Origin of the sequence: Nostoc sp. PA-18-2419, assembly GCF_005869855.1 — a bacterium.
Taxonomy (GTDB): domain Bacteria; phylum Cyanobacteriota; class Cyanobacteriia; order Cyanobacteriales; family Nostocaceae; genus Nostoc.
In genome coordinates this window covers 57672-115342 of sequence record NZ_SZNH01000008.1, presented here as the reverse complement: position 1 = coordinate 115342, position 57671 = coordinate 57672, and the positions used below count along the sequence as shown (strand labels likewise).

Below are 57671 nucleotides of genomic sequence, written 5' to 3'. Positions count from 1 at the left end.
CTTCATATTTATCACTGTGAATTTGCATCATTTGGCTACGTGCAGTTTGTTCGTAAGGGTTATTAGCAACTGCGGCCAATTGCTCGTAACCTGGATAGTAACGGCAGAATGTATAAACACCGTTATCATCTAGCAACCATTGGCTATAAATCCCTTCTTTACGTGGGAAAAAACTTTCTGAGGCATTACGAGCAATAACTTTACGCGGATATTTTAAGATATCTGCAAAACTATCCACTGCAACTGGCTGAATGCGGCCAATTAACCGGGTTGTTAAGTTTTGCAGAATTTTTGATGCAGCTTTGGATTTGGCAATAGTATCAGGATCTTGTGCTGATAATATAACTCGGATACCGGCTTTAGCACCGTTAGCACATATTCTACCAACTAAGTCGGAAATTTGTTCAAATTCAAATAAAATTGGGGCTTCGTCAATGAAGAATATGGAAGCTGGACTACTTAATGCGCGTCTCAGTGCGGCTGAATAAGCACTTAAGGATAGTACGGCTGCATCTTCACTATCAGAGAGGTTTCTGAGAGCAAAAACCAAAAGTTGGGCATCAGTGGGAAAGCTGGATGGCGCAGAAATAGCTTGTCCAACGCGACTAGTCAGCCAAAATCGCAAGCGCAGCTGAATTTGACCGAGGGCATCTTCTACTCTGCCACTAATTGAGTTGAGCTGCAAATGTTCTGGAGAACAGAAAAGTAGAAAATCTTTTAAGGTAGGGGTTTTTTGCCAAGCTAGAGAACCGAACCCCCCCGCCATTGCCAGTCGATATCGTTCTTTGATACCTTCATCAGCAAAGAAGACTTCTAAGGCTAAATTAAGAATTGATCGCACTGTTTGCGATAAAATTTGACTTTCGGTAGACGAGCCCAGAACCATTGTCATTAAAGCAGATTCTAGGAAGGCGCTATAATCTATAAAGCGATCGCGTTGCTGTTCTGTGTCTAGCGATCGTAAATCTGGTTGTTCAAATAAGTTATTTGATTGTTTGGAAATATCAAAATAGGCTCCATTTCCCTCCATAAATTCTGTATAGTCAGTGAAAGTCGATGTACCATCAGGTTTGGGGAAATCTAAGGCGATTACTGGAATGCCGTATGCCAAAGCCTGAGTTAAAATCCCCGATACCAATACAGATTTACCAGCACGAGTGGTGGCAAATAAAGCTAAATTTTTGTGCTGGTTAAACAAATCTAAATGTACGGGTGTTCCGCCTTCTTCAGCAATCAATTCAAAGCCTTGTCTATCACCTCTTTTGGTTAAAACTAAAGGCATTAATCCGGGAACTTCACTTGTTAAATATAGTTGACGACGATTGAACGGAGTTGCTAATAAACCTTCCCAAACTATCGGCAAAGTTTGCAGCCAAATTTTCCAGGCGTATTCGGTTTCTCGAATTACCCTTGCTGGACGTTGAAAACAGTTTTCAATATATCTTGTAGCTTCATCTAATTTTTCCACAGTTGGCCGATGTACCAAAATTGCAATACTTGTATAAATCGGGACTGCACCTTCATATAATTGTTCTTGGGCTGCTACGGACTTTCTTAACTTTAATTGAGCATTGACATCAATAGTTTTACTTTTCTCTTGAGCTAAAATTGTCGTCATATTTGACTGCTTTAGCACTCGTTGGAGAGTAGTTTTTACTAGTGCTGGATTTGCCGCAGTCAATTCACAAAAAATTTCTGTATCTACTACTGTTTCTCTGGCTAACAGTTCCCATAAATACCGCAACTGAGCCGATTTATTTGGCCAACCACCAGGTTTTTCCAAAAATGACAGCGTGCCAACATAACGATTTTTCACATTCACCCAACGGCGATCGGCACGAGGTACATTAGACTCCATCAGCAATGTTGTGCCGTGGATATTGTCTATTAATAATTTACTACTAGCTAAGTCGGAATTAACTTGTTCGTGCAGTCCTTGTTCATCTAAAGTGATTAATTGCGGAATATCTATGGGCTGGGTATCATTAAATCTTCTCCAGACATCTTCCCAAAGCTCGTCTGCACTCAAAGCTTTGACATCCAATCCCATTTTGTTAGATAAAATCTGCTCCCAGCGCGAGAAACCTTGTTTATAAGCATTTGTGATTACAGTTTCAATCCGCTGGTTTTCGGTTTCTGAGAGATCCCCTTTAAATTTCAACCACCATAATTCAGCTTTGACTAAAAGTTTCTCTATCCAATCATCTGCATTTTTTGAGCTAGTTTCGACTGTATAGGTGACATAAATCCGCATGAACTTTGGCTTTCGCACGCCAGATTTAGTCAGTTCTTTAATTCTCGCTCTCTCCGCCATCAACAAATATTTAATATCACGGGATGGCGCATTTCTAATCAGCGCTCCTAACTCTTTTTGTCGCTCTACATCTGAGCTAAAAGATCCTAAATGCAGTGTCATTCTTTCACCGCTAGGAATATCTTTTAACCCAGCTTCAATATTATTAAAAATTGTATCAATTTCTTCTGGTCTTAAAGTGGTATGAATTCCTTTACAATCAAAACCAAAAACAAAGCAAAATCGATCCTTTTGAGTACCTTTTGTCAACAGATAAGCGCCGATATCGCGCCCATTCATCGAGACGCGCAGCATTGTCGCCAAATGTAAGGCATCTTCAAATGGTGTTAATCTAGTTTCATTTCCGGTGACGCCGACGCTTTGTTTTCCGATTTTTTGCTTCATGGTTAACTTCTAGTAAGCTTTGATAACGAGCAAAGCCTCTTGTCCAAGCGGGAACACCAATAAATTTACTTAAAAAACTCCAACTTTTCCCACCAGTTAATATCCACCAAGTTCCAATTCCCCAACCAGTCATTAGTAGCGTCCACAGCCATTTTTGAAATTCTTCTTGGAAAAGACCACCAAAAATCCCATTGATTATAAAGTAGGAGGCTAAGGCGATTACTGTCCAGGGAAGAATTTGATCGGCTGGAATTGGCCCTAATGAAGGTTGGCTTCCTAGAACTTGGTTAACTGGACGAAATTCTTGTTCCCGCTCTTGTGACATTTCTATTATCTTAATTATTTACTGTTATCGCCAATTACAAACCGTGTCAATACATCAGCAATGGTAACAGCTACAACGACTAATAGGGGAGTTCTGGCGATGCTTTGCCAATCTTCATCTTTACGGACTGCGTTGATTACACCAACCAAAGAAATTGCAATATACAACAAGAATAGTGCCCGCAATACATTAAATATCAAACTTACTGCGGTGTCGCTACCACCAGCATTATTTCCTGTTGAACCATCATTCAAAGTTTTTTTGAAAAACTTTTCTGCTTCGCCAAAAAACTGCGCTTGCGCCGGAGCAGCAAAGTAATCTAACCAAAATAAACTTAGAACGATCGCCACTGCTAAAATTTGTAATATTATCAGCGATCGCTTTGGCAAATGTACCTGCTGCCCAATTCTATGGATGATGACTGCAATTAAACTACCAACTAGTAAACAAAATAGCAGGATAGGACTTTTTAGGCTGATAACGCTTAAAAATACAGCACAAGCAATCAAAAAAGGTACAGATTCAACTAAAATAAGCAGAGTGGATTTCAGTGCCAGTCTTAACTTATCAGATCCTGTGGCTGCACTACCAGTTAAAGCTTTGAAAAAGGTTCTCTCGTGAGAACTTTGTCTAAACATTTGCTAATTTTCCTATAATGTACTGTGGGCGTTGGTGGTTTTAAATTTTACAGATATAATGATTTTACATGATTTAACATTTATTTTTACTCAAATGTATGAAGTTCAGCAAAGTTATACATTATCATCCAATTTTTTATTAATTTAAGTTAACTAAATATTAATATTTATTTAATAAGTGTGTGTATCTTGAAAAACTAAGTCTTTAGCCATTAACTGTAGCAATTACAGTTAACAGTTAAAATTTTCTGTCTCAGAAATCTTGTTTTAATTATCAGTTTGAGTAATCGAGTGGTCATAATAGACAATCCTTGGCAGGATAGCGCTATTTAATCACTATAGCTAAAGTCAAATCTCAATCCTTTGTCTATATATACGTTTTGCTCACTAGGCTTGATTGCTTAAGGTGCTTTGCTACCTCATTTGCTGCATACAAAAATCAACCAAACGGCTACTGTATCCCATTTGCCAAGACTATTGAGAATACTTTTAGAGATTATACTAGCACTACCATTGGAATCCGTGTTAAGTAGTCTACTGTCATCAGTACTAACTAATCGAGATTTGAACAAAGTTCAATTGAGCATTTTTCAGTGCGTTTGTCTCCTTGGCGGTAGCTTACGTAAGTCCTTCAAATAGCTTTTTGCTGTCAGACCCCGTGACTTCCCAAGACCACAGTGCTGAACCGCTGCGCGTCAACATCAAAAAATGGCTTTAACAAAGAGTTTTAGCCTGTAGCCAACCGCATTGGAGCAAGTTTTATCCTTTTACCCGAATATTTATAAGGTTTATAAATTGGTTGATTGTCGAGAAAAAATACTAAAACTTAGGCATTGAGAAAATACTAAATAGAAAATGTAAGTTTTCTAAGCGCCGAAACCAGTTATTTCATTAATAAACACAATGATTAATTTGTCAAGACTATAAAAGATATTTAATATCCATTGCAACCTTTTAAATAAAATTTAATAACTAAAACTATATTATATAGACTGTCTATAAATAATTTCGATTTGATATTGGCAAAAATTAATAAAAAAGGATATAAAGCCCCTTTTTCAAAAGATGTATAAAATTCCGAAAATATAATAATTTATTTAAACTTTCCATAATCTAACCATGATTTGAATTTTACCTTAACATTCTACTGTTAAATTCGTTGCAAGAGTCTGACAGCTATTAATCATAGCAGTCCTAAAAAATTGTGAAATTATTACTTTCTTTGTGTCGTGGCTTCGCTTTAGCCGATGGCGAAATGCCACATGTCTACACAAAAGAAAGTGATGTTCATATTATTTGCTCTAAGTTTTTCACAAGTTTGTGCAAACTCGTGATTTATAAATAACTTTTTTAGTGCCAAACTGTTGGGCGTAACAAAAGCTTATTTTTAATCACTAGTTTGACAATTGGTTTTGTCTTTTCCAGGGTGTTCATTTCTAAATTAATTTTAAGGAGCTTGACATGGCTTTATCTCGCCAATCGAAATATTTGACAAGTTCAATTTCTCTACTTGCCATCACAATTAGTTTAGTAGGTCAATCTGCTACTCATAAATCTCTAGCTCAGACCTCCACCACTCCTCCCCCTACTGGAGTTACCTCAATAAATGGTCTAGGTGCAAGTACTGTAAATACTTTGTTTGTAGGTACAGGAGCAACTAATTCATATCCTTTTGGCTCAAAAGGCTCATGGTTTAACGTTTTCGGGGTTGGAAATCCTACATCCCTTAATGCTGATGTGCCCCCAGCCTTCCTCAATTACCCAAACGGAACTTATGGCCCAGTCGTTAATAACGACACATTCAGATATGCTTCAGTTGGTAGTGGTGCAGGTATAACAGCTTTTTTCAGTCAAACTCCACCACCAGCATCACCTGGTCCTACCATCTTAGCCCCAGTCTCTTTTGCAGCTAGTGATGACCCTTTAGCAGGAACACAAATAGAACAAACAGTTACTACTGGTACTGGAAAGCCCAATAGTGGAAAGGCCATCCAAGTACCTGTGGTAGGTGTCGGAATCACCTTATCTTATAATAGTGCTGGTCTTACCATACCAGCCGCTGGACTTAAGCTTTCACGAAAGAGTTACTGTGGTATTTTGAATGGCGCCATAGTAAATTGGAATGATGCCAGCATTAAAGCAGATAACGGCGGTGCAGTAATTGCAGCCAATTTACCCATTAAAGTTGTACGTCGTAGCGACAATAGTGGTAGCACATTTGTTTTAAGCACCCATCTCAATACTGCATGTCAGACTGCTGCAACTAATGGTCTTCCAGCAGCTAATGTCTGGAATAGAGGAGTAGGTAGCATAAGTACTTCAGGTACTGTACCTCCAACACCACCAGCCAATACGGTTGTTTGGCCGGCAAGTTTCTTATCTGCTACAGGAGGTGGAGGTGTAGCCACTGCAATTAAAAATAATTCTGGCGCAATTGGTTATGTAGATAGTGCTACACGTTTAGCTAACAGTCTACCTGCCGCAATCTTACAGAACAAAGCAAATTCATACGTTGGTCCCACAACAGCTGGAATTCAAGCCGCTTTAAGTGCTGGAACCATTGTCAAATATGGTACTGCTCCAAATAACAGGCTGATTAGAATTGATGGTTTGGCCGATCCTACCGTTTCACCAGCCTATCCCATTTCCACAGCAACTTACACGCTGTTTTATGACGTATACGGAGGGACTAACGGTAATCTCATAGCAACTCATATTAGAAGCTTGATCAACTGGGCTTTAGCAGCTGCGCCACAACCAGTTCCTCCCACCGCCAATTCCTCTAACCCCACTCCAGACCAGATAGCTACAGCTCGAGGATATGCTCCTCTTCCTAATAGCATTAAGGTTGTGTCTAGAACTGTTGTGGGTACTTGCGTAAATACTTTTACTGGTACTTCTCCTTGTACCCCTTAGGTTTCTAAATCAACCTAGTAACCTGTCAGAKAATTGAGCTATTGATTTAGTTGACATATCCTAACGACCATCAGCGGCGTTGCTGAATTTAAGTATGAATTTCAAACTTCAAAGTTTTAAACTTTTGTTTTTAGCCTTTTGCGCGAAACAAAATTCATACCCTTAATCAGCAACGCCCTATTTCAGGATTGGCTAAAAATCTTGACAACTAAGCTATTACGCCTTTAAATTACCAATCACTTGGCTTTGTTCGTTGATTGCTGACGGTTAAGAGTTAATAGTCGGCAATCAACAGTCAATAGTAAAAAAAAGGATTTGAGTTAACCGAAGGCAGTACTCACCTTATTGGATCGGATGATGCGATCGCTATTAATAATTTATTCTTTAGCTACTATTATAATTAGTATAAAATAAAACAATTATACCAGCATATTTAGTTAATTAAAAGTCGTAATTGATTACAACTTTACTATTCTTAATAACTAGATATCTAATGACGAAAGTAGTTAAAAAAGTTTAACTGTCAACTATGTTATCATTAAATATGTTGAGAAATATTTTCGGTCATGTTAGTGACTACATAGACGCCTCTCCGAATCTAAATCTCTATATATTTTGGTTATCGAGGTATTTTATGTCAGTAATTGGCGTGAAAAATTTACTTTCGAGTATTCCGAAAATTTAAATTTTTAGCGAAGGAAACTGTACTGAAATATCTCTAAAAAACTGAGATATATTACTGTCATGAATTTACATAACGGCAGTAAATTGTCTCAAAAATCCAGATAGCATACGGTTACTACTTGGACTTATATCAAAAGTGAGTTTTTTATGCCTACAAGTCCTTTGCGTGAAGAACCTCGTAATCAACGAGCGCCCGTGATTCGTACAAGTAATGAATTTATTCTCTTGGAATGGCTAAAGTCAAGTGGTCGTCTGATAGAGCGCGAACATCAAGAATCTGACTATCTAGGTGAAATAGAAGAAATATCAGAAATGATAGATCTTGATGACATTCCCTACGATCATGATGATGACGATGTTGAAATGGATTTAGAAGCTTAGTTGTAGTTGGGGTAATTCGTAATTCGTAATTAGCATACCCAAGGTTTCATTGACCTGAAATCAATAGTTTATTTACCTGAATTACAGATAATTTGTAGGGTAGCACAATTGTGCTGCCCTGCTTTGCGAACAAGGGGGCTTGATACCAAAAGAAAAATGATTGTAACAGATGAATTGACAAAACCTAGATAAACTAAGGCCATTCCCAATCCCAAATTTAAAATCTCAAACGGGATCATCTACTTGAGTAATAGATAAAATAATTGCCCATCACTAACTGTGACGCCAGCACGATCGCCTGCTATTTTACCAGTACCTAAAAAATAATCGACTCTACCTGCACCTTTAATTGCGCCTCCAGTATCTTGATCGAGAACATAGCGGCTAGTAATCCGTTCTTCCATGTTTCCAGTAGAATTAACAAAGGGAATAGCAGCACGAATCAACGCTAAAGCGCCAGGAGGCATGAGAGATTTATCTGTAGCAATAGAACGTTCTGCTGTTAGTGGTACATTAATAGAACCTTGGGCTGGTTCACCGTGGTTTTCTTGAAAAAAAACAAAGCTGCGATCGCGCGGAATATAAATATTTAAATCTTGAGGATGTTTTTGGAAATAGTCGAGAATAATTGGCATAGTTATACCTTCTAACGGTAATTTGCCATCATTGACTAATTCTCGCCCAATGCTTTTGTAATTATAAGCAGTATTACCTGCATAACCTATGGTTGTTTGAGTCCCATCAGTTAGCTGAAGTCTGGCTGAACCTTCAATTTGAATTAGATATGGTTCGAGGCGATCGCGCAACCAAAACAATTCTAATCCTCTTAATTTACCTTTTGCGCCTTGTAAACCATCTGCTCCTTCTAATTGTAAGCGTGTAGGATGAGGTTTAGACCAGGAGTTAAAGTTAGGAGGTAATTGATAAACAGGATAGCGATATTCTGCTGTGGGAACACGACTGGCGGCGTAAAGTGGTTCATAATAGGCGGTAAATAAAACGGTCCCTTTGTTATCTTTACCAACTGACTGATAATAAACAAATTCTCGTTCTATAGCTGTATGTAACTCTGTTGCTGAATTAGTTTTTAATAAAATTTCGCGGAATCTTTGCAAACTTTTGAATACGCGATCGCGGCTAATTCCAGCCACTGGATACTTTTGGTAAGCAGCTGCAGCCGCTTCGGTTTGTAAGTATTGTAAACTGCGATCAATAGCTGTCAATAATGCTTTTTTATCTTGTATTTTTCCATAGATTATCTCATCTAAACAAGAAGTATCACTCTGACAACAAGTAATTGGTGTCCTCTCAATTAATACTACTTTTTTGTTTTGGATAAATATATTTTTATTTGTCAACGACAATGGTACATCCCATTTTTTCACGCGACATTCTGGCGGACTGAGTTCCTGATTTACTAAAGATTGCATTCTCAATAAAGAGATTGAGAAAATTAAAAATAAGCTGATAGCGATAAAGTTATGAAACTTTCCTAACTCAGCAAATATTTTTTTCATACAAATATTTAATCAATTTAAGAAATCAAAAACTTTTATTGCTAATATACAAGTAACTAATAGGTTGTCGTAAAAGTTTTTAGAGGTTCGTACTCAGGACTTTAGTGCTTAAAAATCAATGACTAAAATCTTAACTATAAGCATATATAACCATTGAAGTTAATCATATAAACCACCAGTGTTGATTGCTTGTGAAAGTTTGTATTTAGCAGTTCAACTAATGCTCTAGATCCGTTATTCATTCATATTCCGGTAAGTAGCCACTGCTGAAGGTGATATTCGGTTCAGATATCGGAATATCCAGTATTTAAAAATAGTATCTAAAATTACTGGAAATGTAGCAATAAATAAGAAGATAAAATCTCTATTTGCTGGTAATCCCCAATGGCGAGATACACCTTCTAAAAGTACTTCCCAGCCGTGAGGAGAGTGGAATCCGACAAATATATCGGTAAACAAAATGATAATAAATGCCTTAGCACTGTCACTAAGTCCATAAACAATATGATCGAAGAAATCTTTCAGCACAGCAATAGAAGACTTACTGGTGAGTAAAAGCCAGATAAAAGCAATCACAGAAAACATATCCGCAAAAACATTTTTAATCGAATTAGAGCTTTCCTGCCGAAATTCTTCTGCAATCTCTGTTGCCTTTTCTTTTAGTTCTGTTTCTATCTTCTCAAGCGACAATGGAGGTGCATGACTAATCAGATTTTCAAACTTGATTCTTTCTTCAAATCTTTGTAATTCTGTCAGCGCTTCCTCTTCCATCTCATAATTTAAGAATACCTCAGCTTGCTCACTAGTTCTAAATCTTTCCAGAGTTGGGCCTACTATAAAAGCTTTTGCTATTTGATGCGTCAAAAGTGGTACTATTATTAATAGTAAAATAAATCTAATAGATATTATTGTCCTTCTTTGAGCTTGACGAAAACTCTGAATTACTTCTCCTTCAGAATTAGGGTCTAATTCAACTTGCAAACGATTGATAGTACTTAAAATTGAACGCGGTAAAACACCTGTTGTATCGGTTTTAGGCTTTAATTTTCTATCCGATTTTTTCTCTACATATTTAGTTGGGGGCTTAGGTGGTAAAGCTGAAGTAATTGCTGAGTCAACTGGTGTACTGGGAGGTTTTACCACTACAACTCCAGAAGTTATTTGTTCGGGAGATATTGTATATTTGGATATAACTCCATCGATAAAGTTCAGCTTTTCTAAAACGAAAGAAGCACTGAGGTATTCTATACCTGCTTTATTGGCAGCTTTCTGATCTTCTTCATTCAGAAACCAACGGCTTGCTCTAAACTCTGTAAGCCGCATCTTGGCAGTTTTTAATAGCTTATTTAAGTCTGACTCAAAATAATCCATGACGCTGTTACTGTACATGGCTGAGTCAATGTCTATTTTATTACCATTAAAATGCTTATCTTCTATTTCCTTAATCTTTAATGCTGCATCGTAAGCCTGATGTAAAGAACGTTCAGGAGTCTGTAAGTACCATCGATAAGCAGCAAGTAAGAAAGAATAGATTTTTTGGCTAAAAACAAAGTTTTTCATTGCAGACAATCATCCAGCATTATTTGGTGATTCTTAACCTTAAGTTAACGCACAAGGTATACTAGCAAATCTACAAGGAGAAAGTTCGTGGTTTCTCATTCGATTTGGATCGTTGGCACTAGCCGCAGTGGTAAGACAACTCGCTTAGTAAAGCAATTTTCTAGTTGGGTAGAACCTAAAAAACCGTATACTGACTCATTTTATACTAAAAACCAAGGACGTGAAAAAGGTGATAATGCCTCCAAATTTTTAGATCTTAAACCAACAGATCCAGGAGTTTTAGTCTTAGCTGCCAATGATGATAATCGGCGAGAATTAGGTGATAAAATTGTTACATCAACCTTAGGAAAATATCCGGTTCGGGCGAAGACACCGTTAGGTTTTTTTCAGGATGAGGTTATTTTATTTTGGCCATTGCTAATTAATTCATTGAACCTCAAGGCACAGTTCCCAGTGCGATTGCGCCCAGAAACCGAACAAGAGTTAGCAATCAAATTGTGGCGTTCCCAATTAGACGAAGAAATTTTACGTCTTGCGGGTGTGAATGAGTCTCGTTTAGTGCGTCGCATCCTAGACTTATTCCAATTAGCAGCCTATAGTGGCACAGTTTGCGAAGATATTGCCCAGATTTTGGCTAGAGGTTTAGCGGAAAATAGTACAAATTTAGAGCCGGAATTTTTGGCGTCTTTGCTGTTAGATTGGCGTAACTGGTGTTTAGAGAGGGGATTACTAACTTATGGGATTATTACTGAACTTTATAGCCAACATTTATTAAGCGATCGCAATTACCAAAAGCACTTAACAAAACGCTATCAAGCAATACTCGCGGATGATGTAGATGATTATCCTGGCGTAGCCCGTCTGTTATTTGAGTTGCTTTTAGACGAAGGCGCAATTGGGGCGTTTACTTACAATCTTGATGGTGCAGTGCGATTGGGATTAGGAGCAGACCCAAATTACCTCGAAGGATTAGCAGCACGTTGTCGAATAGAAACCTTGACTGGGCCACCTCCAGAGTGCCTAGGACAACAACTGGCTACACAAATGGTGGAATTAGTCACAGAATCCATAATGCCATTGAGCTTACCAGAAATTGTCCACTCGATTCAAACCACTTCCCGCGCCCAACTATTGCGGCAAACAGCACAAGTAATTACCAATGCCATCCAATCGCAGCAAGTAGAACCAGAAGAAATAGCGATTATAGCACCTGGTTTAGATGCGATCGCTCGTTATACCTTAGTAGAAATCCTGAGCAAACAAAATATCCAAATAGAATCGCTCAACGACCAACGCCCCTTAATTAGTTCACCCGTAATTCGGGCATTGCTCACCATGCTCTCGCTAGTCTATCCCGGTTTGGGACGGCTAGTAGATCGGGATGCGGTAGCAGAAATGCTGGTTGTTTTAAGCAGAAAACAACCACCACAAACTAGAGACGCGATTAATCGCGTCTCTACGGATATTGACCCAGTACGTGCTGGTTTAATCGCAGATTACTGCTTTGTACCCCACCCCGACCGTCCCAACTTGCTACCAGTGTCAGCCTTCGAGCGCTGGGATAGAATTGGCTATGCAGCTACTACAGCCTATAACGAAATATTACAGTGGTTAGAACAACAGCGATCGCAACAAGAACAGCGTTTAATTCCTAGTCCCATTTCCCTCTTAGATAGAGCAATTGTGCATTTTTTGTGGAATGGTAGCAATCTCCCCTACGAACAACTTGCAGCATTGCGGGAATTACTAGAAACCGCCCAACACTATTGGGAAATTGACACAAGATTACGACAAACCAATTCAAAATTATACACCGATCTCCCTATCTCCTCATCTCCCCTAATCCCGACTGGGCGGGGGCCCCGAGTTCCCCATCTCCCCATTGGCCCTAATCCCGACTTGGTGGGGGCCCCGAGTTCCCCCTCTCCCTCAGCGACTATTATTGCCGAATTTATTCAACTGCTGCGACGCGGTAGTATCACGGCCAACCCCTACCCAGTGCGTCCCATTGGTGGAGCCAGAAAAGCTGTGACTTTAGCAACTATATTTCAATATCGTTCTAGTAGGCGATCGCACCGCTGGCATTTTTGGCTCGATGCTGGTTCACCTTTATGGGCTAAAGGTGGTGCGGCGACATTGTTCGGTGCCCCATTTTTCCTGCAAGACAGATTAGGACAACCTTGGACAGCAGAAGATGAAAAATTAGCAGAACAACAACGACTTCGCAGAATTTTGGCAGATTTGCTGTCTCGTGTATCGAAGAGAGTTTATTTGTGTCACAGCGATTTAGCCGTTAATGGACAAGAGCAACTAGGGCCATTATTACCTTTAGTCAATGCTTGTGTCACAGTTATTTCTGAAACTACTGTTAATTGAAAAGGACTTATAGCAGGCTTTTTGTACTGCTTTAATATTTAACAAGTGTGATTCATTAACTTGAAATCTGGAGTAGATTCTGTACCTAACTTATTTACAAATTGTTGTATAGTACTAATATTTGATTTTTCAAGAAGCTAGGCACACCTTTATTCTTTCTTCCCAGTCCTCAGTCCTCAGTCCCAGGTCTGTAGGAGTATTCGGGAATCAAATCCGATTGCTATATATGACTTCTAAGTTTGGCGACGTTAATCATTTTTAATTATCAGTTTGACAAACAAAAATAGTTGTTTCTCTTAACTAAATTTTATAGAATACCTGAGGGCGAAATCAACCAATAGATTGAGTTTCGCTTTCTAGTCTCAAACAAAAATTTTGTGGCGGGCGAAACAATTTGAACATCCTAGAATTTTCTCTATTAGTATGGTTCGGCTCGTTTATAGCTGGATTTTTAGGAGCACTAACTGGGTTAGGAGGTGGAGTAGTAATTGTCCCGTTTTTAACCTTAGTATTTGGGGTTGATATTCATTATGCAATCGGTGCTTCACTAGTATCTGTAATTGCTACATCTAGCGGAGCTGCATCTGCTTACATCAAAGAAGGCTACACAAATGTGCGGCTAGGAATGTTTCTAGAAGTAGCAACAACCTTTGGTGCAATAGTCGGAGCAATTGTGGCAGCTAAAATTTCCCCAGGTTCGCTTGGTGTTGTGTTTGGAATTGTTTTACTATACTCTGCTTACTTGTCGCGCCAAAATCCACCTGAACACCTCAATAATTTTCCGTCAAATTCTTTAGCAATTCGTCTTCAACTCAATGGCACTTATCCGACTCCCACAGGAGAACAGTCTTATAACGTGCGTGGAGTACCCTTTGGATTTGGATTAATGTTTGTAGCTGGCGTACTTTCAGGATTGCTTGGTATTGGTTCTGGAGCGCTTAAGGTGCTGGCAATGGATCAAATCATGCATATTCCCTTTAAAGTATCAACCACTACTAGCAACTTCATGATTGGAGTGACGGCGGCGGCTAGTGCTGGCATATATCTGAACCGAGGTTACATTGACCCTGGATTAGCAATGCCAGTAATGTTAGGAGTATTGTTTGGTGCTTTATTAGGAGCACGGGTATTAGTCAGAGCCAGAGTCAAGCTTTTGCGAAATATTTTCAGCGTTGTCATTTTGGTGCTAGCGGTGGAAATGATTTACAAAGGGCTAACAGGGAGACTTTAAAATGGCAAAAAGCAGCCGCATTAAATCCGAGCAGCGCTTTGAACAATTTATTAGCAACTTATTAAGAATTGGGGTGATTATTGCCACCACCTTAGTTTTAGTAGGTGGAATTTTGTATTTAATTCATCACGGTACAGAGGCTCCCAATTATCAATTTTTTCGGGGAGAACTGCCAGAATTTCGTACTCCATCAGGGGTATTGACATCTATTGAATCCGGTCGTCGGCGTGGGATTATTCAACTTGGACTGTTGGTATTGATTGCCACTCCAGTTTTGAGAGTAGCCTGTTCATTATTAGCCTATATTCGACAACGAAATTTTACTTATATTATTGTGACATTAATTGTATTACTTGGACTTTTATACAGTCTAATTGCAGGATAAATATAAAGTCAGACTTAATATAAATTTCGTGACTGTAGTTGCCTTGGGACAGGAGAACGAGAAGGTACTTTATTACGCCATAGAAGCAAAGGAATACAAAAAAGTCCTAAAATAATTACGACTCCAGTCATAATCCAAACAATTAGTCTACTTGGTTTATAACTTGCACGTTCAATTTGCCAAAAAACCTGGTTATATCGCCACGCAGCTAAGACAATCGTGAAAATTCCAGAAATTACCAAAGCCAGTCCCAAATTTTCGGAATTAGTTAATGGATTTACCCGAGTTTCTTGTTGAGTAATGGCCAGATTAAGCTGGCGCAAAAATATACCAAATCTGGCAATAGCAATTCCAAAACTAATTAATGCAATAGAAGTGCGTACCCAAGCTAAAAAAGTTCGTTCGTTCGCTTGATGCTCCCTTTGGCGGTCAATTTTTGGTAATTTATCCATAAATAATACAATTTTAGATTTTAGATTGAGGATTTCTTTGTGTTCAAAGGACTGGGTATTGGGTATTAGGAAACTCTCTCTAATACCCAGTAACTAGTTTATTACTACACTTTTGGTGAGGATTCTACGAAAACGCCAAGCGATCGCCACAATCTTTACAGCGTTAAAATGTCAAATAAGGTAAAGATGTATATTCAGAGTCAAAATCAATGGCACTATTCGGATTTGGCAAAAAACAAAATATGCCCACACCTGAGGAAGCTTTGCCAGGAAGGGCACAATCTATGTCAGTACCCGCTGCTCATTATGTCAACAAAAATCCCCTAAAACCTCCTTTTCCTGATGGATTAGAGAAAGCAATTTTTGGCTTGGGCTGTTTTTGGGGTGCAGAACGCAAATTTTGGCAGCTTAAAGGAGTTTACACTACTGCAGTAGGTTACGCTGCCGGTTTCACACCTAACCCCACCTATGAAGAGGTATGTAGTGGAAGAACCGGACACAACGAAGTTGTGTTGGTTGTGTTTGATCCCAAAGTGATTAGTTATTCCGAACTGTTGAAAGTCTTCTGGGAAAGCCATAATCCCACCCAAGGGATGCGCCAAGGTAATGATGCTGGTACTCAGTATCGTTCGGGAATTTATGTATACTCTGAAACTCAAAAGCAGCAAGCAGAAGCATCGCTGGAAGCCTATCAGCAAGCCCTTAACAAGGCAGGCTATGGCAAGATTACCACAGAAATCTTGGATGCACCGGAGTTCTACTACGCCGAAGCCTACCATCAACAATACCTAGCGAAAAATCCCAACGGCTATTGTGGTTTAGGAGGAACAAACGTTTCTTGTCCTGTGGGTGTAGTTGAATCGCAAGTGAGTGGATAAGATGGGGCAATGGGGAGATTGGGAGATGGGGAGAATAATAACTCCCAATTGCAGTACCCAATCCCCACTCCTCACTAAAACGCAGATTTGAGCAAAGCGATCGCCCTCAGCCACAACATAATACTAATAGGCGCACCAATTAAAATACCAGCGATCGCCCAGCCTCTTTGATGGGCTTTAAATTGTTCAATACTGCGCCAGCGTCTACTTTTCCAAGCCCATTCATTGCCTTTGGCACCAAGAGCGATCGCCATTAACCACCAGCCGTGGGGTATAAAGCAGAACAATCCATACCACACTTGGTTAGTCCACATCCAAAACCAAGGCATGAGAAATGCGCCCCAGTTCCAACCGAGAATTTCCTCTGGCACTGTTTCATTGTGATTGTTGATACCGCATCCCGAATTGTTAATAATTTCTTTTGCCACTAAAAGCTGAGATTTGTTTGCAGATTTGACAACCAAACCAGATTTGAGAGCATTCAGCGCTTGCTGAGCATTAGTAAATCGTTGTTCTGGCGCAGGTTCAATCAATTTTTCTAACCAACTGATAAAACTGCGGCTGAGGTTAACTCGGTCTGCAAATTGCAGTCGCAAATCTTGCTGGGGTAAATCAGATGGGCAAATACCAGTCAGCACATGAATTAAACTTGCTCCCAATGCATAGAGATCCGATGCCGCTACCGCACGTCCACCAAATTGTTCCATTGGGGCATAACCATAAGTACCAACAACAGTAAAGGTAACGCCTTCTTTTGCTGCTCTATCCTGAACTGCTCCAAAATCGACTAAATAAATTCGATTATCTTCGCCCCAGATTAAATTACTTGGTTTAATATCTCTATGCAATACTCCTGGATTCAGCTCGTGTAAATACGTAAGAATATTTAATACTTCAACGGCAATTTTTTTAGCTCGTTTTTCACTAAACCTTTTGCCACTAGCAAGTTTTTCCTTAAGCGATTCACCAGGAATATATTGTTGTATTAAGCCAAACCAGAGAGTGCGATCGTCGATACAAAAATAATCAATATATTGAGGTATGCGAGGGTGATTTAGCTGTTTGAGAATTTGTGCTTCCCTCTCAAAAAGTTTCAAATCATCCCACTGCACAGTACCACCGAAGGCCAAAAGTTTGACCACAACAGTCGAATTATCGCCATCATCAGCTTTTAAATCCTTTGCTAGCCAAGTTTGGCGAATTCCATTATTGCCAAGTTGACGCTGGATTTGATAACGGTCTTGTAATATCTGTTCTGCTTGCAGCATGTGACACCTGCTGGCAATTTACGCTAATCTTATTCCCTTACTATTCAAGGATAGTCATTATCTACAGAAACTGTGGGAATCTGAGAATTTATTGAAAAAGGAGTCCTCATTCGTAAGAAAATTTAGAACACTCGATGAATTTGAACCAGAGTACTTCTGCAATCACCCCGAAGAAATCGACGATTATTTAACTTAAAGAATTTGCTCAAAATTAAAATAGGCATCCAAGCATAATTATTGAACGTTAATATTATAATCAATTAATTACTTACCCATAAAAAATTGAGACTATTACTGATTAAGTTTTGTCCAATTAATATGTTATTTAACAGAATAATTTTTACGATAGTAAGCTTGATATTCCGCAGATAATAGAGGTTCCCACCAATCACGATGAGTGAGATACCATTCAACAGTTAAACGTAAACCCTCAGCAATTGTGACTGAAGGCGTCCAACCAAGCTCAGTTTTAATTTTATTTGCATTAATTGCATATCTCCTGTCGTGTCCGGGTCTATCCTTGACAAAAGTAATTAACTGCTTTGCTGGACGCACAGGTAAATCAGGTGCTAATTCATCCATCATCTGACATAAAAGTTCTACGAGGTTGATATTTTCTACCTCATTATTGCCACCAATATTGTATGTTTCCCCTGGTTTTCCATGATTGATTACTACATCTAGAGCTAGACAATGATCGCCGACATAAAGCCAATCCCGCACATTTTTTCCATCACCATAAACAGGTAATTGTTTACCAATTAAAGTGTTAATACACATTAGGGGAATTAGCTTTTCCGGAAACTGATAGGAACCGTAATTATTAGAACAATTTGTAATAATTGTTGGAAGTTTATAAGTATGGTAATAAGCACGTACTAAATGGTCACTACCAGCTTTAGAAGCAGAATAGGGACTATTGGGAGCATAGGGTGTAGTTTCCAAAAAAGCTGCATCATTAGGGCTTAAACTACCGTAAACTTCATCAGTAGAAACATGTAAAAAACGAAAATCAGATGGTTGTKCTTTAGCCTGCCAATGTTGGCGAAAAGCTTCCAGGAGAGTGAAAGTTCCTACCACATTAGTTTGCACGAAAGCAGCAGGGCCAAGAATTGAACGATCAACATGAGATTCAGCAGCAAAATGGGCGATGGTATCAATATTTTCTGTTGATAATAACTCATCTATAAGGGAGCGATCGCAAATATCCCCCTGCACAAACCGAAAATTCTCTGTTTGCTCAACTAGCGCCAAATTCAAACGATTACCTGCGTAAGTTAGAGCATCCAACACCACCACTCGGTCATCTGGATAAACCTGACACCAATGATGAACAAAATTCGCCCCAATAAACCCCGCACCCCCCGTCACCAATAATCGCCGACTCATTCAATTTCCTCTCTTCTGTGTGCGGTAGCCTGCAACAAGCCCTCCAGGTGACGCTCCTGCGTCGCTAACGCTGCGCTAACAGTAATCGCTCATGGAGAGCTAGTGTACCCTTGCGCTCTGCGGACTTGTTCGCTTAGCGTCTTTGATAGGAGAAGCAACTGGCGTGGAAACCCCCAAGACTGCACTGCTTCACCGCTGCGCGTCTACGTTTATTTCAACTTCAAATATTTTTTTCTCAGCTTACCATATATCTTTCGTGCGAGTAATTTCCCTCTACGTATTTTCGTCAAACTCTTAATATTAGATCGCTGTTGGAGCTTATGGTCAAAAAACTCATTTAGTTCATCTAAAATAACTTGTAAACGTTTAATAATATTTTCAGTTCTATACTCAGCGAAAAACTCTTCAGACAAACAAAGTGCTACTGAAGAATCAACCACCTTTAGAATACGCTGTACATCATATTCTTGTGAATATCCAGCAATTTTATAGCAATTAAATCCAGGATCTAAGTAATCTGACAATCCACCATTGACACTAGAAAATACTTGACAACCACAGGCAAGGGCTTCCATTGGTTGCAGACCAAATCCTTCACTAACACCCTGTTGTGCCCAGTATTCAGCAGAATCATAGAGGTAAACCTTAGCTCGGTTAAATAATCCAGGTAAATCTTCTACATAAGAATCAATAACCAATACTTTACAACGTTTTTCTAACACTGAAATCAATTCTTTAATTAAATACTCAGAAGATTTGCGAGCCTGAACTAAAACATCAATATCTCGTTCCAGACCTAAATTTTGAAACTCATCAGAAATTTGATTAGGCAAATAATAAATCAAAGAATTGGGAGATTTTTCTCCCCAATATCCCATTGTATAGCGACTAACAGTAACAATCGGAATACTCGCAGGCAAGCTAAATCGATAACCTGGGCTATGTGCATGGTAAACAAGATTGTATTGCTTGAGTTGAGGAACAAGTTGAGCTACATCAAATCCCCAATTAATTACAAAAATCACATCATTGAGATTTTTTTCTTTAAGTAAATCATCAATGAAAAGCTTACCTTTTTCTCGCTGACGGTAAGTTACAACATCAGCACTACAAACCTGCTGAACTAGATTAACAGTTTTTAACTCTGCCCAAAGACCACCGCAGGCAAATTTGCCATCTGTACCAGGAAGTAAGAAGTAAAGTTTTCTCATAATTTTTTAGAGGAGTGGTAGGAGATGAGGAGGCGGAGGGAGAATAACTCTTAGGGAACTCCAAAAAATAAATTATCGGGTTTGAAGTTGATGACTGATGACTGTTGACTGTGAAGAGTGGGATATTTTTTATTTGGCAGTCTTCTAAACTCCTAACCAAAGCTTTCTGAGTCTCTGGTTTTGCTCAACAGTTAACCAGTCAACATTCAACACTCATCTTCATTGTTGCCAGTTTACCGTTACAAAATGGGCTTCGCGTCCCCAAAGGTCGCGTGTACGGACTATGTTTTCAATTGCTAGGTTAAAAGGAATGGCAGTTGTTAAATAACGCTGTGCCATAGAACCTAAATCAGGTGCAAGTTCGGCAGCTGTCGTTGCGGCTAACCCTAAACCTATAAGCTGCTCGATTGGCCGGAATGGTAGCAATAGATGCACGCCTACAGCTAATCCAGCAGTTAAGAGCATTGCTACTGATAAATTTGTGCCACAACGGGGATGTACGGCTAAATCCCATTCTCCACTGGTAAGGCGATGTCGGGCAAGTATGACTGCACGCCGTAAATCACTGGTATTGACTTCGCCGTAGAGGTAAAATCCCTCCTCCGTAGACAAACCACTTAAGAGTCCGTTATCTAGTTTAAGTTTATTGGGTTGTTTTATAGTATGGTATGCACTATCTGATTCACTCAAAACCCAAACAGTGGCATGTTCTAAGGCGTGAACCTGTCGCAGCATCAAAATTTCTTTTAACCCTGGAATGAACGACAACTGCCTAAGTAAGTCAGCATCTTGTGTGGGATGCGGAAAGTCTGAGGATTGAGACTCTAAGGTTGGAACTTTCCCTGACAGAGGTGTTGTCAAATCAAAATTCAAAAATTCAAAGGGAAAAGAACCACCATGAAACCAAGCAGAAGTATTCATCGGAACACTGCTCTCCAAGCCGATGGAGCAACATAGATTTCTTTCAAATGTAGCGCTTACACTACTGAATTATTGCTAATTTTTGTTATTGGGGATTAGAGATTGGAAATTAAGGATTGGGGATTGAGAAAGTATTCCCAAATATTTATTTCCTATTTCCTAGTCCCCAATCCCTAACACTAAATCTGTTGCGTTGAATTTTCAAAGGAATTCCGAACTTTATAGTTTCCGAGCCCGGAGGGTCAGCTGGCTAGATTCACATAAACCCTGCTGAGTCAAGGACTCGGAACTTTTGGTAGAGTGTTCACACTGAAACAAAGGTGTGAGGAGAAAAGCATCAGTAAAGCTCAATATTGGCTTGTCAGCATACTACACCAGATTGATCGCTTTGTAATGAGTGAATTGTTTATTCGATCTGGTTAGGCAGAGGACAGCAATTGACATCATTCAAACAGACTTTGCCCCACTGTAAAGCCCAGCGGACAAGAGCTACTCGATTTTCTGTCTCGGTCTTCGTGAGAATATTACTGATATGGTTATCAACGGTACGCTTGCTAATTTCCAGTTTGACTGCAATCTCTTGGTTAGTTAAGCCAGCGGCCACTAAATCGATAATTTGCAGCTCTCTGTCTGAAAGACTAACAGGGGTCTCAGACTTGCCACCAGCCATGACTATTTCTATCCTCCCTTGGTATATGTACTTAATCGCTCTTTCTAATTCTAGAAGATTCTTTTGGTGGTAGGGGTTTCAAGTTGTTAGCAGTAATACGATTATCAATATTTCTTTCGATTTCAAGTTGTCAAAAATTTATTGAATAAATTTAACCATGTAAAAAATATAGCACATTATTATAATTTTATTTAGTTAAAATACTGACACAACTAAAGTGTGTATTAGAAGCATATATATTATTGAAGTAGTAAAAATTGCTATTGAATTCTATGAAGGACTGGCGACAGATTAGCAAAAATTATTGTAGATTTTATACTGGAAATTTTTAATCCCAAATCAAAATCTAAAATGAAATGAGCAATCCCCGTGTTTTGTGCCTTGGTGAAATTTTGTTTGATTGTTTAGCTGACCAATTGGGGCTAAAGCTGGAAGAAGTGAAATCCTGGACTCCTTACCCAGGAGGGGCACCAGCTAATGTAGCCTGTGCTTTAGTCAAGCTGGGGACACCAACAGGCTTTATTGGAGCTGTTGGCGAAGATGAATCAGGAAATGCACTGGTGAAGCTATTACAAGATGTGGGTGTAGAGACAATAGGGGTGCAAAGCCATCCTACAGCACCAACGCGGCAAGTTTATGTGACACGGGATCTAGCTGGCGATCGCACTTTCGCTGGATTTGGTGAGTATGATACCTCTGAATTTGCCGATACTCGCCTGCAAGCCAAACAATTGCCAAATTCGCTGTTTCAAGAGGCGGATTTTCTGGTTTTTGGTACTTTAGAATTAGCCTATCCTGAAAGCGAACAGGCAATTCATCGCGCCTTAGAATTAGCAGAACAATTCGACCTAAAGATTGTACTGGATGTCAACTGGCGTCCTGTATTTTGGCACGATCCAAACATCGCTCATCAAAAAATTCCAGAATTATTTAATAAAGTCGATTTCCTCAAACTCTCCAAAGAAGAAGCGGAATGGTTATTTGAAACCACAGATCCGGGAGCCATCACTTACCGTCTGGCTTCTATTGAGGGAGTGCTAGTAACAGATGGAGAAAACGGTTGCAGTTATTGTCTAGGCGAGAACGAAGGCAAATTACCCTCATTTTCTATCCCTGTAGTTGATACAACTGGTGCAGGCGATAGCTTTTTAGCAGGATTTATCCACCAATTGACTCAGCATGGTATCCATAGCTTGCGGGATGCAGAAACAGCAAAACGCATTGTCACCTATGCTAGTGCTGTTGGAGCGCTGACTACCATTAAACCAGGTGCGATCGCCTCTCAACCTACAGCTGCCGAAGTCGAAGCTTTTCTAGCCACACATCAACTTTAGGAAGTAGCAAAAGTGCTGGGAATATTAGCTTTTAAAGGTTAATATTCCCAGATAGAAAATAGATTGAAATTTGAATTTAGTATTGATTATGATAGCCCAATTCAATGAAAGCAAAGCATCTAATCAACTGATAATAACCTGGGAAGTCTTAACCAAAAATTTTTAAATAGAGGATGAACCAGTAAAGAATACAGGTCAGCCAATATTAGTTAGTGCTTTGGGTGAAAGTTGAGACTACTGAATGATATTTTTAAAACATGTTCTAATAGTAGTAACTGCTGTTAATTAGCGCCAAAATTGTATTCATCAGAGATTTTTCACCGTTGCCATAGAGTATCAACAGTCACAAACTTATAGCCTTGATGTAGCAGTTGGGGAATAAGAATTTTGATTGTGGCAGCAGCATCTTGTCCACCGCACGCACCATCATGCAAAACAATCAGTGAACCATTTTTGACTTGCTGCATAACTCGTTTTACCACAGTGTTGACGCCTGGTCGTACCCAATCTTCTGGTACAACGCTCCACATAACTGGGCGGTAATTCCACTGTGAGAATAATTTTAAAGTAGCTGGTGTAAATAAACCATTGGGCGGACGGACATCCCGCACTTGTTCTGGTTGTAAATTACAGGCATTGTAAATGGCAGCTTGGGTTTTTTCTAAACTCTCCTTGAGTTCATTTGGAGAAAGCATCGGAAAAGAGCGATGATCATACCCATGCAATCCAATCCAGTGTCCCTGATCGCTCACGGCTTTAGCAATGGCTGGCGAACGGTTAACGCAAACACCCAACCAAAAAAAACTAGCTGTAATATTGTACTGGTCTAAAACTGCTAAAACTTCTGGTGTGTATTCAGGATGAGGCCCATCATCGAAGGTCAAAGCGATCGCTTTAGAATCGGGATTTCCAACCCAAAGGCAATTGGGAAAACTTGGCACAAGTATGCGGTGGAAAATTGGAAATAGGGGAGCTAACTGCATTTTGCCTCGTAGCTGATAACTTTTTGTAGGTGTTAGTGCCGAAACTGCGATGTCTGCGAGGGGCTACGCCTATGCTTTTGGCAATGATTCATTATTTGATTAACTAGAACGTAGGAGACAGGAGAAAAAAGCTACTTCATGAGCAGATTTTATTATATTTAATTCTCTTAACCCACTTTAAATGATAATTTACCTTCCTCAGAACTCGGCGATTGTTGTTTAGAACTCGGCGGTTCGTGTTCGGAACTCGACAGTTTATGTTCAGAACTCGGCGGTTGGTGTTCAGAACTCGGCGGTTCTTGTTCAGAACTAGACAGTTCGTGTTCAGAACTAGACGGTTCTTGTTTAGAACTAGACAGTTCGTGTTCAGAACTCGGGGGTTGGTGTTCAGAACTCGACAGTTTGTGTTCGGAACTTAGTTATAGCAGTTGCCAGGTGGATTAGGACATAATGACAAGCGTGAATTTCAAGAATAGTAATTTACCTCCTGCCTTCTATCTCTTGCCTCCTACCTCCTGCTATTTCTGTAACAAAATCTGTAACAGCAACATAATTTGAGCTAATACTCGTCTAAATTGGGGAGAAATCTCCGGGTAATCCCTGAATTAATAGATAATGTTGCTCAAAGATATACGAGACTACCAAATTCTGTTTTTGGGCTTGTTCCTAGTCTTGGGAATCGGTACACGAGACTGGACACTGCGACCAGAGTTGATTGCAGTAGCGATCGCCACTTCTTTAACAACTCAATCGATATTGTCATTAGTCATTAATCATTGGTCTGCAAATAACACAGAACACAGCCTAAATCTTCGCAGTGCTTTAATCACTTCCTTGGGACTGAGCCTGTTGTTGCGGGCTGACCATTGGACAACAATGGTAATCGCCGTAGCAAGTGCGATCGCCAGCAAATTTATCTTTCGAGTCGGCGATAAGCATTTCTTTAATCCGGGCAATTTTGGCATCATTTGTGCGTTGATTTTCACCCGCGACGCTTGGGTTTCACCAGGACAGTGGGGTGAAGAGTGGTGGTATGGGCTAGTATTTGCTGGTACTGGCGGTATGGTTTTGCAACGAATTGGTCGCTGGGACACTACAGCAGCTTTTATGGGTGCATACTCCCTCCTAGAGGCGATTCGTAATCTTTGGCTGGGTTGGACTTGGGATGTTTACTGGCACCGATTAATGAGCGGCTCATTGCTGCTATTCGCTCTATTTATGATTACCGATCCGCGATCAATTCCCAATTCCCGGATTGGGCGTGTAGTTTGGGCAATCTGCATCGCCGGATTAACTTTTATCTTGCGGAATTATTTCTTCATTTCCACAGCAGTTTTCTGGGCACTGTTTATCCTTGCACCATTGAGCATTTTGCTAGATGTCCTTTGGTTAGCCCCAAAATTTTCTTGGCAAACAGGGGATCAGGGGGATGGAGAGAATTTTACCCCACTATCCCTAACTCTTAAATCTTGTACAGACGCGATTAATCGGGTCTCTTAACTTAAAAAATACAGAGGTATGATAATGAGATTTTTTCGATTTTTGACGCCATTATTATTGGCAATTGTAGTTGTTTTGTGCTTTGCACCGACAGCTTGGGCATTTTGTGGATTTTATGTAGCCAAAGCTGATACAAAATTGTATAACAAAGCTTCTCAGGTGGCGATCGCGCGAGATGGCGATCGTACTGTTCTAACGATGGCAAACGATTTTCAAGGTGAAGTCAAAGATTTTGCGATCGTGGTGCCTGTGCCAACGGTGCTGCAAAAAGAGCAAGTCCGCGTGGCTGAACCCAAAATTATCGAACGTTTGGATGCTTTTAGTGCGCCGCGGTTGGTCGAATATTTTGACTCAGATCCTTGTGCCCCAGTTTACGAATATGACCGACCAATGGCAGCACCAGCACCAACATCAAGCAATGAATCAGCACGTGCCAGAGGTGACGCTAGTTTGGGTGTCACGGTGGAAGCACGTTTCAACGTCGGTGAATACGATATCGTGATTCTCAGTGCTAAAGAATCTGGCGGACTAGAAACTTGGCTCCAACGCAATGGCTACAAAATTCCTAAAGGGGCGAAACAGTTACTTAAACCCTATGTCCGCTCTTCAATGAAATTCTTTGTTGCTAAAGTCAACTTAGATAAATTTGAGAAATCTGGCTACCAGTTCCTTCGTCCGCTACAAATTTCTTACCAGTCACCTAGATTCATGCTGCCAATTCGTTTGGGCATGATCAATGCCACAACAGAGCAGGATTTAATTGTTTATATCCTCTCGCCTGAAGGACAAGCAGAAATCACTAATTACCGGACGGTAAAAATCCCCTCTGATGCCAACATTCCCTTATTTGTCAAAGATGAATTTGGTGAATTTTACAAATCTATGTTTCAAACCGCCTACACCAAAGAAGACAAGAAAGTTGGTTTTTTGGAATACGCTTGGGACATGAGTAATTGCGATCCCTGTTCTGCCGATCCCCTAACCTCAGAGGAACTCAAGGAAGCAGGTGTATTTTGGCTAGATGATAATTCTGCAAGTAATGTCCCAGTATCCCCGAACTTTCGTCGTTCCGTTCCTAGAAGTAATGTCTTTATCTCCCGCTTGCATGTCCGTTACACCCGCGACAAATTCCCCGAAGACTTGATATTTCAACAAACTGGTAATCGTGATTCCTTCCAAGGGCGTTATGTTTTACAACATCCCTTCCAAGGAGAACTCAAGTGTCAGGCAGGTAGAGAATATAAGCGTTCTTTACCCAAGCGTTTTGAACAAGAAGCCCAAACTTTAGCTAAACTAACCAACTGGAATATCCAAGACATCCGTAACAAAATGAAACTGAGCATAAGTAATCTGAGATTTTCTTGGTGGGAAAATTTCCTGTCTTGGGTAGGATTGTATTGAGGGAAGATAGGGAGAATAGTAACTCCTCAGTCAACAGTTAACAGTCGCAATGCCTCATGCCCCATATCGTGACGAAAGGTAATTTTCTAAGGCGTTGTTATACGCAATACTAAGATATTCTTGCTTTGTTCCTCAAGATTGTCATGGTTCAATTAGATGAACAGCTACGCCGCTTAGTTACCGAAGCCTGTGGATACCCACCTGGAAGCCCTCAGCGTCAGAAGCTGCTCACGCAAATTATTCGTTTGACAGCAAGTAGACTCTGGAGAGATAGTACTCCCTATTATCAAGACGCACTACAACAAACTTGGTTGTATTTCTGCCGTAATGTTTGTGAAGGTTTGACAGGTCAAATATATGACCCCGCTTATGGTACTGTGATCACCTGGCTGAATGCTTACCTAAAACGGAGACTACAAGACTTTTACCTTAACCAAAACCGAGAACAAGCCATAACAGTCCCTCTTAGAGTTCGTCAGTCTACATCCGGTGGAACAACTGAAACCATCGATCCTGTAGATAATCTCCCGGCTAACCCGGAAGCACCCCCAATTCTGGAAGACTTGGAGAGTTGGGTGAGGACGGACTCTGAAGGAGAACTCCGCAGTATTTGCATCAAAGGGCGTTCAGACATAAATTGTCAGGTGTTAATTCTCAAACGCCTACCCCCGGAAGTTAGCTGGAGAGAGTTGTCTGAAGAATTTGGGCTGTCAATTCCGACCTTGAGCAGTTTTTATCAGCGCCAGTGTCTACCGCGTTTGCGTAAATTCGCTCAATCAGAGGGCTTGTTATGAATAAACAACAGGAGGTGTTAATCTGCTAACGATCCCAAAGTTAAACAAACTGGCGTGAAAACCATGCCAGTCTTTTTTATCAGGGAACTCCAAAAAATAAAAACAACCACTTGAACTTGCTGACTGATGACCGATGACTGATGACTGTTGAGTATCAGCAGGAGGATATTTTTGATTTCTCAGTCCCTAAAACAGAATACATACGTCAGTCGCGAGAAAATCAAATTGAATTCTGTGTCAGTGGCGAATGAATAAACGGTAACTCAAAAAAGATACTTAAGTTACATACACGATTCCTATTTGATTTGTGAAAATTGAAAAGCTTAGACCTAGAACTTCTTTGAGAAGTCTGGGATCTGGTTGCTCATGAATGATTTAGGTTTGATATAAATTTACATAATTATTATCAATAATAATACTTTTTGTTGATGACAAAATTTTTATTTTATGTATTTGGTTAAAGTTAAAAAAGGCTGCTTGGGCAACTAAACTGAGAAAGCTTAGGGTCTGAAAACATACTAGTGGACATAATAATTAAGTAGGTGAAAACCTTCACTAAAAATAAAACTTAGATAAAATAGCTCAAAAAGAATAAAACTATTATCAATCCCTGATAAATAAGATTGTAAAGGCTTAGGAATAGGTAATGAATATAAATGGTAACATTACCCTGTAGCCCAAGTACTTACAGTTAATTTTCTAGGTTATATTTATTACCTTTCTTTTGCCATGCGCGTGATTAAAAAAACTAGGATTCTTGGCGCAAATTTTCTAAAAGTTCAAAGGCAAAAAGTAATACATTTGTCTTTCTACTTCCTAATGGGTTTGTTATGTATTCTCGGTTCACCTGTGCTGGCAAAAGTTCCTAGCTCAATCAATTCCTCAATCCAACAGCCAATTAACAGTATTATATCCTCAGTCGTAGCTACTAATACGGCTTCCATAGTACAACAAGGCAAATTTTTATACGATACTGGAAAATTTGCCCAAGCAGTAGAAATGTTGCAGCAAGCTATCAAGGCATATCGCCAGCAAGGAGATAATTTGGAATTAGCGGCGACATTGAGTAATCTTTCGCTGACTTATCAACAGCTAGGTGAATGGAATCAGGCGCAGCAGGCAATTACAGAAAGCTTAAATTTGCTCAAAGGAGAAGAAAAAAAAACTCTGCAAATATTGGCGCAATCATTGAATATTCAAGGTAGTCTGCAACTATCAATGGGACGGGCTGAAGCAGCTTTAGCAACTTGGGAGAAGACGGAAGCAGTTTATAAAAAAGTACACGATCAAAATGGTGTAGTGCGATCGCTGATTAATCAAGCACAGGCATGGCAAGCCCAAGGATTTTACCCTCGTGCAATCAAAACACTCGAGAAAGTTAGTCAGACGTTAAAATCTCAACGAGATTCTAAAGAAAAGACAATGAGTTTGCGATCGCTTGGTGATGCACTTTTGGTAGTGGGCAATTTAAAAGACTCACGCCAAGTCTTAGAAGAAAGTTTAACAATTGCTCGAAACATGCAATCAAGCGCAGATATTGCCGCAAGTCTGTTCAGCTTGGGGAATAATGCTCGTAAACGACAAGATAAAAAAAATGCGAGCGCTTACTATCAACAAGCTGTTGCAACTTCTGCCTCACTCTTAACAAAAGTCCAAGCGCAATTAAATCTCTTGAGCCTACTCATCGAAGACCAACAATGGCCAGAGGTTCAAACTCTTTTATCATCGATCGAACCTCAACTCGACCAACTCCCCCTCAGCCGTGCTAGTATCTATGCCCAGATTAATTATGCACAAAATATACGAAAAGTCAACAAAAATAATTCACAAGTATTAATTAAAAATTCTTCCTCCTCACTCAACACTCAACACTCAGCAGTATTACTCGCCAATGCCATCAAGCAATCCCACACCTTAGGTGACAAGCGAACAGAAGCCTATGCCTTTAAAAGTTTAGGTGGTTTGTACGAAGAAAGCGAACAGTGGCTGGAGGCACAAGACCTAACTCTCCAAGGATTAGCTTTGGCACAGAGTAGCAATGCACCAGAAATTACGTATACATTAGAGTGGCAGTTAGGTAGATTACTCCGGGCACAAAAAGATATTAATGGTGCGATCGCTGCTTATGATGCAGCTGTAGAAACCCTTCAGCCTCTGCGTAAAGATTTAATAGTAAATAACGACATAGTTAATCAAGATGTGCAATTCAACTTTCGGGACAGCGTGGAACCCGTTTACCGACAGTCAGTAGAATTATTGCTGCAATCTCAACAAGGAAAAGCAGATGAGAAAATATTGGACAAAGCACGCGAGCGAATTGAAGCACTCCAACTAGCAGAATTGGATGACTTCTTCCGGGAAGCTTGTCTGCAAGGTCAAAAAGTAATCCTAGATAAAGTGGTAGACCGAGCTAATGCTAGCGCTGCTATTATCTATCCAATTATTCTTCCGCAAGAACTCCAGGTAATTGTCAAAATTCCTAAACAACCCCTGCAAAATTACAGTACTAAGATTTCCCAATCACAAGTAGAGGAGCTCTTAGTAAAACTACGAAAAAATCTTGTTAATCCCACTGCCACCAAAATTGTTAAAACCCAGTCACAAGAAGTTTACAACTGGCTACTCAAGCCGATTGAGTTACAATTGAAACAAAATAAAGTCAACACCCTAGTATTTGTTCTTGATGGTGTATTACGTAATATACCAATGTCAGCTCTCTACGATGGCAACCAATATTTGGTACAGAAATATGCAATTAGTCTAAGTGTAGGTCTGCAACTCATAGACCCGAAACCGCTGGTGAAACAGAAATTAGTAGCTCTCACCGCAGGATTAACTCAGCCCCCGCCAGGATTCAAGTTTTCTCCATTACTTGGGATAAAATTTGAATTCGACGGCATTACCAAAGCAGGAGTTTCAACAACAAGTTTGTTGGATGGGAATTTTAAGAAAAAAAATTTAGAGAATGAAATTGCTGCGACTTCATTCAACATTGTACATTTGGCAACCCACGGTCAGTTTAGTTCTCGCCTTGAAGACACTTTTATTTTGGATTTTGATGGTCAAATTAACGTCAAAGATTTCGATACTCTCTTCCGCACTCAAAGCAAAAGTATAGTAGAGCTATTAGTCTTGAGTGCTTGCCAGACAGCAGCAGGAGACAGCCGCGCTGCACTCGGTTTGGCAGGAGCAGCTGTTCGAGCCGGCGCACGCAGTACCATCGCCTCCCTCTGGCAAATTGATGATAAGTCAACGGCAATGTTTGTAAGTGCTTTCTATCAAGAACTCAAAAGTGGCAAAATCACTAAAGCCGAAGCAGTTCACCGCGCCCAGCTAACACTGCTGAAACATCCTAATTACAAAGCACCAAGCTTTTGGTCTTCCTATGTATTGATTGGCAATTGGTTGTAAAGGAACTTCAAGAAATAAATTATCTGGTTTGAAATTGATGACTGATGGCTAGCTCTTGAATCCTCATTGAATGTACTGTCATTTAAACAAAACGATCGCTCTTGGATATTATCTATGCACCACTACTAAGGTTCCTGTTGTAGCCCAGTTGTAAAGATTACGAGCTTGCTTAACAGGTAAGTTTACGCAACCGTGGCTGACTGGAGTCCCAAAACGATTATGCCAGTAAGCACCGTGGATAGCGTAGCCTCTGTAGAAATACATTGTGTAAGGAACGTCAGGAATATCGTAGCCCCTTCCTCGCATCCGGTGAGTGCGATACTTAGAATTAATCCGAAATCTACCTATGGGTGTAGGGGTTGATCGCTTACCTGTGGAAATTCGGTATGAATAAACAAGTTTATTACTTTCCCATCCACGTAAGCGTTGTTCTGATAAATCTATTTCAATCCAGCGAGATTGGGATTGACTGATACTAGATACAGTGATGCTGTTTTCAGCGAGCGATGTGGCTTTGGCTGTAGTCGAGTTAGGGGTACTTGTTAACGGCGGTGACCAAGAAAATAAAGTCGCCACCATTAGCGCCACACCTGTACAAAAAGTTTTTGAAGAACGAATTCCACCACTACCAATCCAGGTTTGCATTATGCCTCACCTTCTAAACTACGTAAAAATCATCAAGTGAAGTAATTTTCTAGAGCACTACAAATTTCTAGAAAAACTTCTAGCTGACTGTAGAGGATTTACGCAATTTATCCGTTGATATTGCAGATTTATCCTTTGTTATTTGTCATTTGTCTTTTTTTATTCAATAATGACTAATGACCAATAACAACTTTTGGAAAAAAATCTGTAATTTGATTACGCCAATGCAAACTTTCCCCAAACTAATATTTGCGTTGGTAATTTTACATAAAAGTTGTCAGGATTTACGCTTATTCATTTTAGGCAAATCTAGCGTATAAAAATGAAATAGATAATATCTTGGATACTTTTAGAATATATTTTTGATCCAAAATTTCAAATCTATAGCCTACTCTATATTTTACTTTAAGTTGAGTAATTTCGATTCCGAAGATTCCCAGCAATATTTGATGCTAGGAATCTTTCAATTATCTTGATTTGTCGTTATTTATAATTTTGTCAAAATTGCCTTTTAGCTGGTTCACTTATTATCTATGGATAACTACTGGTGTCCCTACCGATGCCCACTCAAATAGCCATTTAGCATGTTTAGGTGCGAGATTTACGCAGCCGTGGCTAACTGGAGTGCCAAATTTCTTATGCCAATAAGCTCCGTGAATACCGTAGCTACCTTGGTAAAACATTGCATAAGGAACGTTAGGAACGTCGTAGTTTTCTCCCCGCATTCGTGTGGTTTTAAATTTGGATTGAATCTTAAAAGTACCAATAAGAGTAGGAGTGGATTTCTTTCCTGAAGAAATCGCACTTCCATAAACAACTCTGTCACCTTCCCAAGCTATTAATCGCTGCTTGGAAAGATTGATTTGAATCCATCGTTTATCCGATTGTTGTAACGTCTGGATTGTTTGTGCAATCATTTGAGCTTTAGAATTTGCCCAAACTTCACTCGTTCCAGTAGTAGTAAAAACACTTAAAGACAATGCGGTTCCAACGAAGAGTATTTTTAAATGACGCACCCAGTCAGGATAAATCAGTCTTTTCATACTAGATACACTCACACTCTAATTATCTGTCTTCAGAAAGTTATCGGTTTTCACCTTATTCCATATCTATTACTTTTATAGACATGAATTTTTGATGATTTGATTCTAAGTTAACCTAATTGTTGGATCAGCTTTCTTGCTCCTGATGCGATCGCCTGCCAATTTCCCTCACGAATAAGCTTTTTAGGAAATAATTCACTGCTCAAACCCACAGCGATCGCTCCTGCTTCTAAAAATTCTTTGGCATTTTTTAGAGTGACACCGCCAGTAGGAATTAAAGGAATCTCGCCCAGTGGTCCCTGTAAACTTTTAATATAATCAGCCCCACCCACCGCTTGTACGGGAAATACTTTTACACAACTAGCACCTTGATTCCAAGCGGTAACAATTTCTGTGGGAGTCAACGCTCCTGGAATAATGGGCACATGTTTTTCTTGTGCTGCTTGAATCATTGCAAAGTCAACATGGGGTGTAAAGAGAAATTGCGCTCCACAAGCGATCGCTTGTTGTAGCTGCTGCACATTGAACAGCGTACCAGTGCCAATAGTACAGTCTGGTAATTCCGAACGTAATTGACCAATTAATTCTCCGGCGCGATCGCTATTCCACGTAATTTCAATTAGCTGCATTCCCCCAGAAGCTACAGCCATCGCCATTTGCCGTCCCAATTCGATTTCCGGAGCGCGGATAACGGCAATTGCTTGATGTTTTTCTAACTGTGATAACCAAATTTGATTAGGCATTTTGACGGGGATTGGAGAACTTGGGACTGGAGACTAATACCGCTTGGCAGAATTATTCAAAGGGTATGGGGGGTGCCATATTTGAAAACGTGGGATTGTAGCAGTGAGGCCGTTTGTTTCGTATTAGTACTATGTATTTTTCCTAATTACTGTTGTGTAACGCTTTTAGACATTTTATGTGGTTAGTTTTTGACAGTACTGTACTAAGTACCGCCGTGAAGTCAAAGGTATTATCAAATCAGCTTTTTAGAGGTTTTAAATCCTTGCTCGTCTTGCTCCTGTTCTGAGTTGCGGGAACCGCCGCACCCTGTGGGAAGCCGGAGAAGCGTTTACAGACTTTACACTATTGAGACCGTGACATACTAGTTTTCTTAATGGGCAATTTTCAATCCTAATATCTAATCCTCCACTCTTGTACTTGCTTCTTCCTTCAAGCTATGAGATATTAAATAAAACAACACTAATTCTATCGATTTACCGTAATTTGCAATTAACCCCTCAGTGTTTATGAATAAAAAAGTAACTAAAATGACAATTACACAGAAAAGTACAGCAATATCTTTTCATAATTCTAATAGCCTTAATCTAAGTAATTTATGGAAGTTTATACAACTAGGTACAACACAACTCAAAATACTTTGGTGGCATATTCACGCATACGGGACGATTTTAGGTGTCATGCTGTTAACTTTGAGCAGTTTGATTTATCTGATAATCCATCACTTTTTAAACAAGCTTCTGCCAGCTCTGACGCATCGAGATGAATGGAAGATTAGCAGTATTAAGTGAGAGATGGTTGTCATTGATCAAAATAATTCCTAATTATTACAAGAGAAGGTACAAGGCAGACGACGGTTCTGTCCTCCAGCAAGAACTGCCCTCTGTTTTAGAACTCAAAAGTTTACACTGAGCGAAGTCGAAGTGTGAAAACAACTGTATTTTCGGCTTTTGCGCTATTTTGAATAATCTGCTTATTTCCGCCGTGCTGTATTAGTCGAGTAGTAGCTCAACTTAGGAAGAGAGGACAAATGACACTTATAGTAGAGGAGATAGCTAAAGAAAAATGCATATACTGCAATTACCAAGCAATAGTTTGATAGCTCCCAGTTAAAGACCTGCTAGGAGCTTTTTTTGATTGATTATCTATTGAAATAGGTGGATAGATAAAAAAGTAGTACTAATTCAACTACTCCTTATGGATATAAATAATTAATTCTGATGATGGATGGAGTATAAATATTAAGATTGCTAATATAAGTTCGTAAGTAAAAAATCTTTATCGAGTCAGAAACAATGAATATTCTTGCTTGGATTGTTTTAGGTCTAATTGCTGGTGCGATCGCTAAGGCTATCTACCCTGGTCATCAAGGCGGCGGAATTCTAGGAACAATTGTATTAGGAATTATTGGTGCATTTGTTGGCGGTAGCCTGGGTATATTCTTCAGTACGGGAACCTTAACTCTAGCGGCTCCTACTCTCAGTATCCCGGGTATTGCAGTAGCAGTTCTTGGTGCAATTGTTGCAGTTTTCATTTGGAACTTATTAACTCGTCGCAGCGCTCTATAGAAGCAGAATTGCGGTCAATATACGAATGAAGATTTAGGAACTTCTTTGAACTATTTTATATTGGAATTAAATCGAAAGAATAGTGCCACCGTACAAATACGATGACACTATTTTTGATTAATCATAAATTAAATAATAATTATTAACCAGCAAAATAAACTATTAAAATCTCAAAAATTTGGTGTTAGATAATTAAAGTATAAATTCGAGCGAGCGTGGTAATAAGTTTATTTGAGACTTAATATAAGTATAAATACACTAAGATATAGAATTTTCATGAAATTTTCAATAAGTTGACTGATTCCTACACACAAATCGACGATGTTCCGTTAAGCTATAAGCTCTATGATTATGGTTTATTGAACATCTTATGCATTGGTTGTTATCTGGGCCGTTGAGTACAGAGAAATTGACGGTTAAGATTGCGGGTTTGCCTGCACCGTTACAAGGTAAGAAGTTGGTGCAGTTGTCAGATTTTCACTATGATGGTTTGCGGCTGTCAGAAGGTATGCTAGAAAAAGCGATCGCAGTTAGCAACCAAGCTGAACCAGATTTAGTTTTATTGACTGGTGACTACGTCACTGACGATCCCAAACCAATTCACCAGCTTATACTTAAACTAAAACATCTCCAAAGTCGCTGTGGGATTTATGCTATTCTTGGCAACCACGATATATATTACAAACACGCAAAAGCAGAAGTTACAGAGGCATTAACTAGCATTGGAATTCACGTCCTTTGGAACGAAATTGCCTATCCACTAGGAAAAGAATTACCACTGGTTGGACTGGCTGATAGTTGGTCACGGGAATTCAATCCGGCATTAGTTATGAACCAGCTAAACCCGACCACACCCTGCATTGTTTTATCTCATAATCCAGATAGTGCGGAGATATTACAAGCATGGCGAGTCGATTTACAATTATCTGGTCATACTCACGGTGGTCAAATCGTAATTCCTGGAATTGGACCTGCGGCGTTCGTCTACAGCAAGATTGCTAAAAAAATACCTTTGAAAATGCGGCGTCGAGTGCGATTTTTAGAAGAAAACGTTTATATAGTCAGCCATTGGGAATGGGCGCAAGGTTTTCATCGCTTAGGAAAAAATCAGCTATATGTTAATCGTGGCTTGGGAACTTACCTACCAGGACGTTTATTTTGTCGTCCAGAAGTTACTATAATCACGCTACAAAATGAGTAATTCCGAATTCAAAGTGTTCAGACACAGATCAGATTATTGCTATTTATAAAGTTGCATTTTGAATTTTTGGTAAGCTGTAAGCGCTGGTATGAGGAGTATCGGTTGCCTTATGCATTGGTTATTTACAGGACATTTAAAAGTAGATAAAGTAACGGTTAAGATTGCGGAACTTCCAGCATTTTTACAAGGTACAAAACTGGTGCAGTTGTCAGATTTTCACTACGATGGTTTACGGCTATCGGAAGACATGTTAGCAAAAGCGATCGCACTTACTAACGAAGCTGAACCAGATTTAATTTTATTAACTGGTGACTATGTAACTGATGACCCAACACCGATTAATCAATTAGCGTTGCGATTAAAACATCTCCAAAGTCGTTGTGGTATTTACGCCGTCCTGGGTAATCACGATATCTATTACAGCCACTCGCAAGCAGAAATTACAAAGGCGTTAACTAGTATTGGGGTGCATGTACTTTGGAATGAAATCGCTTATCCACTAGGAAAGGAATTACCATTAGTAGGACTAGCTGATTATTGGTCGCGGGAATTTCATCCCGCAGTAGTTATGAATCAACTAGATTCGATTACACCCCGCATTGTTCTATCACATAATCCAGATACAGCCAAAATATTGCAACAATGGCGTGTAGATTTGCAATTATCTGGTCATACCCACGGTGGTCATATCGTAATTCCGGGCATTGGTCCTGTAGTACTTTATTATAAAAAGCTCCTGAAAAAAATTCCGAAAAAATTACGGCGTTGGGTAACATTTTTACTAGGAGACTACTCAAAAGTGGTGCGATATTGGGAATGGGCGCAAGGATTTCACAATGTGGAAGAAAATCAACTATATGTCAATCGTGGCTTAGGAACTTATAAACCAGGACGCTTATTTTGTCCGCCAGAAGTGACTGTGATTACATTAATTAGTCATTAGTCATTGGTTTAAATAAATAACAAATAACTAATGACAGCCCTCTGTGGTGAGAGTGTAATTTAAATACATAACACTCAAAACAGAAACCGCCTGAAGCTACGATGGATACATATCGGCAGCTTGGGGCGGTTTCTTGAAGATTGGATAATTCAGAGTTAATTAATTCAACTAAGGTGGACAGTTTTCGCGATCGGTTTACAGAGAATTGTACATCCTTATATATTCTAACTAGGCAGGCATTTTCTGGCTGTGCTTTCTAAAACCTCCAATATAACTCGATCAACACAAGGCTAAAACACATTTAACGGATGCCACAACCTAAGAGCGATCGCCAGAAAATTAGAGCGGGAGGTACAGGCTCTAACTTAAAAGTTTTAACTTAACTTTTAACCTGTTTGTACCTTGCTCTTAATCTAGCATTGTGTTTGTTGGGGAACAATAGGCGTTTACTAAACTTGAGTACCATTAATTTCTCGTAACAATTTTGAAATATTGCTTAAAATTTGTCCCACTTGTTATATGTTCGCGTTAATACCAACATTATCAAGTGGGCTGAAAGTTCAGAAGCTATTATCGACCAGAACCATCTGTAGTAGTGTCACCTGCGGTAGAAGAACCACTATCAGATGTACTCTTTGACTGATCTACTCCTTGAGGTAGAGTAGTTTTAGATGTGTCACTTTTCGTACTCGGAGTCAGAGTATTAGTAGAAGTATCGCCCTTGGTTTGCGAACTTGGAGTATTAGTAGTTGAATTTGTGGCTGGAGTTGGTGTAGCTTTCGGGGTTAACTGGATTACAGAAGGTGCTTTTTGTGCCGCAGGCTGCTGGGGTGGAATAGTAATGTTAATATTCGGTTGGCGAGGTGGAGATGGAGGTGTGACCTGCTGTTGTGGGACAGGGACAGGAACAGGAACGGGTACTTCCCTAGTTCTTTCGATGATCGTCGTTTGTGGTTGAGGAGAAGCACTAGGAGTAGGACTGCTATCACTCGTCGGTACAGGAACCAAAACTGGCGCGGTATTGTCAACGGCTGTGTCAGTGCGCTGATTAAAATACCATACGCCGCCTACAACCAAACCCAGCACGGCAGTAACGAGAATGCCCAAGAGCAAACCACGACTAGCATTATTTTCATCACGTTCGGCTAAATCAGCTTGCTGGTATTTACGCTCAGTATTTCGACCTTGTACGTAACCGTTAGCGTAAGAGTTGGGCTTAGCTGTGTTGTTGACTGTTTCACTGGTTCGTGTCAAATGCGTGTGAGTATTACCATTAACATCAGTGTAAGATTCTTGCTTGACTTCACTGCTTTGTCTTTGGCGTTCATTAGGAATAGACATAACTGTTGATTTCACTCCTCAGATAGGATATTGACAAACTAAAGTTTTCTCAGAACAAAAGATTTTAATGAATTGAAAAATATATGTTGCTGATAAAAAATGAGTTCTATTTGCTACTCAACTGTTGGTAATTCTCAGGATAACCTCTACGATCGCCCAACTGGCTCTATCTTCAGGAAGCTAATACTTAATCAAAAGAAAGAGTAGCCCAAAGATAGATGTTATTATCCTGTCACCTGATATTTGAATCTAAAATCTAGTAATTTACATTAGGTAAACATGATTTATCTCGAAGTGATCGCTCATACTAAGAAATTAGCGCCAAATATCCCTATACTTAGTATTATATAAATATCAGTATTAACTAACTTCAGGTATGATATCGCTATTTGAAGCGTTAGTTGCTAATTTCATATCCAACGCCGATTTAGCCGCAGTAAAGACTTTATTTCTTGACAAAATCTTGTTAGCAGTTTAGGGTTTGATACGCGTCTTGGTGATGACGAACTACGCCTAGCACCCGGATTTCTTAACTCTTGTTCTATCTCTTTAGCTTTATTTAAATCTGAAGTAGCTCTATATTCGTATCCCAGTTGAGAGCAAACTAGCCCACGATATTTATATGCGTCAATATAATGAGGATTGAGATGAATTGCGCGGGTAAAATCAGCGATCGCATCCTCATATCTTCCATTAGTGGCATTCTCTACTCCTAAAGTATAAAAAGCTTCTGCATCCCAACGTTTGACAGAAACTTTTGTGGGATTTTTTGGCGAAGATGAGGATGGATTTGCGGTAGTAGGAGGCTTAGATGAATATTCAGACTTGAGTTGATTGTAAGCCGCGTTGATTTTTTTAATTTTTTCTTCAGCTTCCTGTTTTTGCTTTTGCTCAATAAAGCGATCAGGATGCCAGATTTTCACCAGTTTACGGTAAGCTCGCTTCAGCTGTGCCGGCGAAGCACCGGGTTCCAGCCCCAAAATTTCATAAGCATGATTGATATCGAAATCGTCGCGCATACTGAAAAAATCAGCAACTATCTAAATCCATGTTAACTATTCCTCTAAATCTCTTTGGGTCAACCCAAACACCTCATTCTGGTTATCACTGGGATGAAAGTAGTCGCCGCTTCTTTGAAGGTTGGTATTATCGTGTCACCTTACCAGAAATTGGGCAAACATTCGCCTTTATGTACTCCATTGAAGATCCCATCGGCGATAAACCTTATAGTGGCGGTGCAGCCCAAATTCTCGGCCCAGATGATGAATATTTATGCCGTACTTTTCCAGATGTGAAGAAATTCTGGAGTAGTCGAGATGTTCTAGCTTTGGGCCATTGGGGTAAGACTGATTTACAAATTTCTCCCTTGTACCTTCTACCAACAGAATTTGAGCATTATGTTCCAGAAGGTTATCAAGCCACAGCAACATTAAATCAGGGAATGATTCGCGATCGCGCTACTAATAATTATTGCCGTTGGCAGTATGAAATTCAACCAGTATATGGCTGGGGCGATCAAGATAGCATTCAGCAATCAACCGCAGGTTGGCTATCATTTTTACAGATTTTTGAACCTGGATGGCAAATTTTAATGGCTCACGGTTTAGCCAGGGGTAAAATTGACTGGAATGGCAAAATTTATGAATTTACCGACGCCCCAGCTTACGGTGAGAAAAATTGGGGCGGTGCTTTTCCCCAAAAATGGTTTTGGTTAAATTGCAACTGTTTCGAGGGCGAACCAGACTTAGCCTTAACTGCTGGTGGTGGACGGCGCGGTGTCTTATGGTGGATGGAATCTGTAGCGATGATTGGTTTGCACTATCAAGGCAAGTTTTATAAATTCGTTCCCTGGAATTCCCAAGTAAATTGGGAAATTCAGCCTTGGGGTAGATGGCAGATGAAAGCTAGTAACTCTGATTACGAAATCGAATTGATAGGAACCACCGATTTACCTGGTACACCGCTACGTGCGCCCACAGCCGAAGGTTTAAGCTATTGTTGCCGAGACACCATGCAAGGAAAGCTAAATTTAGAGTTACGAAAACTAAATGGTACAAAATCTCAAATCCTCCTCAAAGCACAAAGTTTTCTTTGCGGTCTAGAAGTCGGCGGTCACCCTTGGAATAATAGTTGGCAGTCTTAGTAAAAATGCTATAATTTCAAACATGGCATTTTTTGGGGCTGTAGCTCAGTTGGATAGAGCGAGCGCCTCCTGAATCATCGGGCACCATAAAGGAAACTTTATGAGTGAATGTGGTTGAATTCGGTGAACCCTAAAGAGTGAAAATTTCCTTCTTTTAAAATGGTTGTTGTTATTGTCACAAGCATCACAAAAGCTGTTTTGAGGAAGTTGGATTAGTTGTTTGTTGACACTTCATGGGAATACCGAGCCAAGCTTGATTCTATTCAAGAAGGTGTAGAGACTAGGTAGCCACCACCTAAAGCTTAAAAGTCTATGGTGAAGGTATAGTCCAGAGAGTGGGGAAACTCACACAAATCTGAAGCGCTAGGTCGTGCGTTCAAGTCGCACCAGTCCCGTTAAAATAATTCGTAATTCGTAATACTCGCCTTCGGCGAGAAGCAAGCTATGTAATTCGTAATATAAGATGTAGGGTGTGTTATGCCGTAGGTTAATGCACCATCAACAATTACAAGGTGTATTGCGATCTACGCTCAATAGAAACCGAGTAAATCGCAGATACTCTTAAAAAGCTGGCTATATAATAAAAACTAAAATTTTTAATTTCTTAATTGGACTGGCATAGCTAAATAAGTCATTTTCAAACCACCCAGTGGCGTAAAAATTACTGGAGTTAGGCTTTGATTCAAATGCATTTGAATTTCGGAAGATGGTATCTCTTTTAAGCCTTCCATTAAATATTTAATATTAAAAGCAATTTCTATATTTTCTCCAGAAATTTGTGCTGGCATAGGCTCTCTACCACTACCCACATCTTGAGCTTCACAAGATAAGATAATTTCTTGGGCTTCGCTATCAATGCTAAGTTTCACAATATTATTTTTCTGATCTGCTAGGACAGCAATTCGCTCTAATGTGCTGATGAATTGTCGTCTCTCAATTGTTACTTGTCGCTCAAATTGACGCGGAATCAATTGCCGATAAGTAGGATATTGCCCTTCTAATGTACGACTGGTCAAGCGCTGATTTTGCCATGCAAAGACAACTTGACCTTGTTCTAAATATAAAGCTACAGGTTCATCAGATGAAGCACTATGAGCTAGCATTCGTTGTAGTTCGCGTAATGCTTTAGCTGGTACAGTTACTTCTAGTTGACTAGTTCCATCTAGAGGACGCTCGTTGCTAGTTTCTACTACTGCTAGGCGATGTCCGTCTGTAGCTGCAAATTCTAAGATATCTTGTTTAACTGTTAAATGCACTCCAGTGAGTACTTGTTTGGTTTCATCAGCACTGGTGGCAAACAATGAACCTCGTAATCCTTCAATTAATGCAGCGCTAGTCAGATGGAGTACTTCGGTATTTTCAATTATCGGTAGTTCGGGAAATTCCTCAGCCCCCATTGCTCGTACCTGATAATATCCACTCTTTGGTGTGAGTGTAACAATTAAACCTTCGCTGCTCCCTGTTGCACCTGTCAGGGGTGATTCATCATCTAAAGTAATTTCTCCCTCTGGTAGACGAGATGTGATGTCTACAAGTAACTTAGCAGGAAGTGCGATCGCTCCTCCTTGCCATACCTCGGCGTTAAAACTAGTACGGATACCCAAGCTCAGATCAAAAGCTGTTAAGCTTACCTGGTTAGTTTGAGCATCCGCTTGTAGCAACACATTAGCAAGTACCGGATGAGTCGGTCTTGAAGGTACAGCACGACTGACGAGTGAGAGGTTTGTACTAAGGTCACTTTGGGCGCAAACTAATTTCATAAGTCAGATTTTGCTGGTGAAAGATATCGTAACATCCTTATTGTTTATAAGCGAATGGCAAGATCGACGAACTAGGGGAGACTTGGATGAGAATAAGGAAGTTAAAAGGTAAAACGCAAAAGTAAAAAATCTTTTGCTTTTTCTAAAATCAAATGATATGAAGTGGCTAGAACCCTTTGATGGATTGTCGGATACAGGTTAGGATAATCCTTCAATTAGAGGAATATCTTAAAGTAAAGCGCGATTAAGCGTGTCTCAACGAAAAATCGCCCCAATCAAAGTTTGGGTATATTCTTTTGGCAGGTTGCTACTCTACTATCAATTATCGTTTTTCTAATTAAAGAAAATTTTCGAGTCAGTAAATTAACTTATCGAGCCTTGAATAAGCTACTCTTTACAGGTAAATCTTTTAAATTTATGGTTTTTGTCCTACCGCTAGTCATGTGGTGGGGATACAAAGAAGTACAAAACCAATTTGTGCAGCCGCAAGCTGTGATTGTCTTAGGTGGTTCAACAAAACGTTTAGAGCGAGAAAAGTTTACGGCAGAATTTGTACAGAAGCATCCAAATATACCAATTTGGATTACGGGCGGTAGTCCACCAAAGTTTACGGAACGAGTGTTTACCAAAGCCGGTATCGATCGCAAACGTTTACATTTAGACTATGAAGCAGTTGATACAGTGACTAATTTTACTACGTTGGTGGATGATTTGCAAGCTCGTGGCATTAAGAGTGTTTATTTAATTACTTCAGACTTCCATATGCGCCGGGCTTGTGTGATTGGGGAAATTATTTTGGGTAGTCGGGGTATTTATTTAAAACCAGTGCCGGTTCCTTCAGAAAACCCCCCTGAATCTATTGAAAAATCTATTCGCGATGGAGCTAGAGCCATACTTTGGTTAGCAACTGGTTACACCGGAGTAGATCCAACTAAAAATAAACGCTAAATCTAATCAATTTTAGATTTTAGAATTAAGAGAATTAATGCTAATAATTCAATGATTAATCATTGGTTATTGGACGAATGATTAAGGATAGCCCTTAGTAATTGCCTGTGCAGTCGGAGAAAAAAATGCCCCACTTTCTCCCACAATTTGATACCCTAGCTTAAACAGAATTGAGAAAAGTTAAAGCGTGGAAATTCAACTTGGGCGAGGAAAAACAGCTCGCAGAGCTTACGGAATAGATGAAATTGCTCTAGTCCCCGGTAACAGAACTCTAGACCCTAGTTTGGCAGACACTAAGTGGCATATTGGCAATATTGAGCGAGAAATCCCGATAATTGCCAGTGCGATGGATGGCGTAGTAGATGTTCGCATGGCTGTACGTTTATCACAGTTAGGAGCATTAGGTGTCCTCAACTTAGAGGGTATTCAAACTCGCTATGCCGATCCAGAACCCATATTAGATCGGATTGCTTCTGTCGGAAAAGATGAATTTGTTGCCTTGATGCAAGAACTCTATGCCGAACCAATAAAGCCAGAATTAATTGAAAAACGTATTCAGGAAATTAAACAACAAGGTGGGATTGCGGCTGTGAGTGCGACTCCAGCAGGAGCAAGCAAATATGGTGAGGCGGTGGCAAAAGCTGGGGCAGATTTATTTTTTGTGCAAGCTACAGTGGTTTCGACTGCACATTTATCACCAGAGTCTTTAGTACCACTTGATTTAGCAGAATTTTGTCGTTCAATGCCTATTCCTGTGGTATTGGGGAATTGTGTAACTTACGAAGTCACTTTGAATTTGTTAAAAGCTGGTGCAGCTGGTGTACTAGTGGGAATTGGCCCTGGTGCAGCTTGTACGTCTCGGGGAGTATTGGGTGTAGGTGTGCCACAAGCAACTGCGATCGCTGATTGTGCTGCGGCACGAGATGATTACTACAACGAAACTGGTAACTATATCCCAGTCATTGCTGATGGTGGTTTAATCACTGGTGGCGACATTTGCAAATGCATCGCCTGCGGTGCCGATGGTGTAATGATTGGTTCCCCCTTTGCCAGAGCCGCCGAAGCCCCAGGACGCGGTTATCATTGGGGCATGGCGACTCCCAGCCCAGTCTTACCTCGTGGCACCCGTATTCGCGTTGCCACTACTGGGAGCCTGGAGCAAATACTTGTTGGTCCTGCAGGACTAGATGATGGCACTCACAATCTTTTAGGTGCCTTAAAGACAAGCATGGGTACCTTGGGAGCTAAAAATATAAAAGAAATGCAGCAGGTGGAAGTTGTAATTGCTCCTTCCCTATTAACTGAAGGCAAAGTTTACCAAAAAGCTCAGCAATTAGGGATGGGGAAATAGAATTGGAGCATGGGGTATGGGGAGATGAGGCAGATGAGGAAGTATGGGGAGTGTAGGGAGATTAGAAAAAAGCAACAATTTTTGGCATCCTTCCCACACTCATAATCCCCAATACCCAATTTCCAACATCAAAGTTCTTAAATAAATTTTTCAGGCCCCTAAACAATTCCTGGAAAAATCTTATCTGTCGCCTACAATAGAAATAGCGGAGACGCATGTTTCCGTTCACTCCTCACACCACACTCCGCCCGGACTACTGTTCGGGCGGTTCCTTATGTTTATGAATAAATTCTAAAGCTTCTTTGCAAATGTACATCCTCGACTCCAAAGCAGATGTTTTTGCTATGGTAGAATTTTCACGAAGCTCAGATATATTTGGCGAAGGTTTTAGGCATGTCAGCAGCCGCACAAGTTACGGATTCTACTTTTAAGCAAGAAGTACTCGACAGCGATGTACCCGTTTTAGTTGACTTTTGGGCACCCTGGTGCGGACCATGCCGTATGGTAGCTCCTGTTGTCGATGAAATCTCCGAACAGTACAAAGGTCAAATCAAAGTCGTCAAAGTCAACACGGATGAAAATCCTAATGTTGCCAGTCAGTACGGCATCCGCAGTATTCCCACATTAATGATTTTTAAGGGTGGACAAAAAGTCGATATGGTGGTTGGCGCTGTGCCTAAAACTACATTAGCTACCACTCTGGAAAAGTATCTTTGAAACTCAATTGGCAGGAAAATCCTGTTGAGTTGTATATTCTGTTGTAACTTTAAGTTAATTTTTGCAAACAAGTTTGAAAGATGTTAATTCCTCATTTTTCAAACTTGTTTACATTTGGAGATAATTTAATAATTTTTTCATATTTTCAGGAGTTTTCTAGCTCATAAGCAACTCCTCAATTTCCGTATGACCAATTATCACTGCTAGCGTCGCCAACAGAAAACCTAAAAGTCCAGTCCTAATTACTCCACCAAGAACAGGGTGCAGGGTTGCTAAAAAATTAGGTATCTAATTCTCCCCGCCGCATTTGTAAAGAAATTAACAGTAATAATCCTCTGATACTTGTAAAAATCTAATACTGATTTTTAAATAATTTAAAATTACCTGTACCGTAAAATCAAATAGCAAAATAAGTGCGATCGCGACGATAATTAGTTTATCTATAACTTTGCTTGTTTCTTCTGGCGTTATACCTTTAGTCAAAACTAAAACAACCACTCTATGTCCGCAGTGCTAAGACAAATACAGCCAGGAAGCGATAAGTGTCTAACTCAGAACAGAGATATTTACAACAGGTAACTTTTATCAAGGTTTGCTCACAACCTGAACACAATCGTGCTTAGTTTGCTAGAACTTAGAAGAAGATTATAAATAAGCAATGGCAATAATAAGCCTGTTTAAAAAAAGCAACAATTTTTGCATTTTTAATTAAGTTCCCCAAATGTTGAAGTAGCGATATATTTTGATAATCTATTTTCCATAAATCAACTATTTCGTTGTTGAATCTATGAAGTCTTATTTAGCCGCCGCTATTCAATTAACCAGTGTGTCCAATCTCCAAAAAAATTTGGCACAGGCAGAAGAATTAATAGATCTTGCCGTGCGTCAAGGTGCTGAATTAGTAGGTTTGCCAGAAAACTTTTCCTTTATGGGAGAAGAAAAAGACAGACTCGCGCAAGGGGATGCCATTGCTATTGAAAGTGAAAAATTTCTCAAAAAAATGGCTCAGCGCTTTCAAATCACCATCTTGGGCGGCAGCTTTCCACTTCCAGTAGACAATACAGGTAAAGTTTATAATACCACTCTACTCATTGAGCCAAGCGGTGAAGAACTTGCCCGCTATTACAAAGTACACTTATTTGATGTTAATGTCCCTGACGGCAACACCTATCGTGAATCCAGCACTGTTGTCGCTGGTACACAACTACCCCCCGTTTATTTTTCAGATAAATTTGGTAATTTAGGACTTTCTATTTGTTACGATGTCCGCTTTCCAGAACTGTACCGTCATTTAGCTGATAAGGGAGCCGATGTCTTATTTGTTCCCGCTGCTTTTACCGCCTTTACTGGCAAAGACCATTGGCAAGTATTATTGCAAGCAAGAGCGATCGAAAATACTGCTTACGTTATTGCTCCTGCCCAAACAGGCAACAACTATGACCGCCGCCAAACCCACGGACACGCAGTGATTATCGACCCTTGGGGAGTAATTTTAGCTGATGCTGGGGAAAAGCCGGGAATTGCGATCGCTGAAATCAAACCCACCAGGCTTGAACAAGTCCGCCGTCAAATGCCTTCATTACAGCATCGGGTATTTTAGAAACTGGGAATGTGAGAAGAATAATCGGGGTGGATAGCTTTTGATAATATCCCCACACTCCTAAGCATCAATGCTCAATCCTGAAGAATAAAACAAAAAACCGGGTAGTCACCCGGTTTATGCCAATATTAGAATCCTCAGTCTTTTAGGAGCATAGCAGTACTGTGCACCTTTTTATTCTTTAGAGAGATTAAACTTTGGCTGCTGACTTGGTAATAACATTGAGTTCACCTTTAGCATACTTAGCAGCAAAATCTTCCAAAGTAATTTGTTTAATCTTGCTTGCGTTGCCAGCCGTACCAAATTCCTTATAACGTTGAGCACAAACCTTCTGCATATATGTAATAGAAGGTTTGAGGAAGTGACGAGGGTCAAATTCCTTGGGATTTTTTGCCAAAGCTTCACGTACAGCAGCGGTAATTGCCAGACGGTTATCGGTGTCAATATTTACCTTACGTACACCGCTCTTGATACCTTTTTGGATTTCTTCAACAGGTACGCCGTAGGTTTCAGGAATTGCACCGCCGTATTGGTTAATCAGCGCCAGCAAATCTTCAGGTACAGAGGAAGAACCGTGCATTACTAAGTGAGTATTAGGCAAACGGCGGTGAATTTCTTCAATGCGGCTGATCGCCAAAATTTCCCCAGTTGGCTTACGGGTAAACTTGTAAGCACCGTGGCTGGTGCCAATAGCAACTGCCAAAGCATCTACTTGGGTTTGCTCTACGAAATCAACTGCTTGGTCTGGGTCGGTTAGCAGTTGAGAATGATCGAGTGTACCCTCAAACCCGTGACCATCTTCAGCTTCACCAGCACCAGTTTCTAGAGAACCCAAACAACCGAGTTCGCCTTCAACACTGACGCCTAGAGCATGAGCTACATTTACAACTTCGCGGGTGACACTGACATTATACTCAAAGCTTGCAGGGGTCTTAGCATCAGCTTCTAAAGAACCATCCATCATCACGCTGGTGAAGTTGTTCTTAATTGCTGAATAGCAGGTAGCAGGGGCATTACCATGATCTTGGTGCATGACAATGGGAATCTGAGGATAGGTTTCTACCGCTGCTAAAATCAGGTGGCGTAGGAAGTTTTCTCCTGCATAATTACGAGCGCCACGAGAAGCTTGCAAAATTACGGGGCTATCTGTCTCTACAGCAGCCTTCAGGATCGCCTGAATCTGTTCCAAATTATTAACGTTGAAAGCTGGGATGCCGTAGCCGTTCTCAGCCGCGTGATCCAACAGCAGCCGCAATGGTACAAGCGCCATAGATAGTCCTCCTAATGTGGTTGTCAGCTAGTCGGTGTGAGAGAAGCGTAATAATCACGCTAAATCTTAAGAGTTTTTTCAACTTATAGGAAATTATAACTAGTGTTGTGTGCTTATGTTGAAAAAGTTTAAGCTAAAGTTACTATAAATATGCCGTATAGTGCTGTAGAGTCAGTTACCCCAAGGTGAAAGGCTTTGGTAGCCCTGTATGCCAAATAATTTACCAAAAGCGATCACCTCAGCCTAAATCTGCTAATTTCTGCATAAATGCTGCGTGTTCGGGAGATTCCAAGCCTGCTTGTAAAATAGTTAACACAGTTTGCATATTCCCTGCTAATAACTCTGTAACTGCTAACCACAATCCTAGAAAAACCCGACTTTGCAAAATTCCGTTAGTATCATTAGCTAACTTTCATTAACTCTATGGGTCGCCCGGGATTCGAACCCGGAACTAATCGGTTAAAAGCCGAGTACTCTACCGTTGAGTTAGCGACCCCTTCGTTGATTTCGCAACTTTGCCATCATAGCATAGATATCTGTAGATTTGTAAAGGGGTTTAGAAAAAATTTGCTGTTAAGCGTATAGATGCTGTATAGCTACCCTGTGGATCTAATACAGTTAGATATTCACCAGTGTTTAGAGAGTTGCGAGGAGCGCTCCACGGTTCTAGACAGTAGAAGTCTTTGCCCCTAAGTGTCCAAAATACCAAAATGGGATATTCATCGCCATAATCTAGAGTCAACTTGAGCTTACGGTTATTGTCCGTCACTGTTGCTGATTTACTAGTTAATTGCTTAAAGGCAACATCAATTTCATCCTGGTTGAAATCAAAATTCCCATAAAATGAGTGACTTTCTTTGGTTATCTGGTTTTGATACTCTTGAGAGGGAATTTCAAACTCTAGCGCAGTTTTATCATGCGTTAGAAAATAAGGGTGAAAACCTAAGGAAAAGGGCAATGATGCAGATGAAAGATTTTTACACTGTTGGTGAATTTCTAAGGTATTACCTTGGAGTTCATAAGTGAAAACTAGTTGAAAGTCAAAAGGATAAACTATCCGTGTTTGGTCATTGCTGTTGAGAATGAGGGTAAGACTAACTTTATCTTCAGCTACTTGCTCAGTTACTTGCCAAGGTAAATCACGGGCAAAGCCGTGTTGTTTGAGAGTGTATTCTTTGCTGTTATAGGTATAAGCGTTATCCGGTAAATTGCCACAAATCGGAAACAAAATAGGATTTCCGCCCCTGACGCTTAAATCAGAATTAGTAAAGCGTTCAGCGTCTAGATAGAAAATTTCTTGCCCTTGGACGCGCCAACGAGTAATAATACCACCGCGTTCTGGGACAACTTCTAATTGAGAATTAGCGGTTTCATCTGAAAGGATGTAGGTTTTGTATTGTTGCTGTTGAAGTGCAATGGTAAACACAAGTTTTAGTCCTAATGGGGAGCGGGGAGATCAGAAGATAGGGGAGATGGGGAGAATAGCTCTTAACTCTTGGAAAGACTTGGGTTAATCCTTGTCTGTACTCAGCACTCCCAATGCTCAGTCTTTACTCCCTACTCCCTAAAGATTACTCATCTTCTGCGAAAACAAAACGATATAATTCGCTGGGGTCTGGTTCTGGGCTACTTTCGGCGAATTTTACTGCTTCGTCGATAAGTTCTTGAATTTTACGGTCAATGCCTTTGATTTCTTCCTCGTCCGCCAGGTTTTGTTTAATTAAGTAAGCTGCCAACTTTTTAATTGGGTCACGAGCAAACCAAAATTCTTTCTCAGATTTACTTCGCATTTCATCGGGGTCTGCTAAGGAGTGACCCCGGAAGCGGTAGGTAAGTGCTTCAATTAATGTTGGACCTTCCCCAGCACGGGCGCGGGCTACGGCTTCTTGCGCTACAGCACGCACTGCTAGCACGTCCATGCCGTCTACTTCTGTGCCCACCATGTTAAACACACTGGCTTTTTTGTAAATCTCTGTCTGGGAAGTTGCGCGATCGTGAGCCATACCAATTGCCCACTTATTATTTTCTACCACAAAAAGAATTGGCAGTTTCCAAAGAGCTGCCATGTTTAACGTCTCGAAAAACTGACCGTTGTTAGCTGCACCGTCGCCAAAAAAGCAAGCTGTCACTTGGTCAGCACTTTCGTCTTTTAGCACTTCGCGACGGTATTTGGTTTGAAAAGCCGCTCCAGCCGCTACAGGAATTCCCTCTGCCACAAACGCATAGCCACCTAGCAAGCGATGTTCGGCAGAAAACATGTGCATAGAACCACCGCGCCCTTTGCTGCAACCTGTGGCTTTGCCAAATAACTCTGCCATTACCTCTTTTGCTGGTACTCCCGCACTCAAAGCATGAACGTGGTCGCGGTATGTACTACAAACGTAATCTTCACCCGGTCGCATCGCCTGGATAACGCCAGTGGAAACGGCTTCTTGACCGTTGTACAAATGGACAAAACCAAACATTTTGCCCCGATAATACATTTCAGCGCATTTATCTTCAAACAAGCGCCCTAATACCATGTCCTCATATAACCGCAACCCTTCTGCTTTAGTAATACGCGTATTAGCAGCATTAAATGTGGGTAAAGTACGCTCTTGAACCATTATTTTTGAATATCCCTGTTGTACAACTTAAAGTTACGGTCTTAAATAAGTTGGCCTGATAACGCTTTAGGATTTAACAGTTATCAGTTAGCCAGTTTCATCGTTTGGGTTTAAGTTCACCACGATATGCCTGATAACTGTTCACTGTTGAGTGTTCACTGATTTAATTAATGCACCAAAAAAGGACTTTAGGGAATAGGTAATCGGGAGTGGGGGAGATAAAGGAGACCTTGAGTCCAGGGCAGAATAACTCCTCACCCTTGGAAAGACTTGGGTTAACCCTTGTCTGTACTCTTAACTTCTAACTCAGCATTCACAACTTTTTTGCCCAATGTCGTATGCTTAGTGAGGATTTAATACCGTAATAAATATCTACGGCTTTGGGTTTTTTATTTCACTAATTCCCCTTGATAGACTACCAATCGAGATAGACTGGTTTCTGCATATCCATTAACAATTTAAAAAAAAGAAGGCAAAAGTCTATATATCCAAATAGGTAATTGTAATTAGAGGTGAATTATGATATGATTTTGGTCTCGTGTTATCAGGGTCAACTCCCAAAAGTAGTAGTTTATTGACTGCATACTTAGAAAAATCCCGAAAAAATCAATCACTAGATTCTTGTAACCACAACATTTATCCCGTCATCATAAGCGGTAGTTGTGGTTTATGGCATTGAATGGTTGACTATAGTCGTATTAAACCAAAAATACTAAGAATTAAAACAAAAAGCTGAGACTTTCTAGGCGAAGGCAAAAAATTAGTACTAGAATGTGACTCAAAATTTCGGGAAGGTACAAAACAAGTAGTTGCAATATACACTTGTAGAGTAGATTCTACACGGCATTATTATGGCACGGTTTTACTGGCCTGGAACGCTCTAGGTAAATTATGTTGATCGCGGTGCAGGGGAAGTAGGCTGTGCGAATTCCGCTAGATTACTACCGAATTTTAGGACTACCGTTAGCGGCAAGTGATGAACAATTGCGGCAGGCATACAGCGATCGCATTGTACAATTGCCAAGACGTGAGTATTCAATGACAGCAATTTCTTCTCGTAAACAACTTATAGAAGAAGCTTACGTGGTTTTATCAGATCCAAAACAACGCAGTACCTACGATCACCTTTATCTTGCCCACGCCTATGACCCTGATAACGTTGCTACTGGCACAGTAGCAGCAGAAAATCCCAGAGAAAGCTACAAAAAAGGTGTCGATCCCCAGAATTTGGGCATTGATGTATCACAAGACGAATTAGTTGGTGCTTTGTTGATTTTGCAAGAATTAGGGGAATACGAACTTGTACTGAAACTTGGTCGCCCGTACCTGATAAATAAAAATGGTGTTTCAAATAACAACAAAGGCAGTAATTTAGTAGAAGAAGAAATCCCCGAAAGTGCCGAACGTCCGGATGTTGTTCTCACTGTTGCTCTTGCTTGTTTAGAATTAGGACGCGAACAGTGGCAACAAGGTCACTACGAAAATGCTGCTATATCCTTAGAAACAGGTGAGGAGTTGCTAGTACGTGAAGGGTTGTTCGCTACTGTACAAGCAGAAATTCAGGCAGACCTTTACAAATTACGACCCTATCGAATTTTAGAGTTATTGGCACTACCTCAACAAAAGACTGCCGAACGACGCCAAGGTCTGGAATTATTGCAAAACCTTTTAGAAGATCGGGGCGGGATTGATGGGACAAAAAGCGATCGCTCTGGTTTAAATATAGATGACTTTCTGCGATTTATTCAGCAATTGCGTAATCATTTAACAGTCGCAGAGCAACACAAGTTATTTGAAGCAGAAAGTAAACGTCCTTCTGCTGTTGCCATTTATTTGGCGGTTTATGCTTTGATAGCAAGAGGATTTGCTCAACGACAACCGGCTTTAATTCGTCAAGCAAGGCAGATGCTAGTACGTCTGGGTAATCGCCAAGATGTACATTTGGAACAGTCGCTATGTGCATTACTCTTAGGACAAACCGAAGAAGCAACTCGTGTTTTAGAACTTAGTCAAGAGTACGAAGCTTTAGCATTTATTCGAGAAAAATCTCAAGACTCTCCAGATTTGTTACCAGGGCTGTGTTTATATACAGAACAGTGGTTGCAACACGAAGTATTTCCACATTTTCGAGATTTGTCAAGCCAGCCAGCTTCCCTTAAAGAGTACTTTGCTAACCAACAGGTACAAGCTTATTTAGAAGCATTGCCAACTGACGCACAAACAACTAATGAATCAGGTGTAATTAATCCCCAGCTTTTTCAACAGACACAAACAAATAATCCATATTTTCACAACAATTCAACTGGGTTTCGACAATTTGATCGCAATCCAACGCCTGACCCAGATTTTTCAGAAGCACCAACAAAAGAAAAACTTGAATATCCTAATTTCTCACCACCAAGGCGGAATTCATCTGAAAGTGTCAAACCAGAAATAACTGCTGCACAGCTTCCTACTGCTGAACGCATGACCAGAGGTAATAATCAGCATTGGAATGGTTCAGCTAGAGGTACTGCACCCAGTCAAAACCAAAAGCGGAGGCGAAGAAAACCTACTCAACCTGTTAGTCGAGAACGTATACCAGATAATCGTCCTCGTCCTCGTTCTCGGCGGCGGCGAACATTTGCTAGCACTATAGAAGGGAAAACACGGCTAGTGTGGAGAGTGTTTATTTCTCTAGTGGTTATATTAGTTTTCTGGGTGTTAGCCACAGCAGCTTTTGGATGGATAAAAAATCTATTTTTTCCTTCACCACCTACGCGTGATTTACAGTTGTTAGTACAAATAAATCAACCACCAGTATTTATTCCTGACCCAAACAAGCCTGAATTATCAGATGGGCCTCTCACAAATGCAACAGCAGAAGAAGTAATTCAGGCTTGGCTATCTACCAAAGCCGCAGCTTTAGGACCTAATCATCAAATTAATAATTTAGAGCAGATTTTAGCAGGTTCAGCTTTGTCTCAATGGCGGCTAATAGCTCAACAAGACAAAGTAGATAACCGCTACCGCAAGTACGATCATAGTCTGAAGATTGAGTCTGTAGAAAAAGTTGATTTATTTAGCGATCGCGCTGCTGTGGAAGCTACAGTCAAAGAAGCCACAAAGTTATATGAAAATGGTCAATTTGAAGGTTCTTCTAATGATAAGTTGCGAGTTCGGTATGATTTAATTCGATATAGAGGTAAATGGCGTATTCAGAGTATTTCCGTTGTCGAGCAAATAAGTTGGAATTTTTAGGTGATGTTTACGAAAAGTCAAATAATTTGGGATTTTAAATTTTAGTAGATGCTTATTCCACAGAACTTTCCAACACCTTTAACAAACTTTTCAACATCAAATAAGCAGAAGTCCCTCCCGGATCTTGATGTCCAATACTTCTTTGTCCTAAATAACTAGCCCGTCCTTTTTTTGCCTGCATTGGTATAGTTTCCTCTAAGCCTCTTTGAGCAGCTGCTACAGCCTGCTGCATAGCTTCCACAGTATTCTGATTTTCTCTTACAGCCTCCCTAAAAGCCGCCACAGCCGGAGATAACACATCTAGCATTGTTTTATCACCTACTTGAGCTTTACCACGTTGCAGCACGCCATCTAACCCCGCTTGCAATAGCTCTAACATATCTTGTTCTGTTAATTCCTGCTTCATAGCTACTGCTGTACTGGCTCGCAAAAACCAAGTACCGTAGAGAGGACCACTGGCACCGCCAATAGAAGAAATCAAGGTCATACTCACGGTTTTGAGAATGCTGCCAATGTCTTTGTCTGCAACAGTGGGTAACTGAACGCTTACCTTTTTAAACCCGCGATCCATATTTATCCCGTGGTCTGCATCTCCGATCGCCGCATCTAATTCTGTTAAATATGTTTTATTCTGCTCGATTTCGGATGCAAATGCCTGTAACCATTGTAATATCTGCGCCTGAGTTACCATATTAAATTCCCCAGCGCCAAGTTGGCGTTTTTACTGGTGCATCCCATAGCCGGAGTATTTCATCATCTAACTTCAGCAGGGTAATGGAACAACCTTGCATTTCTAGAGATGTAATATAAGAGCCTATTAAGTTTCGGACAATTTGCAATCCTTGTTTTTGGCAGATTTGGGCGAGTTTGCGGTAAACAAGATACAACTCTGAAACCGGAGTTCCACCCATACCATTGACAAAAGCTAATAAGCGATCGCCTTTTACAAATGGTGGATCGATTAGTTCCACATCTGCCCATTCTCCTTTGTCTTCATCCCACTCCCGCACTATGCGAGTGTATGCTGTATCCTCAATGAGCGATCGCGTCAAAATTTCGGTAATCTCATCTACTGATTTGAAAATTGTACGTTTTCTTCCTGGCTCACCGTGAATACCGATACCTAATTCAATATCGTCATCACCTAATTCAAATATCGGCGTTCCTTTAGCAGGTGTGGTACAGGATGTCAGAGCAATTCCCATACTCCGCCCGTACAAATTTACCCGACGACACAAATTTGCTACAGATAGCAAATCGTACCCTTCTTCTGCCGCAGCACCACAAATTTTTTCTGCCAGTATTGTTGTTCCGACACCTCGTCGTCCTTGAGTATAAAGGCTGTCCTTGACTGCTACATCGTCATCAATCAAAATATTTAGCACTCGGATGTCTTCAGCACGGGCTAACTCCGTTGCCATTTCAAAGTTCATCACATCGCCACTATAATTTTTGACGATATAAAGGATACCAGCGCCTCCATCTACTTGCTTGGCTGCTTCTAGCATTTGGTCAGGGGTAGGTGAAGTGAAAACTTCCCCAGGACAAGCTGCATCAAGCATTCCTCTGCCCACGAAGCCAGCGTGCATCGGTTCGTGACCACTACCCCCGCCAGAAATAATTGCTACCTTACCTTGTACAGGTGTATCACTCCGATAGACAAAAGCAGGATTAAAGTTGACTTTAATTAAATCAGAATGAGCGACTGCCATACCTTCTAGACTTTCGCGTACAAAGTCTTCCGGTTTGTTGATCAGTTTTTTCATGGTTTGGTCACTTCTGACAAAGAGGAATTGAAATTAGTTAATCAGCCAGAGAAACATTATTTACGGTTAAGTCTTATTTACTACTCGTTGTTGATATTCCTGTTCAGTAATCATATCGAGAGTGTTCTCTAAGCGGTCTACAAATACGATGCCGTCGAGGTGGTCATATTCGTGTTGAAAAATCCGAGCAACGAAATCGGATAATTCTTGCTTTTGTAGATTTCCTTGGCGATCACTGTATTCCACTTCAATACTTTTATACCGAGGAACTAACCCCCTAATTCCTGGAACGCTCAAACAACCTTCCCAATCTTTGACAACTTCAGTCGAGTGAGCAATGATTCTGGGATTAATCATGGCAGTAGGTTCCATTTCCGGCGCGTTGGGATACCTGGGATTAGGGCGGGAAGCCACAATAAATAAACGATCAGAGTGTGCAACTTGAGGTGCAGCAATTCCCACGCCGTTAGCTTTGACAACGGTAGCCATTAAGTCATCGATTAATTTTTGGATATCTCGATCTTGAATATTCTCAACCAAAGCAGCTTTTTGCCGCAGTGTTGGATTGCCTAATTGAATAATTGATTCAGACATGAGAAAACTCCTTTGGAAAATCGGGAGATCTGAGGAGGCGGCGACGCAAAGAAAAACCAATGACAAATGGACAAATGACCAATTTTATCCTTCACGTCTTACAGGTAAAGGAGCAGGTCGAACTGCTACTTGGACAATTTGCCCATTGCGTTCTACTTGCATTGGGAGGTTGGTACCAATTTTGCTATTTTCTACTAGCTTCTGTACTTCTTCAATTTTAGTAACACGCTGGTTATTAATGCTTTTAATTACATCACCTGGTCGGAGTCCAGCTGCGGATGCGGGCGATCGCGGTACAATTTCAACGAGCAAAACCCCTTCATCTGCTGTTAAATTTAAGCGATCGCCTGCGATGTTTTTGATTCTTTCTTTGTTTTCTGGTGTCAGTGTCACCATTTGCACACCCAAATAAGGATGATCTACCTTGCCTTGAGCAATTAATTCCTGGGCAATTTTTTGCGCGGTGTTAATTGGAATCGCAAATCCCAAGCCTTGAGCGCCTCGGATAATGGCTGTGTTCATTGCAATTACTTGGCCGCGAGTATTTAGTAGTGGCCCACCAGAATTACCAGGGTTAATGGCAGCATCGGTTTGGATATAGTCAACCCGCTTATCACTAGCACCAATATCACTACCAGAACGGCCTGTAGCACTAATAATCCCAGAAGTAACCGTGTTATTCAAGCCCAAGGGGTTACCGATGGCGATTACTGGTTCTCCTGGTTGTAAGGCATCTGAGTTACCGATAGATAGGGTTGGTAGATTATTGGCGTCAATTTTAATTACAGCTACATCTGTTACTGGGTCTTCACCCAAAACTTTACCGTTAAAAGTGCGACCATCTTTGAGTGTAACAGTTACTCTATCAGCGCCGTCTACTACATGGGAATTAGTCAAAATTTGACCAGAGGAATTAATGATGAATCCAGAGCCGCTACCGCGTTCTACCCGTTGTGTCGGCTGTGGCGCTGCGTCTCCAAAAAACCGCCGCAATAATGGATCGTTAAATTCTTCTGGTACACGAGAAGTAATTGTTCTGGAAGAATCAATCCGAACCACCGCAGAACCCACATTTTGCACGACTTTTACCACAAAATTAGGATCTCCAGACGATGAAATAATTGGTGGAGGAGCAATTATCGGATTGGAAGCAATTGGCTTTTCGGCTTGAGGATCGCTTTGTTGACTCTCAAAGGTTTTGGCAGGTAAAAGAGAGCAGCTCCCCAGCAACAMCACTATTGAGAGCATCCACAACCTGTGGGGCAAACCCC

48 protein-coding genes and 1 tRNA gene (2 of these 49 cut by a window edge) are annotated in these 57671 nt (G+C 40.4%); 21 read left to right on the top strand and 28 right to left on the bottom strand.

The annotated features are described in order from the left end of the window. The 3 genes in view from FCR06_RS10645 to FCR06_RS10635 are tightly spaced (at most 14 nt apart) and all read right to left on the bottom strand, a layout consistent with a single transcriptional unit that may run on beyond the window. On the bottom strand, positions 1-2698 hold the 5' portion of the coding sequence (locus FCR06_RS10645) for a hypothetical protein (protein ID WP_138499363.1). Its footprint begins 50 nt before the window's first position; the window shows 2698 of its 2748 coding nt (coding positions 1-2698); the start codon lies at positions 2696-2698; its stop codon lies off the left edge, out of view. Next, a complete protein-coding gene (locus tag FCR06_RS10640) occupies positions 2652-3023 on the bottom strand; it encodes a hypothetical protein (protein WP_138499361.1) in 372 nt (123 codons plus the stop codon). Before FCR06_RS10640 ends, FCR06_RS10645 begins: the two co-directional genes overlap by 47 nt. Positions 3024-3037: 14 nt before the next feature. Further along, positions 3038-3661, bottom strand: a complete 624-nt coding sequence (locus tag FCR06_RS10635) for a hypothetical protein (protein ID WP_138499359.1) — start codon at positions 3659-3661, stop codon at positions 3038-3040. A 1461-nt stretch (positions 3662-5122) separates the two neighbouring features. Between FCR06_RS10635 and FCR06_RS10630 the strand changes: the two genes are divergently transcribed. After that, positions 5123-6577 carry a substrate-binding domain-containing protein gene (locus FCR06_RS10630; protein ID WP_138499357.1) on the top strand — a complete coding sequence of 485 codons (1455 nt, stop codon included), beginning with the start codon at positions 5123-5125 and terminating at the stop codon, positions 6575-6577. Positions 6578-7408: 831 nt separating this feature from the next. Continuing rightward, the gene (locus FCR06_RS10625; RefSeq protein ID WP_138499355.1) at positions 7409-7642 is read left to right on the top strand and encodes a DUF3134 domain-containing protein; all 234 of its coding nucleotides are present in this window, start codon (positions 7409-7411) and stop codon (positions 7640-7642) included. 239 nt (positions 7643-7881) lie between these two features. On the opposite strand, the gene FCR06_RS10620 is transcribed toward FCR06_RS10625, so the two are convergent. Together FCR06_RS10620 and FCR06_RS10615 are read right to left on the bottom strand one after the other, a co-directional pair. Next, on the bottom strand, positions 7882-9159 hold the full coding sequence (locus FCR06_RS10620; RefSeq protein ID WP_138499353.1) for a murein transglycosylase A: 1278 nt from the start codon (positions 9157-9159) through the stop codon (positions 7882-7884). Positions 9160-9393: 234 nt separating this feature from the next. Next, entirely contained in the window at positions 9394-10719 is a 1326-nt protein-coding gene (locus tag FCR06_RS10615; RefSeq protein ID WP_138499351.1) for a proton extrusion protein PcxA, read from the bottom strand. Positions 10720-10806: 87 nt separating this feature from the next. Between FCR06_RS10615 and FCR06_RS10610 the strand changes: the two genes are divergently transcribed. The 3 genes from FCR06_RS10610 to FCR06_RS10600 all read left to right on the top strand — a co-directional run bounded on the left by FCR06_RS10610 (position 10807) and on the right by FCR06_RS10600 (position 14711). Beyond that, the gene (locus FCR06_RS10610; protein WP_138499349.1) at positions 10807-13095 is read left to right on the top strand and encodes a recombinase family protein; all 2289 of its coding nucleotides are present in this window, start codon (positions 10807-10809) and stop codon (positions 13093-13095) included. A gap of 394 nt (positions 13096-13489) precedes the next feature. Beyond that, a complete protein-coding gene (locus tag FCR06_RS10605; RefSeq protein ID WP_138499347.1) occupies positions 13490-14326 on the top strand; it encodes a sulfite exporter TauE/SafE family protein in 837 nt (278 codons plus the stop codon). Between the two features lies 1 nt (position 14327). After that, entirely contained in the window at positions 14328-14711 is a 384-nt protein-coding gene (locus FCR06_RS10600) for a DUF1634 domain-containing protein (protein WP_138499345.1), read from the top strand. 14 nt (positions 14712-14725) lie between these two features. Here the strand turns inward: FCR06_RS10600 and FCR06_RS10595 are convergent, their stop codons facing one another. Then, positions 14726-15163 carry a YidH family protein gene (locus FCR06_RS10595; RefSeq protein WP_138499343.1) on the bottom strand — a complete coding sequence of 146 codons (438 nt, stop codon included), beginning with the start codon at positions 15161-15163 and terminating at the stop codon, positions 14726-14728. 209 nt (positions 15164-15372) lie between these two features. Between FCR06_RS10595 and msrA the strand changes: the two genes are divergently transcribed. Next, positions 15373-16041 carry a peptide-methionine (S)-S-oxide reductase MsrA gene (msrA, locus tag FCR06_RS10590; protein WP_138499341.1) on the top strand — a complete coding sequence of 223 codons (669 nt, stop codon included), beginning with the start codon at positions 15373-15375 and terminating at the stop codon, positions 16039-16041. 74 nt (positions 16042-16115) lie between these two features. Here msrA and FCR06_RS10585 read toward each other — a convergent pair whose 3' ends face one another. From FCR06_RS10585 to FCR06_RS10565, 5 genes are all read right to left on the bottom strand, one after another. Continuing rightward, positions 16116-17309 (bottom strand): serine/threonine protein kinase, encoded by a 1194-nt coding sequence (locus FCR06_RS10585; protein WP_138499339.1) that lies wholly within the window; start codon positions 17307-17309, stop codon positions 16116-16118. 321 nt (positions 17310-17630) lie between these two features. Continuing rightward, the gene (rfbB, locus tag FCR06_RS10580) at positions 17631-18698 is read right to left on the bottom strand and encodes a dTDP-glucose 4,6-dehydratase (protein WP_138499337.1); all 1068 of its coding nucleotides are present in this window, start codon (positions 18696-18698) and stop codon (positions 17631-17633) included. Between the two features lie 209 nt (positions 18699-18907). Next, entirely contained in the window at positions 18908-19909 is a 1002-nt protein-coding gene (locus FCR06_RS10575) for a glycosyltransferase (RefSeq protein ID WP_138499335.1), read from the bottom strand. A gap of 219 nt (positions 19910-20128) precedes the next feature. Beyond that, positions 20129-20830: a DUF6391 domain-containing protein gene (locus FCR06_RS10570; protein WP_138499333.1), complete on the bottom strand. Its 702-nt coding sequence runs from the start codon at positions 20828-20830 to the stop codon at positions 20129-20131. 406 nt (positions 20831-21236) lie between these two features. Then, on the bottom strand, positions 21237-21500 hold the full coding sequence (locus FCR06_RS10565) for a helix-turn-helix domain-containing protein (RefSeq protein ID WP_096535280.1): 264 nt from the start codon (positions 21498-21500) through the stop codon (positions 21237-21239). Positions 21501-21856: 356 nt separating this feature from the next. Here FCR06_RS10565 and FCR06_RS10560 point away from each other — a divergent pair, with 356 nt between their 5' ends. Further along, the gene (locus tag FCR06_RS10560; protein WP_138499331.1) at positions 21857-22834 is read left to right on the top strand and encodes a carbohydrate kinase family protein; all 978 of its coding nucleotides are present in this window, start codon (positions 21857-21859) and stop codon (positions 22832-22834) included. 317 nt (positions 22835-23151) lie between these two features. On the opposite strand, the gene FCR06_RS10555 is transcribed toward FCR06_RS10560, so the two are convergent. Next, positions 23152-23817, bottom strand: coding sequence for a polysaccharide deacetylase family protein (locus FCR06_RS10555; protein WP_138499329.1), 666 nt, complete (start codon positions 23815-23817; stop codon positions 23152-23154). Positions 23818-24432: 615 nt separating this feature from the next. Between FCR06_RS10555 and FCR06_RS10550 the strand changes: the two genes are divergently transcribed. The 4 genes from FCR06_RS10550 to FCR06_RS10535 all read left to right on the top strand — a co-directional run bounded on the left by FCR06_RS10550 (position 24433) and on the right by FCR06_RS10535 (position 30923). Beyond that, positions 24433-25317, top strand: a complete 885-nt coding sequence (locus FCR06_RS10550; protein WP_138499327.1) for an RnfABCDGE type electron transport complex subunit D — start codon at positions 24433-24435, stop codon at positions 25315-25317. A 24-nt stretch (positions 25318-25341) separates the two neighbouring features. Continuing rightward, positions 25342-26718, top strand: coding sequence for a DUF2330 domain-containing protein (locus tag FCR06_RS10545; RefSeq protein ID WP_138499325.1), 1377 nt, complete (start codon positions 25342-25344; stop codon positions 26716-26718). A 143-nt stretch (positions 26719-26861) separates the two neighbouring features. Then, positions 26862-27512 (top strand): sigma-70 family RNA polymerase sigma factor, encoded by a 651-nt coding sequence (locus FCR06_RS10540; protein WP_138499323.1) that lies wholly within the window; start codon positions 26862-26864, stop codon positions 27510-27512. Positions 27513-28241: 729 nt separating this feature from the next. Further along, on the top strand, positions 28242-30923 hold the full coding sequence (locus tag FCR06_RS10535) for a CHAT domain-containing protein (RefSeq protein WP_138499321.1): 2682 nt from the start codon (positions 28242-28244) through the stop codon (positions 30921-30923). Between the two features lie 108 nt (positions 30924-31031). Here the strand turns inward: FCR06_RS10535 and FCR06_RS10530 are convergent, their stop codons facing one another. The 3 genes from FCR06_RS10530 to FCR06_RS10520 all read right to left on the bottom strand — a co-directional run bounded on the left by FCR06_RS10530 (position 31032) and on the right by FCR06_RS10520 (position 33354). Next, a complete protein-coding gene (locus tag FCR06_RS10530) occupies positions 31032-31568 on the bottom strand; it encodes a L,D-transpeptidase (protein ID WP_189523370.1) in 537 nt (178 codons plus the stop codon). A gap of 527 nt (positions 31569-32095) precedes the next feature. Further along, positions 32096-32611, bottom strand: coding sequence for a L,D-transpeptidase (locus tag FCR06_RS10525; RefSeq protein WP_138499319.1), 516 nt, complete (start codon positions 32609-32611; stop codon positions 32096-32098). 110 nt (positions 32612-32721) lie between these two features. After that, positions 32722-33354: a bifunctional 4-hydroxy-2-oxoglutarate aldolase/2-dehydro-3-deoxy-phosphogluconate aldolase gene (locus FCR06_RS10520; RefSeq protein WP_138499317.1), complete on the bottom strand. Its 633-nt coding sequence runs from the start codon at positions 33352-33354 to the stop codon at positions 32722-32724. A 528-nt stretch (positions 33355-33882) separates the two neighbouring features. On the opposite strand from FCR06_RS10520, the gene FCR06_RS10515 reads away from it, so the two are divergent. From FCR06_RS10515 to FCR06_RS10500, 4 genes are all read left to right on the top strand, one after another. Beyond that, the gene (locus FCR06_RS10515) at positions 33883-34143 is read left to right on the top strand and encodes a hypothetical protein (protein ID WP_138499315.1); all 261 of its coding nucleotides are present in this window, start codon (positions 33883-33885) and stop codon (positions 34141-34143) included. Between the two features lie 504 nt (positions 34144-34647). Next, positions 34648-34920: a GlsB/YeaQ/YmgE family stress response membrane protein gene (locus FCR06_RS10510; protein WP_138499313.1), complete on the top strand. Its 273-nt coding sequence runs from the start codon at positions 34648-34650 to the stop codon at positions 34918-34920. 370 nt (positions 34921-35290) lie between these two features. Continuing rightward, entirely contained in the window at positions 35291-36121 is an 831-nt protein-coding gene (locus FCR06_RS10505) for a metallophosphoesterase (RefSeq protein WP_138499311.1), read from the top strand. 109 nt (positions 36122-36230) lie between these two features. Next, positions 36231-37064, top strand: coding sequence for a metallophosphoesterase (locus FCR06_RS10500; protein WP_138499309.1), 834 nt, complete (start codon positions 36231-36233; stop codon positions 37062-37064). Positions 37065-37634: 570 nt separating this feature from the next. On the opposite strand, the gene FCR06_RS10495 is transcribed toward FCR06_RS10500, so the two are convergent. Together FCR06_RS10495 and FCR06_RS10490 are read right to left on the bottom strand one after the other, a co-directional pair. Then, on the bottom strand, positions 37635-38405 hold the full coding sequence (locus FCR06_RS10495; RefSeq protein WP_138499307.1) for a hypothetical protein: 771 nt from the start codon (positions 38403-38405) through the stop codon (positions 37635-37637). A gap of 410 nt (positions 38406-38815) precedes the next feature. Next, the gene (locus tag FCR06_RS10490; protein ID WP_138499305.1) at positions 38816-39424 is read right to left on the bottom strand and encodes a J domain-containing protein; all 609 of its coding nucleotides are present in this window, start codon (positions 39422-39424) and stop codon (positions 38816-38818) included. A gap of 29 nt (positions 39425-39453) precedes the next feature. Here FCR06_RS10490 and FCR06_RS10485 point away from each other — a divergent pair, with 29 nt between their 5' ends. Next, positions 39454-40548, top strand: a complete 1095-nt coding sequence (locus tag FCR06_RS10485; RefSeq protein WP_138499303.1) for a tocopherol cyclase family protein — start codon at positions 39454-39456, stop codon at positions 40546-40548. 596 nt (positions 40549-41144) lie between these two features. Here FCR06_RS10485 and dnaN read toward each other — a convergent pair. After that, positions 41145-42308, bottom strand: a complete 1164-nt coding sequence (dnaN, locus tag FCR06_RS10480; RefSeq protein ID WP_138499301.1) for a DNA polymerase III subunit beta — start codon at positions 42306-42308, stop codon at positions 41145-41147. Between the two features lie 417 nt (positions 42309-42725). On the opposite strand from dnaN, the gene FCR06_RS10475 reads away from it, so the two are divergent. From FCR06_RS10475 to trxA, 3 genes are all read left to right on the top strand, one after another. Next, a complete protein-coding gene (locus FCR06_RS10475; protein WP_138499299.1) occupies positions 42726-43256 on the top strand; it encodes a YdcF family protein in 531 nt (176 codons plus the stop codon). A gap of 187 nt (positions 43257-43443) precedes the next feature. Next, complete coding sequence (locus FCR06_RS10470) at positions 43444-44607, top strand: GuaB3 family IMP dehydrogenase-related protein (RefSeq protein WP_138499297.1); 1164 nt, start codon at positions 43444-43446, stop codon at positions 44605-44607. 393 nt (positions 44608-45000) lie between these two features. Further along, on the top strand, positions 45001-45324 hold the full coding sequence (trxA, locus tag FCR06_RS10465) for a thioredoxin (protein WP_099072817.1): 324 nt from the start codon (positions 45001-45003) through the stop codon (positions 45322-45324). Positions 45325-45642: 318 nt separating this feature from the next. Here trxA and FCR06_RS33495 read toward each other — a convergent pair whose 3' ends face one another. Next, positions 45643-45822, bottom strand: coding sequence for a MarC family protein (locus FCR06_RS33495; RefSeq protein ID WP_223280098.1), 180 nt, complete (start codon positions 45820-45822; stop codon positions 45643-45645). Between the two features lie 289 nt (positions 45823-46111). On the opposite strand from FCR06_RS33495, the gene FCR06_RS10455 reads away from it, so the two are divergent. Next, positions 46112-46924 (top strand): carbon-nitrogen hydrolase family protein, encoded by an 813-nt coding sequence (locus FCR06_RS10455; RefSeq protein WP_138499295.1) that lies wholly within the window; start codon positions 46112-46114, stop codon positions 46922-46924. Between the two features lie 190 nt (positions 46925-47114). Here FCR06_RS10455 and fba read toward each other — a convergent pair whose 3' ends face one another. From fba to pdhA, 5 genes are all read right to left on the bottom strand, one after another. Further along, on the bottom strand, positions 47115-48194 hold the full coding sequence (gene fba, locus FCR06_RS10450) for a class II fructose-bisphosphate aldolase (RefSeq protein WP_138499293.1): 1080 nt from the start codon (positions 48192-48194) through the stop codon (positions 47115-47117). A gap of 238 nt (positions 48195-48432) precedes the next feature. Next, positions 48433-48579, bottom strand: a complete 147-nt coding sequence (locus FCR06_RS10445) for a hypothetical protein (protein WP_223280097.1) — start codon at positions 48577-48579, stop codon at positions 48433-48435. A gap of 39 nt (positions 48580-48618) precedes the next feature. Next, positions 48619-48690 (bottom strand) — tRNA-Lys (locus tag FCR06_RS10440). A 60-nt stretch (positions 48691-48750) separates the two neighbouring features. Further along, positions 48751-49620 (bottom strand): aldose epimerase, encoded by an 870-nt coding sequence (locus FCR06_RS10435; protein WP_138499291.1) that lies wholly within the window; start codon positions 49618-49620, stop codon positions 48751-48753. A 145-nt stretch (positions 49621-49765) separates the two neighbouring features. After that, complete coding sequence (gene pdhA / locus FCR06_RS10430; protein WP_138499289.1) at positions 49766-50800, bottom strand: pyruvate dehydrogenase (acetyl-transferring) E1 component subunit alpha; 1035 nt, start codon at positions 50798-50800, stop codon at positions 49766-49768. Between the two features lie 921 nt (positions 50801-51721). Between pdhA and FCR06_RS10425 the strand changes: the two genes are divergently transcribed. After that, positions 51722-54040 carry an IMS domain-containing protein gene (locus FCR06_RS10425; RefSeq protein ID WP_138499287.1) on the top strand — a complete coding sequence of 773 codons (2319 nt, stop codon included), beginning with the start codon at positions 51722-51724 and terminating at the stop codon, positions 54038-54040. Positions 54041-54092: 52 nt separating this feature from the next. Here the strand turns inward: FCR06_RS10425 and dhaL are convergent, their stop codons facing one another. The 4 genes from dhaL to FCR06_RS10405 all read right to left on the bottom strand — a co-directional run. Then, complete coding sequence (dhaL, locus tag FCR06_RS10420) at positions 54093-54731, bottom strand: dihydroxyacetone kinase subunit DhaL (protein ID WP_138499285.1); 639 nt, start codon at positions 54729-54731, stop codon at positions 54093-54095. Position 54732: 1 nt separating this feature from the next. Then, positions 54733-55806, bottom strand: a complete 1074-nt coding sequence (gene dhaK / locus FCR06_RS10415) for a dihydroxyacetone kinase subunit DhaK (RefSeq protein ID WP_138499283.1) — start codon at positions 55804-55806, stop codon at positions 54733-54735. A 66-nt stretch (positions 55807-55872) separates the two neighbouring features. Then, on the bottom strand, positions 55873-56400 hold the full coding sequence (gene def / locus FCR06_RS10410) for a peptide deformylase (protein ID WP_138499281.1): 528 nt from the start codon (positions 56398-56400) through the stop codon (positions 55873-55875). An 84-nt stretch (positions 56401-56484) separates the two neighbouring features. Further along, positions 56485-57671, bottom strand: the 3' portion of a protein-coding gene (locus tag FCR06_RS10405) for an HhoA/HhoB/HtrA family serine endopeptidase (protein ID WP_138499279.1). The gene runs 46 nt beyond the window's last position; 1187 of the gene's 1233 nt are visible here — the last part of the coding sequence; its start codon lies off the right edge, out of view; it ends in the stop codon at positions 56485-56487.

Coding starts and splice junctions, on each gene's coding strand:
- FCR06_RS10640 (WP_138499361.1), bottom strand. CDS start 3,023: ATGTCACAAGAGCGGGAACAAGAATTTCGTCCAGTTAACCAAGTTCTA.
- FCR06_RS10635 (WP_138499359.1), bottom strand. CDS start 3,661: ATGTTTAGACAAAGTTCTCACGAGAGAACCTTTTTCAAAGCTTTAACT.
- FCR06_RS10630 (WP_138499357.1), top strand. CDS start 5,123: ATGGCTTTATCTCGCCAATCGAAATATTTGACAAGTTCAATTTCTCTA.
- FCR06_RS10625 (WP_138499355.1), top strand. CDS start 7,409: ATGCCTACAAGTCCTTTGCGTGAAGAACCTCGTAATCAACGAGCGCCC.
- FCR06_RS10620 (WP_138499353.1), bottom strand. CDS start 9,159: ATGAAAAAAATATTTGCTGAGTTAGGAAAGTTTCATAACTTTATCGCT.
- FCR06_RS10615 (WP_138499351.1), bottom strand. CDS start 10,719: ATGAAAAACTTTGTTTTTAGCCAAAAAATCTATTCTTTCTTACTTGCT.
- FCR06_RS10600 (WP_138499345.1), top strand. CDS start 14,328: ATGGCAAAAAGCAGCCGCATTAAATCCGAGCAGCGCTTTGAACAATTT.
- FCR06_RS10595 (WP_138499343.1), bottom strand. CDS start 15,163: ATGGATAAATTACCAAAAATTGACCGCCAAAGGGAGCATCAAGCGAAC.
- msrA (WP_138499341.1), top strand. CDS start 15,373: ATGGCACTATTCGGATTTGGCAAAAAACAAAATATGCCCACACCTGAG.
- FCR06_RS10585 (WP_138499339.1), bottom strand. CDS start 17,309: ATGCTGCAAGCAGAACAGATATTACAAGACCGTTATCAAATCCAGCGT.
- FCR06_RS10575 (WP_138499335.1), bottom strand. CDS start 19,909: ATGAGAAAACTTTACTTCTTACTTCCTGGTACAGATGGCAAATTTGCC.
- FCR06_RS10570 (WP_138499333.1), bottom strand. CDS start 20,830: ATGAATACTTCTGCTTGGTTTCATGGTGGTTCTTTTCCCTTTGAATTT.
- FCR06_RS10565 (WP_096535280.1), bottom strand. CDS start 21,500: ATGGCTGGTGGCAAGTCTGAGACCCCTGTTAGTCTTTCAGACAGAGAG.
- FCR06_RS10560 (WP_138499331.1), top strand. CDS start 21,857: ATGAGCAATCCCCGTGTTTTGTGCCTTGGTGAAATTTTGTTTGATTGT.
- FCR06_RS10555 (WP_138499329.1), bottom strand. CDS start 23,817: ATGCAGTTAGCTCCCCTATTTCCAATTTTCCACCGCATACTTGTGCCA.
- FCR06_RS10550 (WP_138499327.1), top strand. CDS start 24,433: ATGTTGCTCAAAGATATACGAGACTACCAAATTCTGTTTTTGGGCTTG.
- FCR06_RS10545 (WP_138499325.1), top strand. CDS start 25,342: ATGAGATTTTTTCGATTTTTGACGCCATTATTATTGGCAATTGTAGTT.
- FCR06_RS10540 (WP_138499323.1), top strand. CDS start 26,862: ATGGTTCAATTAGATGAACAGCTACGCCGCTTAGTTACCGAAGCCTGT.
- FCR06_RS10535 (WP_138499321.1), top strand. CDS start 28,242: ATGCGCGTGATTAAAAAAACTAGGATTCTTGGCGCAAATTTTCTAAAA.
- FCR06_RS10530 (WP_189523370.1), bottom strand. CDS start 31,568: ATGCAAACCTGGATTGGTAGTGGTGGAATTCGTTCTTCAAAAACTTTT.
- FCR06_RS10525 (WP_138499319.1), bottom strand. CDS start 32,611: ATGAAAAGACTGATTTATCCTGACTGGGTGCGTCATTTAAAAATACTC.
- FCR06_RS10520 (WP_138499317.1), bottom strand. CDS start 33,354: ATGCCTAATCAAATTTGGTTATCACAGTTAGAAAAACATCAAGCAATT.
- FCR06_RS10515 (WP_138499315.1), top strand. CDS start 33,883: ATGACAATTACACAGAAAAGTACAGCAATATCTTTTCATAATTCTAAT.
- FCR06_RS10510 (WP_138499313.1), top strand. CDS start 34,648: ATGAATATTCTTGCTTGGATTGTTTTAGGTCTAATTGCTGGTGCGATC.
- FCR06_RS10505 (WP_138499311.1), top strand. CDS start 35,291: ATGCATTGGTTGTTATCTGGGCCGTTGAGTACAGAGAAATTGACGGTT.
- FCR06_RS10500 (WP_138499309.1), top strand. CDS start 36,231: ATGCATTGGTTATTTACAGGACATTTAAAAGTAGATAAAGTAACGGTT.
- FCR06_RS10495 (WP_138499307.1), bottom strand. CDS start 38,405: ATGTCTATTCCTAATGAACGCCAAAGACAAAGCAGTGAAGTCAAGCAA.
- FCR06_RS10490 (WP_138499305.1), bottom strand. CDS start 39,424: ATGCGCGACGATTTCGATATCAATCATGCTTATGAAATTTTGGGGCTG.
- FCR06_RS10485 (WP_138499303.1), top strand. CDS start 39,454: ATGTTAACTATTCCTCTAAATCTCTTTGGGTCAACCCAAACACCTCAT.
- dnaN (WP_138499301.1), bottom strand. CDS start 42,308: ATGAAATTAGTTTGCGCCCAAAGTGACCTTAGTACAAACCTCTCACTC.
- FCR06_RS10475 (WP_138499299.1), top strand. CDS start 42,726: ATGGTTTTTGTCCTACCGCTAGTCATGTGGTGGGGATACAAAGAAGTA.
- trxA (WP_099072817.1), top strand. CDS start 45,001: ATGTCAGCAGCCGCACAAGTTACGGATTCTACTTTTAAGCAAGAAGTA.
- FCR06_RS10455 (WP_138499295.1), top strand. CDS start 46,112: ATGAAGTCTTATTTAGCCGCCGCTATTCAATTAACCAGTGTGTCCAAT.
- fba (WP_138499293.1), bottom strand. CDS start 48,194: ATGGCGCTTGTACCATTGCGGCTGCTGTTGGATCACGCGGCTGAGAAC.
- pdhA (WP_138499289.1), bottom strand. CDS start 50,800: ATGGTTCAAGAGCGTACTTTACCCACATTTAATGCTGCTAATACGCGT.
- dhaL (WP_138499285.1), bottom strand. CDS start 54,731: ATGGTAACTCAGGCGCAGATATTACAATGGTTACAGGCATTTGCATCC.
- dhaK (WP_138499283.1), bottom strand. CDS start 55,806: ATGAAAAAACTGATCAACAAACCGGAAGACTTTGTACGCGAAAGTCTA.
- def (WP_138499281.1), bottom strand. CDS start 56,400: ATGTCTGAATCAATTATTCAATTAGGCAATCCAACACTGCGGCAAAAA.